This is a genomic window from Streptomyces sp. NPDC050549 (assembly GCF_040655035.1).
Lineage (GTDB): Bacteria > Actinomycetota > Actinomycetes > Streptomycetales > Streptomycetaceae > Streptomyces.
In genome coordinates this window covers 833,241-882,145 of the sequence record NZ_JBFAJD010000001.1, presented here as the reverse complement: position 1 = coordinate 882,145, position 48,905 = coordinate 833,241, and the positions used below count along the sequence as shown (strand labels likewise).

The following is a 48,905-nucleotide window of genomic DNA, read 5'->3' as shown; positions in this document are numbered from 1 at the left end:
CCGTCCGCTGCCTGCCCCTACCCCAGGGCGATCATGCCCCGCACACGAAGAAGCCCCTGCTCATCGAACAGGGACTCCCTTTGCCACAACGCACTCAGAGGAAACCACTCTGATTCGACCCCGATTCGAACCGAGCTGCTCGGAGCCAATCAGAGGCAATCGCCCTCTGTTTTGGTCCGGGTCGGCCCAGGTCAGACGGCGTTGATCAGGCTGTGAACCCGCTGACAGGACTCGGAGTCGACCTCGGTCGAGCCGCGATGGGGACGCCTGCCTTCAGTACCGGGGCCAGGCATACGAATGCCTCCAGGATGGCCATCCTGGAGGCATCGCTGGCACCGATTGGAGGTCGGTACCGGACACCACCCGTGGTTTTAGCGGGCCTGGGTGGTGTCTCTGTCCTTGCGGGACGGCTCCACAGTGCCACACAGCGCCTACCAGACAGGTTCTCTCCGACGGCCATTTCACCCAGGCGAGCGACTGGGTCTTCACCAGCTGCCTACGGCTGCAGCCGATCTCATCCTGCTCGGGGATCTCACCGGCCGCTACGCGGCAGGCAGTTACAGCAAGCTCGCCTCCGACGGCCAGAACGTGGTCCTGCGCGGGAACCGTCAGGGCGCGGCCGAGCACGGGCACCGGATCACGGCGGCCATCGCCTGCCACGTCGCTCGCGCCGGCGGCACCGTCGACCAGCTGACCCAGCTCTTGCTGCACCCCGATCACGAAGGCGGGCGGCACGCCCGAAGCATCGCGCTGCGCTCCGGGCAATCACGTGCCCTGGCGTACATCGGCCGGGTATGGGCCAGCGCCTCGGCCGCGGTCAGCAGCACGACGGTGCTGGATTCGCGGCACCACGCGTACGAGGTGCTTGCCGCGCTGCGCGACCGCATCGAGACGACGCCCTGGCGTGGGGAACGTGGGCGGACCGCGGTGCGGGTCCTGCGGGCGCATCTGAACTTCGCCGAGATCGCGGGCGGTCCCCTGCACCACGCCAGCGAGCGGCAGACCGCTGAGGAAGCGGGGATATCCCGCACGACCCTCCGGGTCGTTTACGAGACCGTCCTCAAACCGCAGGGCTGGCTGCGGCGTCTGCGCGTCGGCCACGGCCGCGAAGGCTCGACCTGGTATCTCGCCGAGGGCAACGCTGGCCGCCACAGCATCCCCGTAGCGCAATCTCGTTTCCGGACCACTCAGTACCCCCCCGACCTGGCACTTGAGGAGTGGCCCACCCCTGAGACGGGCACGAGAGCCGACCTCGACTCCACCGTCATCGGCCGGCTGATGGGCCACGACGCCTTCGCCCACCGTGGTCTCGGCAGCGCCGCACTGGTGATCATCGGTGCACTGCACGCCCGTGCGGCGCAGACGGTCGCCGAGCTTGTCGGCTCGTCCTCCGTCTCCCGCGCCACCCTCTACCGCACCTTGCGGCGCCTGGCCGACCACGGTCTCGTCACCCACAGCGGTGAGACCTGGAGCCTGGCACCTCATGCTCTGGAGGGCTTCGGTGACCACCCTCTTAAGGCTGCGGCCGAAGAGATCGCCGAGCCGGCCCACGGCTGGGACTCAGTCGCGACGCGGCACGGGACCGCGGGCGTCGCGTCCCGGCGCAAGGCGGTGCACGCCGCCGAGCGCGCGGCGTACCAACGGGCGCTGGAGCGGCTATCGGAGCACCGCAGCAAGGCCGTTGTGATCGTCCGCGACAGGCGCCAGGTCGTGGTTCCCGCGCCACGTCCCGACGAGGTTCCCACCACGTGGCACGCCCCGGACGGCTGTGTCCTCGATCCGGTCACCGGCAGTGCCGCTCCCGACTGGCGGATCGCCACCGATGGACGGCTGATCCTCATCACTCCTGCCGACCAGCGCAGTTACGACGAGCTGGCCGCCGCCCATGCCGAAGCCCGCAGTGAATGGGAGTCCGCAGCGTGAAATCACCCCCTCCGCCCACGACCGGTCACAGTGATCAGGTCACCGCGCAAGCCCTGCGTGAACAGTACGAGTCCGGTGCCACGGTCGACGAACTCGTAGCGAACAGTGGCCTGTCGTACGGCACGGTCCTCAACCGTCTGCGCGAGGCCGGGACCGTGATGCGCACCTCGTGGCAGACGCGCAGGATGCGCGACGGACAAGCCCGCCGCAACCTCGCGGCCCGTCTACGCCGCCTCTACGAGCAACAGGGCGCCACGCTCACGGAATTGGCCGTAGCTGGATCCGTGACACGACGTGCCGCTCGGCGGCTGCTGATCGAGGCCGGGGGCACACCCCGCACCACCCAGCAGACACTCCGCATCCGCTCCGCAGCCAATACCGCACGGCGAACGAAGCTCGCGCTGTCGCTACGGGCGCGGTACGAGGCCGGCGCCACCGTGCCGGACCTCGCCGAGGAGTGCAACTACTCCATCGCCACCGTCTACCGGCTCCTGCACCAGGCGGGTACCCACATGCGGCCCAAGCACAACCACGGCCCTGCCCGCACCCCGAGGAAGCGGTCATGAACGCCCCCACAGGTGCCCACCTCCGGGTCCGACAGATCAGCGGACCGAGGGCGAGCCATCCCGGATCCAGCTCCACAGCACGAGCTCCTCCTCCGTCCGCGCGCACCCGCCTCCGGCGTCGGCCTTCTCTCCGATGCACGCAACCCAACGCACCTTTCCCGATTCAGGAGATCAAGCACACGTGAGTGAAAACACCCGTACCAAGACTCTGACCGCGGCCACAGCGAGCGCCTGGAACGCCTTCGTCATCGTCGTCGGCATGCTCAAGGGCGGCACCGGCAAGACCACCTCCGCCTGGTTCATCGCCCTCTACTACGCCGTCGTCCTCGACCTGCCGACGCTGCTGCTGGACGCGGACGCCACCAGCCAGTCCGCCTACGACTGGTTCAAGGTCGCCCAGGCCGCCGGCTTCGAGATCCCCACCAACCTGGTCGTCGAGCGGTACCCGTTCGACGACATCGCCGAGTACATCCGGGCCAAGCGTGCCGAGTTCGGCGCGATCGTGGTCGACGCCGGCGGCGGCAGCGCCCGCATCTTCCACGAGGCTGTCACCGAGGCGAACCTGCTGCTCGTCCCCGTCGCCCCCACCAAGATCGAGCGCCGCAAGCTCGTCGCCACCTTCGACGAGGCCGAGCGCGCCGCCGCCCGCAACACCCACGACGTCACCGCCCATGTGGTCATGGTCAAGGCCGACGACCGCACCAGCCTGCCCATCCGGGCCAAGGAGCAGCTGCTGGAGCCCGCCGAAGGCGAGGGCATCGGCCCGGACCGCGACGAGGCATTCCCGCTCGCCGAGACCACCATCCACTCCTGGGTCCACTACATGGAGGCCTTCGGCGAGATCCCGACCGAACTGAGCGAGTACGCCGACCTGATGAAGGAGCTGACCCAGGCATGAGCGAGAAGAACGACAGGCCGAGGCCCCCGGCCCGCCGCACCGCCGGTCGCGCCCTGGGCGGGGCCAAGAAGACGGCCCCGCCGCCCCCTCCCCCGGCCGCCGAACTCACGCCTGAGCAGTTCGCCGCCGACCAGGCCGCTGCACGGGGCGAAGTGGTTGCCGCTGGCACACCCCGGGTTCAGCACACTCCTGCGGCCGCTGCCTTCGAGGCACCGGCTCAGGATCTGACAGAAACCGTCGAGACTGCCGAGGCGGGTCAGGAGTCAGCCGACGGGCTGGCCGAGCGGCAGCCGCTACCGGTGGCCTCGGCTCCCCAGTCTGGAGCGCTTGGGAGCCAGCCCAATCAGCCAGCCGAACTCGATGGTCAGCACAGCCCGTCCCACGCCACGTCCGCGGTTTCTGGCACGGCACCGACCGCCGAGGTGGCCATCCGTACGGCGGTCACTCCAGCGGCGGCCAGTACGGCGTTCCCGTTCAGGCCCGACGGTCCTACGCCCCACCAGGCACAGGCCGCTCAACCACAGGAGGCGCCCAGTGAGGGGGCACCCTACGCCCCCGGTCCTGGCCGTCCGGAGAACATCCCCGAAGCCGCCGCCGTCCTCAATCAGCGCATCATCACGCGCGAGAGCCTCGACTCGTCGGTTCCCGCTGCGCTGAAGCTGAAGAAGCGGATCAAACGCTTCGCGCTGGACAACGAACTCGACCACCTGCCTATCGGCGACATCGTCTCCGTCGCGCTGGACGAGTGGCTCACCGCACGCGGGTTTTGAGCCCGACTGCAGTACGCGAGGCGGCCGCTCCCATGTCGGGGTGCGGCCGCCCCTGCCGACTATTCCAATAGCCCAGTAGGCGGATAGCTATCCGCCTAGCCAGACCGACCGGAGCAGCTCTCGTGCCTGATCGCTCCCCCTATGCCGCCCGACTACGTGAAATCGCCGACGCCCTCGACGCCGAGTTCCAGCCGCGAGACGACGTCCTCGCGCCGCACGCCGACACCATGGCCGTCATCAGCAACCGTCACACAAAACGCGGACAGCTCAACTACGCCGTCCCCGAGGTCCTCCAGTTCCAGCGCCGCATCCGTCGCTGCAACGCCGACACCGACATCCCTCACGGCGACATCGTCGCGCTCGCCCTCGACGGCTGGCTGCGCGCCAAGGGCTATCCGCCCGATTCGAAGGACGAGAGACGAAAGGGGCTGGACAGCAGTGGACAGTGACGATCAGATCGTTCCAACTGTGTTTCGCAGAGGACTGATGTCACTATGCGCGGTTTCGGCCAGTTAGGGCCGCCGTCTGTGTTCCAGCAAGGAGACCACTCGCCCGCCCACCTGCTGGCGGCTGTCTGGCGACGGCGCCGGGGTAGGCGATTCACTGTCCGGCGTCCGGGCCGTCACCGTGCGGAACAGCTCCGTCGGCATGCGGCACTGGGTCACCAGGTGAGACTCGTCGATGCCTTCTTGCGTCAGCAACTCCACAGCTCTTGGCAAGAGAGACGGCTGCTCGATAGCGCTGATCAAGCCCGGCTCGTTCCGGCGCCAACCACGGGCTGAAATGGTCGTCATGGCGTTGCGGTAGGACGTGTCGCTGAGTCGGCCGAGCCATCGCGCACGGTACAGAAGTGCCTGGATGCTGACGCCCCACTGCTCTTTGAGCCGGGCCAGTGTCTGCCAGGCGGTGCCGCCCATGGCGGCAGGAAGCAGGTCTCGGATCTGGTCGGCCGGCATGAGCAACTCGGCGGCGAAGCGGTGGGCTTGGGCCTCAACGATGCGCCCGCCGGGCTCTGCGTCGCTGTGCATCATCAGGTGTCCCAGCTCATGCGCGACGTCGAAGCGCTGCCGATAGTAGTCCCGCTTGATTGGGTTGAGGACGACCACAGGACGCAGTTTGCTGTCGAACGAGTGGGCGTCGACCGACGCGGTCTGCGAGGGGCTGAAGACCACGAGCACGCCGTGGTTCTCCAGCATCCTGACGATGCGTCCGGCAGGTCCGTCCCCCATCGCCCACTCCTGGCGGAGGAGTTGAGCGGCACGTTCCGGGCCGTCGCCGTCTGGGTCGTCCACTGGCACGGGATAGCTGGGAACGGCAGGATCCGGGAACTCGACGTGTCGTTCAAGGCTGTTCGTGATGTCCACGGCGAGCTGGCCGTAGGCGTAGGCCTGGTCTCGGGCCAGCTGGCTGGTGGAGCGGAGCGAGCGGAAGTGCGGTGCCGTGCAGAGGGCGGCGACGTCCTCTCCCTGTAGCTCTGCTCGATCCACGGCCGCAGGCCGTAGAGGCGCACGATCTCGGCCAGGTCAGCCGGCGGATGCGGGCCGGTGGCGGCGTGGGGTGCGTCGGGGTGGGGCAGGTTGGTGGCCAGGTACCAGGTGGCCTTCTCCGGCAGGGCGGCCGGATCGGTGGTGGCCACGATCAGCCGGCAGGGCGAGTCGGGGCCGTAGCCGGCCAGGCGGGCATCAGCACCACCAGGTCTCTGTGCCGACAACGCGTCGGAGCCGACTCCTGCCGCGAGCGCCGGGTCGGCGATACGTAGCCCCGGCGCGGCGCGTACCGATAGCGGCACCGGTTCGCACGCCGCCGGTTCGACGAGCGATCCGGACTCAACCTCAGCCGCCGCCACCGGCGGTGCCACGTCACTCACCATCAGCAGCAGTTACAGCAGGCGGGCCACCGACTGCACAGGGCACGACGTCGTCATCGAAGGCCAGGCGAACACCATCGGGCTCACCGGAACGTGTGGAACGGTCATCATCGGCGGCCGGTTCAACACCGTCACCGTGGAGGCAGCCGACAACCTCAGGATCACGGGCGACTCCAGCACGGTGATCGCGCAGACCGTGGGCGCCATCCGGTCGGACGGCGCCGTCTTCGACACGGTGCGCTGGGTCAGCGGGACCGACGGCAAGGAGCCCACCGTCTCCGGTAACGGCAGGGCCTGCACCGTGGCCAAGATCAGCGGACAGGAGTACGAGAACCGCATCAGGCCCTGACATGGTCAGGGCACACGGCCGACGGGCCGCGGCGCACACTCGACGAAGTCCGCCGCGGCCACCAGCGCTCTGGCCGAACCGGCTGGCCGAGGCATCGGTTCGGCATCTGAATGTGATCGGGAAGGTTCCGGATGGCTGACAAGGATTAGCCTCCCTTCCATGTCACTGCTCGGTCGTCGCAAAGCGGTTCCCCGTCTCACCCCAGAACTGGACGACAGCGATCTCGGCCAGGTGTGCCGGCGTCTCGCGGAGCGCGGCGTCGGCAACCCCCGTTCACTGGCGGTGGCCGTCATCGAGCAGCTGCTGGACAGCACCGGACAGGACTGGGACCGCCGATGCCACCGGCTCATGGTGCTGGCCGAGGCGTCCCTGCCGGGCGTACATCGCCTGTGGATGGACCGGCGGCCGGACCATCCGGACGCACTGACGCTCTTCGCCTGGGGCGTCATGTCCCGCGGCCGCCTCACCCCTCCGGCACCGGACGAGTCCCGACTGGCCTGGCACGCGTGCCTCGAGGCAGCCCGGCTGCGGCCGACTGACCCCTGTCCGTGGATCGTACGGCTCGGTCTGCTGAGGCAGGCGCGTCGCCCCAACGAAGAGGTGTTCCCGCTCTGGAGAGAGATCACGGCGCGCGATCCGTGGAACCGGGAGGCCCATCTCCAGATGTTCGGCTATCTGTCCCCAGGGGAGTGCGGTTCGCGTGGGCAGGTACTGGACTTCGTCGACAAGGTGCGCGCCACCGCGCCCGGGTCGGCTCCCACAGCGGCACTGCCCCTGTGGTCCCTGGTCGAGCGCTACCACGCCACATTGGAGCAAGGAGCCATCGGGGCACTCAACGCGGTGCGCCTCTGGGAACACAGGGAGGCAACCCAGGTGCTGGACACTGCGACCGCCACCTGGCACCGGCCGGGCCACCTGACGCATGCCGCTCTTCTCACCGACCTCAACCTCCTCGCCTACACCCTGTGTGAGGCCAAGAAGTGGGCGCTGGCAGCGGACGTGTTCGCGGCCGTACGTGGCAGGGTGACGCTCTTTCCCTGGGCCAGAGGAGGCGGGGATCCCGTGTCGGCGTTCACCTCCGCGCAGCAACGGGCAGACGGGGCCGCACGGTGACGGTCATGCGGTCGAGTCGAGTGTGATCTCCGCCCAGATCGTCTTGCCCTCGCGGGTGTAGCGCGTGCCCCACCGGTCAGTGCACTGGGCCACCAGGAACAGTCCGCGGCCGCCCTCGTCGTCGTTGGCCGCGCGCCGAAGGTACGGCGATGTATGGGCTCCGTCGCTGACTTCGCAGATCAGAGTTCTGCTCTGGTCCCGAAGCATCCTGAAAGCGATCGGTTCACTGCCGTAGCGGATGGCGTTCGTCACCAACTCGCTCACCACCAGTTCGGTGACGAAGGCCATCTCGCCCAGTCCCCACTGCTCCAGCTGAACCCGGGCCTGTTCCCGCGCGCCCGCGACAGCTGAGGGATCGCGGGCCACTGACCAACTCGCCGTGTTCTCGGCAGGCAGCGCCTGCACACGGACGAGCAGCAGGGTCACATCGTCGTCGGCCGACCGTGCGGAGCCCGGCGCGGTGATCCCGTCGCACAGGGCGTCGAGATCCTGCCCGGGGTCGGCAAGAGCGCGGCGCAGGCTGGCCGTGCCGCTGTCCATGTCCTCGTCCCGGTACCCGATCAGTCCGTCGGTGTAGAGCGCCAGCACGCTCCCTTCAGGCAGGTGGACCTCGGCACACTCGAAGGGCAGACCGCCGATGCCGAGCGGTGGCCCCGCCGACAGGTCGAGCAGTTCCGGCGGCCGACCGGGCATGGCGACGACGGGGGCCGGGTGGCCCGCACTCGCGACCGTACAGATGCCGGTGACGGGGTCGAAGACGGCGTAGAGACAGGTCGCACCGAGTGCCTGGTCCTCCGGAGTGTCGTTGCTCGCTCGATGAATGCCCACGCGGGTCTGTCCGACCAGGTCATCGACCCTGGCGAGGAGTTCGTCGGGAGCCAGGTCCAATGCGGCGAGGGCGCGGACGGTGGTACGCAGTCGCCCCATGGTGGCCGCCGCGTTGAGGCCGTGGCCCACCACGTCTCCCACGACGAGGCCCACCCTCGCCCCGGAGAGGGGGATGACGTCGTACCAGTCGCCTCCGACCCCGAGCGGCCCGGTGGTGGGCACATACCTGTGAGCGACTTCGACGGCTGTGGGCTGCGACAGGGCTTGGGGCAGGAGGCTGCGTTGCAGGGTCAGAGCCGTGGCGCGCTCGAGCGCGTATCGGTGGGCATTGTCGATGTAGACGGCCGCGCGGGAAAGCACTTCCTCCGCCAGCGTGATGTCCTGAGCGGTGAAGGGGTACCGGGGCATCGCGCGGGTGAAGGTCACCGAGCCGAGGACCGCGTCCCGGGCGACGAGGGGCAGGACGATGCGGCGAAGGCCGTCGGTCTGGGCCGTGAGGAGCCACCCGAGTCTCGGCCTGGAGTCGGGAACCGGCTGTGCGCCGAGATCGACGACCCGCCGCAGGGACGCACCGCCACCCTCAGGTATGGGTGAGGTGCGATCGTCGGCCATCACATGTTCTGCGAGGTCGACTGCCACGGCGTCCGCGAAGTCGGGCACAGCCACCGACGCCAGGTCCTGCGCCGTGCTCACGACGTCGAGATTGGTGCCGATCCGGCTGGCACGGCCGAGCAGCTCGAGGCGCAGATGCGTTTCGTAGCGGTTCGTGATATCGAAGGCGGACTCGCACACTCCCAGAGGACTTCCGTCCGTGTCGGACAGCCGGAAGTACGAGCAGGACCATATCCGTTGGTGGCTCGGGTCGGCCGGTGTGGAGCTGCCGTAGAGCAGGTCGAACACGGGCTCGCCGGTGTGCAGCACCTCGGCGATGACGCTTTCAAGGTCGCCGCTCTGCTCCGGCGAGAGAAATCCGCCCTGCGGGAGGATTTCACGGGTGTAGCGGCCCACGCACTCGCTGCGAGTGAGGCCCAGCTGCTCCTGAAGCACGTCGTTGATCCATCGGACCCGCATGTCGGGCCCGTAGACGGTCAGCGCGATGGGCGACTGGGTGGACAGCCCTTGCAGCATGGACTGGTCGGTCGACCACAGGTGCGCCCGGTCGGCCGCGGCAGCCAGTATGACGCTCGCTGCCCCGGTGGCCTGTTGTTCCAGAGGACAGCCTTGTAGGACAACGCTGACCGAGGTCCCGTCCGCGCGGCGCACCTTGCGGGTCTCGGACCACGGGCGGTTCGGTGGGTGCGTCGTGAGGAACGAGAGCGACGGCCGATTCTCGGCGTCTTGGAGGATCTTGTGCAGCGGCCGTCCGAAGACATCTCCGGCAGAGGAACCGAAGAGGGTCTCGGCCGCACGATTCCATCCGATCACCATCCCCTGTGTGTCGATCACGATGGTGGCTGCTGTCACCGGGTCGAAGGGGGATGCCTGACCGGTCTCCATCGACGGCCGCATCGTAGTCATCAGGGTGTGCAAGGAGGATCCGATACGGAGATCATAGCGCCGGAGCCCTGACGGGGCAGGGCATGGCAGACCTGGGGGCGAGCCCGGCCCTGTCAGTGGGCGGGCCGGACTCGCTGCCGGGAACACCGAGGTGCCCCGGGTGGTAAGTCCGTCACAGGTCCTGCCGCCCGATTCGCGCGTACACCGCCGGCTTGGTCCGCCGGTGCACGAGGGCCGCCACGATACCGAGCGCAGCAAGGCCACAGGCGACGGCGAGCAGAATGTTCGCGCTGGTCTCCGATCCTCCGATCAGCACATCGAGGATGCCGTCCACACTGAGGTCGTACAGGTAGCGCATGGTCACGTTGTGGGTGGACAGATCGGCCGCGAAAATGCTCGTGCAGAGCAGGACGCTCACGATGTCACGGCCGTCTTGCCGCCGAAGATCTCAAGGCTGTGGGTGAAGGAGCCGGTCGGATCCGTGGCAGTCGCCTGCACGACCTGGTCGGGGCCGTATGCCTAGATCTTCACCCAGATGAGGACGAAGTAGCACAGAACAGGGCCAGGAACGACGCACCCAGACCTATCGGCCGGCCGGGCCCGGCGGTGATGTACGCGTAGAAGGCACCGGGATCGGGCAGGCGGCGGCCCATCGCGGGAAAGCCCACTGCGAAGAGACCGAGGATGACGCCAGCGGCCGCCGGTGCTCCCGGCTCGTTGCCGAAGCCGATGACCACCGGAATGAATCCCACCAACGTGGCCAGGGGCGCATCGAAGGCCAGCACGGTGAAGACCAGGTCGCCAAGGACACGGAGGCCCCAACCTCCGGCCTTGTCGACTACGGCGCCATCGGCGACCTGTTCGACGTCGTCCCGCAGCTCACCGAGGAGATCACGGCCCGCGAGGACCGACCCAGCCAGGCCGCTCCGCTGCCAGGTGACATGGCCCCGCTGCCACCTGTCCGAGGAAGCGGGCGGCTTGATACAGATCGTGGATCAAGGCCCCGGGGCCGGTCCAAGGGGGGCCGGATCGTCCTGATGCCGGCGCACCGGGGTGTCCCCACCCCGTCTTGGGGGACGGGGGCTACGCATGCCCATGATGGTGTCCGGGGCCCGCCCGGATCACCGGAGGCGCTGTGCCTCTGCGGTGATGGTCGTCGTTTCGCCGTGGCCGGTTCTGACGACCGTCCGAGGCGGGAGGGTGAAGAGTCGCTCCCGGATGGAGGCGACGAGGGCGGGGCGGTCCGAGAACGACCGGCCAGTCGCGCCCGGGCCGCCGTGGAAGAGCGTGTCTCCGGTGAAAACGGTGGCAAGGGCCGGGGCGTACAGGCAGGTCCCGCCGGGGGTGTGGCCGGGAGTGTGCAGGCTGCGCAGTTCGATGTCGGCGATCGCCAGGAGTCTGCCGTCGGTGAGTTCGGTGTCAGGGACGCGGTCGGGGTGGGTCTGCCTCCACAGGAAAAGGTCGTCCGGGTGGAGCAGGATCGGAGCGCCGGTACGGTCCGCGAGGGCGGGGGCGGCGTCGATGTGGTCGTTGTGGGCGTGGGTGCAGACGATCGCCTTCAGCCGGCGTCCGGCGATGGTCTGCTCGATGGCGTCGGCGTCGTGGGCGGGGTCGATGACGATCACCTCGCGGTCGTCGCCCACGAGCCAGACGTTGTTGTCCACCGCCCAGACACCGCCGTCCAGAGCGAAGACACCGCTGGTGACCAGCAGCTCGATCCGGGCCGCAGCGGACATCAGAAGGTCACCACGGAGCGCAGGACGTCACCCTGGCGCATCCGCTCGAAGGCTGCCTCCACACCGTCGAGGGGGATGGTCTCGGTGACGAAGGCGTCCAGGTCCAGCCGGCCCTGCAGGTAGAGGTCGATCAGCATCGGGAAGTCGCGCGAGGGCAGGCAGTCGCCGTACCAGCTCGACTTCAGCGATCCCCCGCGGCCGAACACGTCCAGCAGCGGCAGTTCCAGCCTCGTGTCCGGGCCGGGGACTCCGACGAGTACGACGGTGCCGGCCAAGTCACGTGCGTAGAAGGCCTGTTCGTAGGTCTCGGGGCGTCCTACGGCGTCGATGACGACGTCCGCGCCGAAGCCTCCCGTCAGCTCTCTGACGGCCGCCACCGGTTCGGTGTCGCGCGAGTTGACGGCGTGGGTGGCGCCGAGGCGGCGGGCGGTGGCGAGCTTGCGGTCGTCGATGTCGACGGCGATGATCCTGGCCGCGCCGGCGAGATGGGCGCCCATGACGGCCGCAGCGCCGACACCTCCGCAGCCGATCACCGCCACGGTGTCCCCGCGGCCCACGTCCCCGGTGTTGATCGCGGCCCCGAGTCCGGCCATCACACCGCATCCCAGCAGTCCGGCGATCGCCGGTGCCGCCTTGGGGTCGACCTTCGTGCACTGGCCCGCGGCGACCAGGGTCTTCTCCGCGAACGCCCCGATACCCAGGGCCGGCGAAAGTACCGTGCCGTCGAGGAGGGTCATCTTCTGCCCGGCGTTGTGCGTGTTGAAGCAGTACCAGGGGCGGCCTCGGGTGCAGGCCCGGCACTGTCCGCACACCGCACGCCAGTTGAGGATCACGAAGTCCCCGGGAGTGACATCGGTGACCCCCTCGCCGACCGCCTCCACGACGCCGGCGGCCTCATGCCCGAGCAGGAACGGGAACTCGTCGGCGATTCCGCCCTCGCGGTAGTGCAGGTCGGTGTGGCACACCCCGCACGCCTGCACCCGGACCACCGCCTCTCCCGGTCCGGGGTCGGGAACCAGCAGCGTTTCCAGCCTCACCGGAGCACCTCTGCCCCCGGCGACCACGCCCTGTACCTTCTGTGCCATCGATCGGCCTTTCCTTGTTCGGTTGAGCAGGTCACAACATTTCAGAAGCACGTCCGAGGGCGAAGTCGTGCCCGCCGGGCGGCAGTTCTACGTCTTCATCAAGACGAGGCCGACGATCACGGAAAGAGAACGTGGCTCTCGACGCGCTCCCTCAGCGCCGGGGCGACGCGATCGATGCAACCGGTCGTCACGTCTGCCTGAGCGCGTCGACGATGATTTCGGTTTCGGTGGTGTTGAGTATGTCGTCGGTGGTGACGTCGGGTGCGAGTTCGCGGAGGGCGACTCCCGCGGGGGTGATGTCGAAGACGCCGAGGTCGGTGACGATGCGGTGGACGCATGCCTTGCCGGTGAGGGGCAGGGTGCACTCGCGCACGATCTTCGGGGTGCCGTCCTTGGCGGTGTGTTCCATGAGGACGATGACCCGGCGGGCGCCGTGGACGAGGTCCATGGCGCCGCCCATGCCCTTGACCATCTTGCCGGGCACGGTCCAGTTGGCCAGATCGCCTGCGGCGGAGACCTGCATGGCGCCGAGGATCGCGGTGTCGATGTGACCGCCGCGGATCATGCCGAAGGAGAGGGCGGAGTCGAAGAGGGATGCGCCGGGCAGGACCGTGACGGTCTCCTTGCCCGCGTTGATGAGGTCGGGGTCGATGTCGTCGTCGGTGGGGTAGGGGCCAGTGCCAAGGATGCCGTTCTCGGAGTGCAGGACGACGTGGATGCCGGGCGGGAGGTGGCCGGGGATGAGGGTGGGCAGGCCGATGCCGAGGTTGACGTAGGAGCCGTCGGTCAGTTCGGCGGCGGCTCGGGCGGCCATCTGGTCTCGGTTCCAGGGCATCAGAAACGTACCGTCCTCTTCTCGATGAGTTTGTCGGCGGCCTGCTCGGGTGTGAGCGGCACGACCTGCTGGACGAACACGCCGGGCAGGTGGATCTCGTCGGGGTCGAGCGTTCCGGGCTCGACGAGTTCCTCGACCTCGGCCACGGTGATGCGGCCGGCCATGGCGGCGAGCGGGTTGAAGTTGCGGGCAGAGCGGTGGAAGACGAGGTTGCCGTGCCGGTCGCCCTTGACCGCCCGCACGAGAGCGAAGTCCGTGGTGATGGCCGTCTCCAGGATGTGCTCGCGGCCCTGGAAGGTGCGCCGTTCCTTGGGCGGAGACGCCACGGCGACCCTCCCGTCGGCGTCGAAGCGCCAGGGCAGACCGCCCTCGGCCACCTGGGTGCCCACACCTGCCGGGGTGTAGAAGGCGGGGATCCCGCAGCCGCCCGCGCGCAGCCGTTCGGCGAGCGTCCCCTGCGGGATGAGCTCCACCTCCAGTTCTCCGGCGAGGTACTGGCGGGCGAACTCCTTGTTCTCCCCGACGTAGCTGCCGATGACCCGGGCGATACGCCGGGCGGTGATCAGGCTGCCGAGCCCGGCACCGTCGACACCGCAGTTGTTCGACACGACATGGAGACCGCAAGCCCCTTGCTCGTAGAGGGCTTCGATGAGGACCGAGGGGATACCGCACAGCCCGAAACCGCCCACCGCGAGCGAGGCCGCGTGCGGTATGTCCGCGACAGCCTCCCGCGCACTCGCACAAACCTTGTCCAAGAGACCCACATTCCTTTCCGACCAAGGTATGAAGTTGACTCTCAGCCGCCCTGGCCTGCCTCGACGTGGCCCGGTGGCACCGCCGTCAAGCACGTAGAGCAGCCCTCGAAGATCCGGTCGGCCATCGGCGTCTCGACGAAGCCCGGGCAGACCGCGGTTGCGCGCACACCCTGCCGACCGTGGTCGAGTGCCGGACAGCGGATCAGCCCCAGGTCGTCGGCATGCCGACTCTCCGGCGAACTCAAGTACGCGATCACGGCCGCCACATCGTCCGGGACGGCGAACCGCCCACGCGGGCTCTTGGCGGCAACGCGCTCCTGGATTTTCTTGCGCATCACCCGGTCGAGCAGTCGAGAGCCATCGGGCGGACCAGCCCCAGCGCGCGGCGTGTTCGGCAGCGGCGTAGGCCGGCCCTGAGCCCCGCAGCGTGCCGCTTCCGAGGCGACGGCCACGAAGGCGCCGCGCGGACTACGCGCCGAGTGCGGCAACGAGCGATCTCAACGCGTCACCGTCGATGTCGAGCAATGCCGACGACGCTCCACGTTGGGCATACCGGTGCGCTGCCGCGCTTCCGATGCCTGACCCGGCCCCGGTGATGAGTGCCACTCGGCTCCCCGAGAGGTGCGTGGCGCTCAGGCCCGGGACGGGAGGAAGCGCTCAGGTGAGAAGTGCTGCAGGTCCGGGCGGTCGACGCTGGTGGTCAGGTCGGCCAGGGCCTCGCCGATGAACGTGGCGAACTTGAACCCGCGCCCCGAGCAGCCGGCGCCCACGACCACCGCCGGAGCATCGGGATGGCGGGTCAGGACGAAGTGCCGGTCCGGTGTGTTGGTGTACTTGCAGGTCGTCACCTGCAGCGGCTCTGCCGGGAAGTGGGGCAGCCGGTCGGCCACGTAGGCCTTGAGGATCGCCTTCTCCTCGTCGGTGACGGTGGTGGGCAGTTCGTCGGTCGGGCCGGTCAGGCCGCCATGGTGGAGGGCGAGTTTGAAGGTGTCGCCCTGCTCGGGCAGGCCGTAGAAGGCTTCGGTGTGCGTCGAGGGCAGGCTGAACATGGCGAGGGGGCCCGGGACGTCCCGCACGTCGTACACCGCGATGACCTGCCGCTCCGCCACGAGGGGGATCTCCAGCTTCAGGTGGTGCGGGGCCCAGGAGCCCAGGGTCAGGACCAGACGGTCGGCGGTGAACGTACCGTCGGTAGTGGTGACGACCACCCCGTCGCCGGTCTGTGACCAGTCCTTCATGGCCTGGCCGAGGACGATGTCCGCACCGTAGCGGCGTGCGAGGTCGGTGTGCGCGATGATGGCCCGTTCGGGGTGGAGCCGTCCGGTGCCCGGCTCGTGGATGACGCTCTCGCCGTCCTTGATCCGCAGCCAGGGAAACCGCTCGCGGGCCTCGTCGACGCCCAGCATCTCGTACGGGATGTCGGTACCCCGGTAGCTTTCGAGGGCGCCCCAGATCATCTCGTCGTCGGACGGCGCGGCGTAGACGCCGCCCACCGTGGTGAGGACGTCGGCTCCCGTCTCGGCTTCCAGCTCGTGCCACAGTTCGTACGCGCGCCGCATCATCGGGGTGTAGAAGGCGCCTTCGGGGCTGGCCATCCGGATGGCCCGGCCGTTGCCGTGGTGGGAACCGTGGACGTGGGGCGGGGTGAACTGGTCGATGCCGAGGACGGACAGGCCCCGGCCGGCCAGGTGACTCAGTGTCGCGCTTCCCCAGGCTCCGAGTCCGACGACGATCGCGTCGTAGTGTCGTTTGTGGGTCATCGTGCCTCCTGCAGTGTGGTGTGTTCGTCGGACTGGGCGATGAGGTCGCGGATGCGGGCCGGTTCTGTCTCGACGCCGTCCAGGGTGCGGGCGACGCTCAGTCCTCCCCCGCCCGCGGAGACGAGCCGCAGAGCGGTGAAGAAATCCTTGGGCGACAGCAGCTCGGGGGCGATGACGCCGGGGCCGGGCAGCTTGCCGTCGAGCGCCACCAGAACACCCGCGGCCGCGGGCACCCCGGTCGCGTCCTCCTGGGTGGTGGTGGCGCCGGAGGAGTACCGGTAGCCCTCGGCACCGACCCGCACGTCGACGACGAGGCCGGAACCCAGCCGGGTGTGGATCGTCTTGCGCGCCGCGAACCCGTCGAACAACTGGGACAGGGCCTTGCCGTCGATCGCGCGGTCCGGGTGCTCCGGGAGCCGGGCCAGCAGCCAGCCGAGCATGGTGTGGTCGACGGGGATGAGGCCTCCGCGGTTGTGCGCGCGGGTGACCCGGGTGAAACGGGGCAGCGTGAAGATCTCGGGGTGGCTGAGTGTCACCACGGTCTGCGGGCCGATGGGCTCGGGGAAGACGACCGTACGGGGCTGGAGCCCGTCCCAGTCCGGCATGGTGCCTGCACCGGGGATCGCCGTGCGGAAGGAGTGGACGAAGTGGGGTACGACGGCCCCGGACATGTCGTGGCAGTCCACCACCCAGTTGATCTCGACGTCGGCGTCGCCGTCCGGGAGGTTGTCGAGCGCCAGGCGGACCAGGATGTTCGTGGTGCCGGGAGCGGAGCCCATGCCGATCAGCGCGGTGATGCCGGCAGCCTTGGCCTCCGCGTCGAGTTCTAGCAGCGCTTCGGTGGCGTCGGCGTCGTCGCAGATGTCGAGGTAGTCGGTGCCGGCGTCGAGGGCGGCGCGCAGGACGGCGTCACCGAGCAGGAAGTACGGGCCGGTGCAGTTGACGACGAGGTCGGCCTCGGTGCACAGCTCGCGCAGGCGGTTGTTCTCGGTGAGGATGTCGACCTGCTCCCATCGCATGGGCGGGAAGCCGTCTGGCTGTTCTTCTTCCGGGATCTGCCGGTCGGCCCCGACGACGGTCATGGGGGTCCGCGATCGGTGCAGGCCGCGCAGGAGACTGGAGGCCTGCATGCCCGCCGCTCCGACGACCAGGACGGTCGGCTGTGCCATCAACGTTCACCTTCGTTCTGTGTAGGGGGTTCGCAGCGGGCGCCCACCATGCGGGTCGCCATGTCGACGTACTGCCGTACGACGTCGTCCACCGAGAGCGGGCCCGCGGGGTTGTACCAGGTGTGCACGTACTCGCAGAGGGTCAGGACCGCGAAGACCGTCGTGCGTACGTCGAGGAAGGAGAAGGTGCCGGCGTCCCGGCCCGCCTGGAGGATGTCCCGGAGTTCGTCCACGTACGACCGCTGCAGGGCGACCAGGGTTTCCCGGTGCCGCTTCGGGAGATCGGCGGTGAGCCGGCGCAGCCCGACGGTGTGGGCGTAGAGGCCCGCCTCGTCCCGTCGTTCCAGCTGGAAGCGGATGTGCGCCGCCACGGTTTCGCGGAACTTTTCCAGTGGCTCGCTGGAGTGAACGGCTTCCCGCACCGCCGTCAGGAAGTCCTCCAGCATCTTCTCGATGGCCGCGAGGTAGATCTCGTCCTTCGACTTGAAGTGCCAGTAGAGAGCGGGCGTGGAGAGACCGACGTGCTGGGCGATGGCCTTCAGGCTCGTGCCGTCGTAGCCGCCCTGCGCGAAGAGGGTCTGTGCCGAGCGCAGGATGCGCTCCTTGCTCTGGTTGACCTCAACGTCGACGTCGTCGGCAGGTAGTCGGATAGTGGTCACGTGGCGGCTCCGGTCGTATCCGGGAGGTCTGGGCCGGGCAGGCGCAGCGCCTTCTTGTCGAGCTTTCCGACACTTGTCTTGGGCACCTCTGGCACCACGGTCAGGGCGACGGGGAGCCACCACTTGGGCACGTGAGGAGCCAGGAAGTCGCACAGGACGTCGAGTGTGAGATGGTGGCCGGGCCACAGCGCGACAACCGCGCCAGGGCGCTCCCCCCACCGCTCGTCGGGAACCGCGATGACAGCGACCTCCCGGACGGCGGGATGTTCCGCGGCAAGGAACTCCAGTCGGGCGGAAGGGATCCACTCCCCACCGGACTTGATCATGTCCTTGATGCGGTCACGGAGAATGACGTAGCCGTCCGCGGTGACGGACGCGGCATCGCCCGTGCGCAGCCACCCGTCGTCGAACTTCTCGTTTGAGAGGCCCTCGTCGCGGTAGTAGCCCGACGCGGCGTGCGGGCTGCGCAGTTCGATCTCGCCGATGGCCTCGCCGTCCCGGGGCAGCGCACTGCCGTCCTCCGCGACCAGGCGTGCCTCCACGAGCGGGTTGAGTCGGCCGGCCGACAGCCGGTACCGGAGTGGATCGTCCGTGTCACGCGGCGGGCGGGACATCGTCACGCATGGGCTGGTCTCCGTCATCCCCCACCCCTGGATCACCTCGACGCCGTGCCGGGCGAAGCCGTCGACCAGTGGGCGTTGGAGGGCGGAGCCGCCGGAGACGACGAGACGCAGACTGTCCAGGACTCCCGGGTGGGCGTCGGCGTACGCGAGCAGGTCGCCGAGCACGGTGGGGACTCCGGCGGTCATCGTGACCGTGTGCCGGCGGATCAGTTCACCGACCGCACAACCGCTCAGGTCGCGGCCCGGCAGGACGAGGTCCGCTCCGACCAGGGCCGCCGCGTGGGGCAGGCCCCAGGCGTTGGCGTGGAACATGGGGACGATCGGCAGGATCGTCTCCCGCACCGACACACCCATGACATCCGTCATGCACGTGCTGAGCGCGTGCAGCATCGTCGATCGGTGCGAGTAGAGGACGCCCTTCGGGTTACCGGTCGTCCCGGACGTGTAGCAGAGTCCTGAGGCCTGCCGTTCGTCGATCACGGGCGGCTCGGTCTCGTCGGCGTCTGCGAGCGCGTCGCCGAGGGTGAGGTGGTCACCGCAGGAGGCCGACGCGTCCAGCACGAAGACGTGCTCCAGGTCCTTCATCTTGTCGAGGACGGGAAGCACCAGGTCGAGCAGCGGCTGCTGCACGAACAGCGCGCGGGGACCGCCGTGGCCGAGGACGTACTCGATCTGCTCCGCGGTGAAACGCGGGTTGACGGTCTGCAGGACCACGCCGTGGGCCGGAACGCCCAGGAACACGGTCATGTGGTCGATGGTGTTGAAGGCGAGGCTGGCCACGCGGTCACCGGGCGCGATGCCGAGCGAGCGGAGCAGTCCGCCGAGGCGGCGGGCGCGGGCGGCCACCTGGGCATAGGAGACGCGCTCGGCGTCCGGGCCGAAGACCTGGGAGGATCCGGTCACGTCGCGCATGCGCCGGACGAGCCGGTCAAGGGTTAGCGGTGCGTCCTGCATGAGGCCGGTGAGCATGCCGTAGGTCACCTCTTTCTGTGGTCGTGAGTGGGCACGGCTCAGCGCGCCAGGTAGCCGCCGTCGATGACGAGGTCGGAGCCGGTGATGAAGCCGGCGTCGTCGGAGAGCAGGAACAGCACGGCCTTGGACACCTCGACGGGCTCGGCCATGCGGCCCAGGGGGGTGTTGGTGACGTAGCCGTCGGCGTCCACTTCGGCGTCGTTCATGGGGGTGCGCACCATGCCGGGGCACACGCTGTTCACCCGGATACGGTCCGGTGCGTACTTGAGAGCGGCGCTGCGGGTCATCAGGCGGAGGGCGCCCTTGGTCGCCGAGTAGGCGAAGTAGTCGCCGTCGCCGATGAAGCCGAGGATGGAGGAGACGTTCACCACCGATCCGCCGCCCACCGCTCTCAGTTGCGGCACGACCGCACGGATGCCCAGGTAGGCGCCCGTCTGGTTGACGGCGACTGTGGCATTCCACGCGTCGAGGTTCTCGGTCTCCGGGCCGCCGGGGGTGCCGGTGATGCCGGCGTTGTTGATCAGCCCGTCGATGCCGCCCAGTCGCCCGAGGGTGGCGTCGATCGCCGATTTCCAGCTCGACTCGTCGGTGACGTCCAGGTGGGTGTAGTGGACGTCCAGCCCGTCGGCCTGCAGTTCGTCGACGAGTTCCGCTCCCTCCGTGTCCAGGACGTCTCCGATGACGACGGTCGCGCCCTCCTCGGCGAGATGGCGGGCATGGCTTGCTCCCATGCCTCGGGCACCGCCGGTCACGATGAAGCGCTTGCCTCGCACACGACCGCTCATGGTGGTCCTTCCGTTGTTGTTGGCCGGTGCCGGCTGCGCCACGTCCACACGCCGCCGGCACCGGGGTGGCTGGGTGAGGTGTTCGGCCGTCAGCCGAGTGCGGTCAGCGCGTCGCCGTCGCCGTTGAACTCGTGGACCGGCGGCAGGCCCATCAGTGCCCGCGCTTCCTCGGGGGTGGCGATGTCACGGCCGGTCACCTCTGCGATCCTCTGAGCCAGTTGCAGCGCCTCGAGGTTGGAGTTGATGCGGTCGGACCGGTGCGGCCACTTGTAGTAGGTGTCCTCCATGCCCACGCGGATGTGCAGACCCATCAGGGCCGCCTGGGTGGCCAGATGGGTGGAGGCACGCCCGGCGGCGCACACCATGATCACGCCGTCGGGGTCGACATCCCGGATGGAGTTCACGATCCGGGTGAGCCCCTCCATCATCTGGCGGGTGTTGTCCATCGGGCTGCCGCCCGGCAGGGCGGGCAGCACCAGCCAGAAGGCGGGGGTCTCGATCAGGCCGCTGGAGATCAGGAAACGCTTGGCGATCGCCACGTCGGCATCGGTGTAGACGGCGATCTCGGGCACGGAACCGTGCTGGTTGATCAGCCGGGTCTTCTCCATGATGACCGGAGCCGGCTTGGCGAACAGCGAGTCACCGATGTAGGTGGCCGTGGCATTGATCGGCGCCGCGTCGAGGAGCTTGGACTCCATGACCGCCGTCATCTTCTCCCACTCCCCCGCGAGGGCCGGAACCAGGCAGCCGTCGATCGGCATGGTCGGGAATTCCTTGTGCAGCGGCGCGATGACGTCGTGGAAACGCTTCGGCGACAGCACGTTGTAGCCGTTGTCGTCACGGACGTGGATGTGCAGCGCGCTGGCTCCGGCGAGGGCGACCTCCCGGGCGGACTCGCGGATCTCGTCGGGGGTGATCGGCTGTGCGGGGTTCTGCTTGTGCTGGAAGAACGCGCCGGTGATCGCGACGGAGACGATCATCTTCTGCGGGATGTCCCAGGGCTGCGAGACCTCCGCGTCGTGGAAGGACGAGGTCTCCAGGTTCATGATCTCCGGCAGGCCGTACGGCTTCCAGATCATCTTGTGCTGCTCACGGTCCAGTCCGGCATGGACGCGGTTCCAGTCGATGTTCACCATCTGAGGTGGTCTCCTCGTGTCGTTCATGGGGGTGTGGGGGGCCTGTGCGCCCCCGCGGTTCAGTGCTGTGGTCAGTGGTGTGGGGGGGGTGAGTCCGGCTAGGCGCCGAGAATCGGGGCCAGGGCGGAGGCGGCGGAACTGCCCGACTCGATCGCGCCCTCGATCCAGCCGGAGAAGCCGACCGCCACATCGGCGTTCGCGAAGACGAGGCGGCCTTCGGGCTTGCGGCTGTCGGCGGCAAGGCGGGTGATCTGGCCGGGGCGGTACGCGGTCCAGGTGCCGAGCGAGTACGGGTCGCCGTTCCAGTCCTCGCTCCACCATGCGATGACCTCGGCCTCAGGGACGAGCGTCTTGACGGCCCGCTCGACCGAGGCCCGGTCGGTCGGGTCGATCTTGTCGCCCTCCTCGTAGCCGAAGCCCACCATGATCGAGCCCTCGTCGCGCTCGAACTCCGTCGACAGCCACTCCAGGGGCGTGCCCCAGGCGAGGCTCGCGAAGTGGCGGGGCACGCCCCGGGCCTGCACCCAGAGCTTGACGTCACGGCCGGCCAGCCGCTCCTGGGCGAACTGCTGCTTGCCCGCGCTGAGGGCGGGCTCGAAGTCGACGCGCCCCCAGGTGTTGAGCGGTACGGCGACCACGGCGGCCCGCGCGGTGAAGGTCTCCCCCGCCACGGTCGTGACCGTGACCGTGTCGCCGTCCTGCTCGATGCGCGCGACGGGCGACGACAGCCGGACGTCGAGCCCCTCGGCCATGGCGCCGTAGAGGCTGGCCGTACCCTTGGCGAGCTTGATCGTGGGGCCGTTGAACAGGTTCCAGGCGCTGTTGCCACACCCAGCCACCCAGGAGATGACGTGCAGTGCGGAGACGTCGTCCGGGCCGATGCCGAAACACAGGCCGGCGCCGTAGGAGTTGAAGAGCTCCTTGGTCGTGCCCTCGATGCCCTTGTCCTTCAGCCACTGTGAGAAGGGGATGTCGAGGTCTTCCAGCCCCTGCTCCTCGAACGGCTTGCCGAACTCGATCCGCCGTGACTCCTCGATGATCAGCGCCACCGCGCCTTCGAGTTCGGGGATCTCGTCGAAGGGCACGGGGAAGCCGCCCTTGGTGAGGTTGCCCTTGAAGTGCCAGGCGAAGTTCTCCGGCTCCGGACTGGTGGTGTACTCCAGCCCGTACCGGGCGACCTCGCGGGCGACATGGGGCTGGTACCCAGGCACCACCCAGGTCCCGCCCAACTCGACCTTCTGGTCGAGCCCTTCGAGGTAGTCGTAGTGGGTGCGACCGCCGATACGGTCCCGCGCCTCGAGAACCAGCACCGAGCGTCCCGCGTCGCGCTGGTCGCGGGCAGCGGTGAGTCCGGCGAAGCCTGCGCCGATGACGATGACGTCGTACATGTTGTTGCGCCCTTCTGGTCTGGAGTGCGGCTCAGTGGCCGACGTCGAAGGTGATCTGCTTCTGGTTGGTGAACGCCGCCGGCGAGGCGACGCCGAGGATGCGGCCGATGCCGGACTTCTTCATTCCGCCGAAGGGAGCGAGCAGCTCCCAGTGGTTGGTGGTGCCGTTGACGTGCACCGTCCCGCATTCGATGGCCTCGGCCAGCTGCCAGGCGGCCGGGATGGAGGCGGTGAACACGGCGCCCTGAAGGCCGTAGTTGGTCTCGTTGGCGATCTCGATCGCCTCCTCGGTCGAGGAGAACCGCATGATCGGCACGACGGGCCCGAACGTCTCGTCCTGGGCGATGAACATGTCCGAGGTGACATCAGTGATCACCGTCGGCTCGTGGTAGAGGTTGTCGAAACCTCCGCCGAACACGACCTTGGCGCCCTTGGCGACGGCGTCGTCGATGTGCTCCCTGGTCTTGTTGAAGCTTCCCGCGAAGCACATCGGGCCCATGGTCGTGCCCTCGTCGAGCGGGTCGCCGGCGGTCACCCTCTTCGACAACTCCACGACGCGCTCGACGAACGCGTCGTACACCGCGTCGTGGACGAGGACGCGCTCCGTGGCTGTGCAGACCTGGCCGCCGGCGTAGTAGGCCGAGTAGACCGTCGCCTCGGCCGCCGCGTCGAGGTCGGCGTCCTTCAGGACGACGACCGGGCCGTTGCCGCCGAGCTCGAGCAGCAGTTTCTTCACACCCGCCGAACGGGCGATCGCCTCGCCGGTGGCCGTGCTGCCCACGAAGCCGAACATGTCGACGTGCGGGTGGGTGACCAGATGCCCGCCGATGTCGCCCCGGCCCTGCAGGACGTTGACGACGCCGGGAGGGAATGCCTCGGCGAGGACCTCGGCCAGCAGGTGACCGCTGCCGGGCGTGATCTCGCTCGGCTTCCACACGACGGTGTTGCCGCAGGCCAGAGCAGGGCCGAGCAGTTCGCAGGGGATGGCTACAGGGAAGTTCCACGGTGTGGCGAGTCCCACCACGCCGACGGGGACGTTCTGCACCAGGACCCGCTTCGGGTCCTGCGAGTCGGATGACGTGCCCTGGACGAACTGCCCGAGCAGGCGAAGCGCGTCCTCGCCGGCCATCTTCAGATCGTCGACGGCGTACTCGACGTCCTCGTAGGACTCGGCCAGCGTCTTGCCCATCTCCCGGGTGATGAGCCGGGCCAGTTCGTCCCGGCGTTCGTGCAGCAGGTCGCCGGCGCGGTGCAAGGCCTTGGTGCGGGCCAGGGCGGGCGTGGCGGACCAGCTCCGGCGGGCGGCGCGGGCCGCCGCGACGGCCTCGTCGGCCTCGCTGAGGCTCGCGGATCGCACGGAGCTCACGAGTTCGTCGTTGTAGGGGTTGCGGCGGGTGATCTCCTCGCCGCTGCCCTCCCGCCAGGTGCCGCCGACCAGACAGCGGGCGAGGATCGGGGTGTTGTTTCCCATGGGTTGTCTGTCTCCTGTGATGGGTCCTGTCCCCCGCCGGCCCACGGGGGCCGGCGGGGACACGTCTTGTCGCCGTGCGGGCTGACGTGCTAGAGGTCCTGGCGTCCGATCCGCCGGTAGATGTCCGGTTTCTTGCTGCGCAGCACAAGGGCCACGACGACGCCCAAGAGCAGCAGTCCGGCGAAGAGGCCGATGAGGAGGTCGGCCAGACCCTGATCGCCGCCGATCAGCAAGGCCACGTTCTGGGTGGCGAGCACGAAGGCCACCAGCAGGCCGACGCAGGCGAGGGCCGGGGCGACCACCGACTTCCAGACATTGACGTCGTGGTCACGGTCCCTGCGGAAGTACGCGACGACGGATGCGCTGGTGAGGAGCAGGAGCAGGATCAGCGAGTAGCCGCCGATGCCGACGAGTACGGCGTACAGCGTGGCGCCGTCACCCTTGAAGACGACGCAGGCCAGCAGCGACGCGAGGCTGATGACAGTCGTGGCCATGGAGGCACGGTGCGGAGACATCTCCGTTCGGTGCACCACGCTGAGGAATTTCGGGAGAATACGGTCGAAACTGAGCGAATACGTGTAGCGGGTGGAGACGTTGTGGGTGGCGAGGTTCGCCGCGAGGATGCTCGTGCACAGCAGGACGGTGATCACGTCCTGGCCGACCTTGCCGAGGTACTCAAGCGCCGTGGCCAGGGCGGTGCCGGTGGGGTCCGCGGCTGACTTCTGGACGACGTCGCCGACCCCGATGCCGATGATCATGGCCCAGCTGGTGACCGCGTACAGGACCGCGAGCAGGGCCACGGCCAGATAGGTCGCCCGTGGGATGGTCCGCTCGGGGTCCCGCGCCTCCTCACGGAAGATCGCTGTCGCCTCGAAGCCGGAGAAGCACACGACACCGAAGAGCACGGCGAGGCCGATGGACCCGGACATGACGCTAGACGGAAGGAACGACTGGACGTTGACGCCGTGGGCGCCGCCGCGGAAGAACACGACGGTGTCATAGGCCACCATGAGGAGAACCTCGCCGCACATACACGTGGTGAGGATGCGCGCCGACAGCTGGATACGGAAGTAGCCGAGCACGGCGACCGCCACCATCGCCACCGCTGTGTAGAGGTACCAGGGCAGGTCTGGCCCGCCGAACACGTTGTGGACGAGCGCCTGCCAGGAGATGCCGCCGAAGGCGTACCCGCCGATCAGGATGAACAGGTACGACACCAGCGCGACGAAGGCCGCGCCGAGTCCGAGCGGACGGCCGAGCCCGGCCGTGATGTAGGCGTAGAAGGCGCCGGGGTTGGGGAGCCGTCGGCTCATCGCTGCGAAGCCGACGGCGAAGAGGGCGATAAGGGCCCCGCAGCCGAGGTAGGTGACCGGCGTTCCCAGTCCGTTGCCGTAGCCGACGATGACAGTGATGAATCCGACGAACACGGACATGGGTGCGTTGAACGCCAGAACGGTGAAGACGATGTCGAAGGTGCCCATGTGACCGGAGAGACGGGTCTCACCGTCGGCGGACGTCCCGCCCGATGCGGCTTCCGACGTCGTCGCCTCCCGGGTAGCGGCGGCTGGTGGCGTGAAGCCGGCGGCGGCTTCGCTGTCTTGTGCCATAGGGAGCTTCCTCCTCGATGCGGAGAGAGAGGGGAGTGGGCCGGACGGGGCGCCGGCCCGGCAATACGTGCCTGAACAGCGGAGCCGCAGGGGTGGCCACGGACGTGACGGGCGAAGAGATTCCCTGTCCGCCGCGAGCTGTCCGACGGATGCGGGGAACGAGGCGGCGGGATCACCGCCCACCCTTTACTTAACGTTCATTAAGGGCGAGTATGAGTCGCCCCCTCGGGCACGTCAACCCCCTCGGGCAGCAGCCCTGAAACGCCTCGGATGTCGGGTGCATCGCCGACTCCCCCTCGTCATCGCAAGGAGAATCCATGTCAAAGATCGTCGTGCTCGGCGGCGCCGGAGAGGTCGGGCAGTGGGTGACCCGGGACCTCGCGAGCCGCCCAGCGATCACCGAAGTGGTGATCGCCGAGGTGTCTCTCGACCGCGCACAGGCTCTCGCCGACGAGCTGAGCCCCAAGGCGCGGGTGATCGCCGTCGACACACGCGACCGGGGCCCCCTCCTGGAGGAGCTGCGTGATGCGGCCCTGCTGATGAACTGCACCAGCCACGTCTTCTTCGACGAGATCTTCCAGCTCGCGCTCGACGCCCGCGTGAACTACGCCGACCTGATCTCCGAACCGTCCCCCCGGCAGCGCGCCGACACGGTCAGGGCAGGCATCACCGCGGTCTCCGGCCTCGGCATCAGCCCCGGCGTCACGCAGGTACTGGCCCGGCACGCCGTGGACGAGTTCGACCAGGTGGACGAGATCCACGTCTCCGGGGTCTCCTGGCGCACCATCGCACCGTCCCGCGGAGGGCTGGAGACAGTGCTGTGGGAGCTGGCGGACCAGACGCCGACCCGTCAGTACTTCCAGAACGGCCGCTTCCGCGGCGCTCCCTACCTGGAGGGCTCCCGCTGGGTGGACTTCCTCGAACCCGTCGGGCGCCACCGCGTCTACTACGTACCGCACCCGGAGACCACGTCATTGGTGCGCAGCTTCCCCCAACTGAAGTTCTGCGCCACACGCGTGAGCTGGCGCGACGAGATCATGGAGGACGTCCGGGTCCTCAACAAGTACGGCCTGCTCGACGACGCCAAGGTCGCGGGTGCGGACGGCCCGACCATCCGCGAGGCCGTCCGAGACCGGATCTGGGACACCATGGGCGGTGAACGCGACGACCGCGGCTGGGCACTCATGTGCACCGTCGAGGTGATCGGCCTGCGAGAAGGCCGATCAGTCGTACGCACCTACCAAACGGGACACCCCGAGTGGGGCCATGACACCACCGGCCGCGTGACCGGCGTGAGCGCCGCCGTCGCAGCCGAACTCCTCGCCGTCCAGCCGCCCGAGCAGACCGGCTGGATCGATCCCGAGCTGGCCTTCGAACCCGCCCCGTTCCTGGCCGCGCTGGCCGAACGCGACTGCATTCCGATCGTGCAGAGCGAGGCGCCCCTGGACGGACAGGCACTGCAACGCCCCACGAGCTGAGCGCAGCCTGTCACGGTGAGCGCCGGTCAGTCACCGGCCGACGTCCGGCGTCCGCCGTCTGCACCGACCATGGCCAGCACCAGCTCCTCATAGTGAGCCGCGACGCCCTCGACGGTCTTCTCCAGCCCCGGGTTGAACCAGGTATGGACGTACTCGCACATCGTGATGATCGCGAAGCCCGTCACTTTGACGTCGTCGAAGACGAACTGGCCGCGACGCCTGCCCTCTTCGAGGATGCCTCGCAGCTCGGTGATGTACTCGCGCTCCATCGCGATGATCGCCTCGGCGCGCTCTTCCGGGAGTTCCCGCAGGAGCTGCCGCATGCCCGCGTTCACGTCGAACGCACGGGCGACGTCGGACTGCTGCAACTGCCACACCACGTGTGCGTGAACCATTTGACGCAGCCGGACAAGGGGGTCGTCCTCCGTGAGAGAGCCCTTGACGGCAGACCAGAAATCCGCCAGCGCCATCTCCAGGACGCTGGCGAAGATCTCCTCCTTGGACGGGAAGTACCAGTAAAGGGCAGGCGCCGATATCCCGAGCTCCGTCGCGATGGCCTTCATGCTCGTGCCGGCGTATCCGTGCTGCAGGAAGAGCTGGAGCGCCGTCCGCAGGACCTTGTCCCGCCCCACCGCCTCATCCGGACGCGACACAGCACGCGCTCCACCGCCCCTGCGTGAACCTCGCGCCACCATGTCCCTGCCCATCCCCACCGGCCATCCCGACGCTCACATAGTGCCAGCCGAGTCCGGCCCCCGACAGCGACACCCTTTTGTCAGCATGAACACTCACAGCCTGTGCGGCAGCCGACACGGTTGCTGGCCGGCTAATGCGACACCGCCGAATGCCGCCCCGGTCTGCACAGTCTCCTCCGGGGTCGGCCGATTGGTTCCAGAACTCGCAGCGGGCGACACTTACGCCCTTCTCCGGATATCGTGCGCCCTCACGGCGGCTGTCCCTTCGGCGGGCGCCTTGGACACACCGTCACCGCGCTGTTCCGAGACACCGAGGCCTTCGCGCTCCTACACCCCTTCAAGCGCCTGGCTGTCCGCCGGGAAAGACGCCTCGACCCGCACCAGCAGCTCGGCACCCCGCTGGTGTGGTGCTGGGACAATCTGAACGTGCGCCTGGACCGGCGGATGGCGTCCTTCGCTGAGGAGCACTCCGCGTGGCTCCGCCTGGTCCAGATGCCCGCGTACGCACCTGAGTCGAACCCGGTGGAAGGCGTGTGGTCGCTGCTGAAGCGCGCCATCGCCACCTTCGTCACCGCCGATCTGCGTTGTCTCGTCCGTATCGTCAAGCGCAAGCTCAAGAAGATCCAGTTCCGGCCCGACCTGCTCGACGGCCGCCTCGCCGAGACCAGCCTGGTGATCGAACCCCCGATCTCTACAAGTTCGACCTGCGTAGTCGTTCGGGGAGGCGGCGGACGAGGGCCGGGGCACGGGAGGGGCGCTGTGCCCCGGCCTTCCGAGTCAGGCGCCCAGAGCAAGACGACCGGAGCGGACGGCCGCGACGACGCCACCGTCCACGAGCAGGTCACTGCCGGTGATGAAGGAGGCCCCGGGCCCCAGCAGGAAGGCTGCGGCCTCGGCGATGTCGTCGGGAGTGCCCAGACGGCCCGTTCCCGACGCGGAGATCATGGCGCGCATCATCCGGCCGCCGTCCCCGTCGAGTTCCTGCTGCCCCATCGGAGTGGCGATCACGCCGGGGCTGATGGAATTGATCCGGGCTCCCCGCACGCCCCAGGAGGCGCTGGCAGCCTGAACACGCAGCCGGTTGCCGTACTTTGCCAGCCCATAGGAGCCTTGTCCCACGACCTCCGGATCGGCGAAGGGCAGGTCCAGCAGGTCGTCGGCGGGCGTGTGGGCGAGGGCCTGTTCCTGCTCTGCACTCAGGGGGGTGAGCAGCATATGACCGGCCATGCTGGAGATCACCAGGCCGGCTCCGCCGGGAGCGATGACCCGCCCGAACTCCTCCAGAACCAACGCCGTGCCGAGCAGGTCCACCTTCAGGACAGCAGCGGCGGGGGCCTGAACAGGAGAGAGGCCCGCGGTGTGCACGATCTGGACGACGGGGCCGAGCTGTGCCGCCGCGTCCGCGAGAGCCGCGACCGACGAGCGTGAGGAGACGTCCACCGCCTGCGTGACGATGTCGTGTCCCTGCCCGCGCAGAAGATCCGCGACGGAAGCGAGACTCTCCTCATTGAAGTCGGCGAGCAGCAGCTTGTTGCCAGCGCCCTGGCGCCGGGCAATGGCCTGCCCCATTCCGCCCACACCGATGACGACGACCAGGTTCGTGCCCACGGACACCTCCACATAACATTACGATACGTTTCGCAATTAGGAAGTGTACCTCTCGTACGATGGGCGGCTATGGATAAGGTGCGGCGGCCTGGGCGGCCTCGGGACGCGGCCAGGGACGAGGCAATCCTCGACGCGGCGCGGGAGGTCCTCCTGCGTGACGGTTATGCCGGTCTGTCGATGGAGAAGATCGCTGCCGCGGCCGGGGTCGGTAAGCCCACGCTCTACCGCCGCTGGTCCTCCAAGGCAGCCCTCGTCGGCGATGCCGTGCTGCACAGCTTTCTCGCTTCCGTGCCCGGCACCCGCCTGCCCGGTCGGCAGACCACGGACGGCGCCGCCCAGCAGCTGACCGCCTGGTTCGGGGCCTACGCCACATCGGTCGGCGACCCGCGGCATGCGGCCATGATCCTGGCTTTGACCGCTGCCGCCGCCGAGAGTCCGCACGACGCCGAAAGCCTGTATCGGCACCACACCCGTGCGCAATACGAGGCCGTCGTGAGCTGTCTGCGCGCGGGAGTGGCGAGCGGCGAATTCCGCGCCGACGCCGATCTCGAAGCGGTCGCTGACGCCCTCATCGGCTCCGTCCTCTACCAGCTCCTCACCCGCACGAGCGACGCCTCACCCCACCGAACCGAGCATCTGCTCGTCATTCTGCTGGCCGGACTGCGCGCCGCTGATCACTGACTGCAGCGTGAACGCCGTCGTGGTGGGGCGGGACGGACCCCGGTCCAGGGTGAGGGAGTCGTGTTCGCATCCTCTTGATGCGCGCCGTACAGGCCCCACTGGCTCCCACCAGGTCCGGAGCGCGAACATCCGCGTCGCCCTCAAGAACGTCACCCCCCGTTATGTTCTTCGCGGTTCCGCAATGGGGCCGCTGGCCTCCGGGCCCGGCATGACTGTTCCCCCCTGTCGAACGGATGACCTGGGGGGTGGTGTCACCGGGCCCGGGAGGTGCCGTCGGAGACGCTGATCAGAGGTCCGGCCACCGCCCGGTCCGGCGCAATGCCGGACAGCTCGCGGGCGGCAGGTCTGCATAACGTGGATGCGCGCGTACGACACCACTACCAAGGCCGGCACGTTCAACACCCTGGGAAGGGCGCGATGTTCGACACCGAAGACGTGGGCGTGTTCCTCGGCCTGGACGTCGGCAAGAGTGCTCACCACGGCCACGGACTCACCCCGGCCGGGAAGAAGGTCCTCGACAAGCCCCTGCCCAACAGCGAGCCGAAACTGCGGGCCGTCTTCGACAAGCTGACCGCGAAGTTCGGCATCGTGCTGGTGATCGTGGACCAGCCCGCCTCCATCGGAGCCCTCCCCCTCACGGTCGCCCGGGACGCGGGCTGCAAGGTCGCCTACCTGCCCGGACTCGCGATGCGGCGGATCGCCGACCTGTATCCGGGCGAGGCGAAGACCGACGCGAAAGACGCCGCGGTGATCGCGGACGCCGCCCGCACCATGCCCCACACCCTGCGCTCGCTGGAACTGACCGACGAGATCACCGCCGAACTGACCGTCCTGACCGGCTTCGACCAGGACCTCGCGGCCGAGGCCACCCGCACCTCCAACCGGATACGCGGCCTGCTCACCCAGTTCCACCCCAGCTTGGAACGCGTTCTCGGCCCCCGTCTGGACCACCCCGCCGTGACCTGGCTGCTGGAACGCCACGGCTCCCCGGCCGCGCTGCGAAAGGCCGGCCGCCGCAGGCTCGTTGAGGTGATACGGCCCAAGGCCCCGCGCATGGCCGCCCGGTTGATCGATGAGGTCTTCGACGCGCTCGACGAGCAGACCGTCGTCGTCCCCGGGACCGGCACCCTCGACGTCGTGATCCCGTCCCTGGCCCGCTCCCTCGCGGCCGTCCATGAACAGCGCCGGGCACTGGAGACCCAGATCAAAGCCCTGCTGGAGGACCACCCTCTTTCCAAGGTCCTGACCTCGATGCCGGGGGTCGCGGTCAGGACCGCCGCAGTACTGCTGGTCACCGTCGGCGACGGCACCAGCTTCCCCACCGCCGCCCACCTCGCCTCCTACGCCGGCCTCGCCCCGACCACGAAGTCCTCGGGAACCTCGATCCACGGCGAACACGCACCCAGAGGCGGCAACCGGCAACTCAAGCGGGCAATGTTCCTGTCCGCGTTCGCCGCCCTGCACGATCCCGCCTCCCGCACCTACTACGACCGCTGCCGGGCCCGCGGGAAGACCCACACCCAGGCTCTCCTCCGCCTTGCCCGACAGCGGATCAGCGTGCTCTTCGCGATGCTTCGCGACGGCACCTTCTACGAACCCCGCCTCCCCGAAGCAGCCGTCGCATGACCAGCTCAGGCTTGACGAAGGACATAGGTGCGCCGTGAAGCGCGAGTTGTTCGAGTGGCGGTGAAAGGACGCCACCGCCGTCCTGTCGCAGCAGGGCGGTTGAAGCTGAGGGCAGCCCGACCCGGGAGGTGCCGGGGAGGGTGGCAAGCGGCCCTGACAAAGCCGGGACGTATCAGCACTGCCAGATGGTGCGGGTCCGGCAAGCGAGACGGAAAGGAGTACGCGAGGAACCGGCGTTGACGCCTCCTTACTCGTCACCAGCTCGAACCTGGCGGATCTGGGCTGGTTGCGGTGCGTCCCTGCCTTGCTATGGGGGTGGGGAACTTCCCGGTCGGTTGCTATGTGTCGGTCGGGGAGGCCACGGCGAAGTGCTGCGGGGTAGTCGTGGCGATGCCGCGGGGGTATAGCCGGGCTCCTCCTCCGTCGATCGAACAGCATGTGAACACGGGAACCGTTCCGGTCCTGACCTGCGGCAACGTCTCCAGCGAGGCCGCAGGCTGGGCCCACCGTCGGCCGACCGGGCCGGGACGGGACGGAGCCGCCGTAGTACTCCGAGCCGGGGAGAGCCCGGCACATGGGGAAGGGCGGCAGCGGAAGCGAGAAGGGAAGGAGACTGTAATGCCGAAAGAAGCACCGCTGAACAGCGGTGCACCAGGGGCTCCTATGGGGCCTCACCAGCGGGTATCGGGGATGCAGGCCAAACTTCACCGTTGGGCGGCGGCCGACGAAGGCCGCAGGTTCGATGATCTGTTCAACCTCGTGTGCGACCCGGCGACGCTCCTGGTGGCGTTCGAACGGGTCGCAGGAAACAAGGGTGCCAAAACGCCCGGAGTGGACGGCCTCACCGCCGTCAACGTCGAGCAAGAGATTGGCTCCTACGGGTTCCTGGAGGATCTTCGGCACGTACTTAAATCGGGTGAGTTCCGCCCGCTGCCGGTGCGTGAACGGAAGATCCCCAAGCCGGGCGGTTCGGGCAAGGTCAGAAGCCTAGGCATTCCGACCATCACCGACCGCGTGGTCCAGGCGGCCCTCAAGCTGGTGCTGGAGCCGATCTTCGAGGCCGAGTTCAAGCCGGTCTCCTACGGCTTCCGGCCCCTGCGGCGGGCACACGACGCGATCGCCGAGATCCACTTCTACGGCACCCACGGCTACCGCTGGGTCCTGGACGCGGACATCGAGGCGTGCTTCGACTCGATCGACCACACGGCCCTGATGGACCGGGTGCGCGAGCGGGTCAAGGACAAGCGCGTGTTGCGGCTGGTCAAGGCGTTCCTCAAGGCCGGCGTCCTCACCGAGGACAACAACCGCGAGGACACCCTCACCGGCACCCCGCAGGGCGGCATCCTCTCCCCACTCCTGGCGAACATCGCCCTGTCGGCGCTCGACGAGCACCTGACCCGGCCCTGGGAACCGGGCGGGGAGATGGCCACCAGCCACCTGCGCAGGCGACGACGCACCGCCGGACGTCCGAACTGGCGAGTCGTCCGCTACGCGGACGATCTCGTGGTTCTGCTCGACGGCACACACGACGACGTCGAAGCGCTGCGCGAGGACATCGCCGACGTGCTGCAACCGCTCGGTCTTCGGCTCTCCGAGGCGAAGACGCAGGTGGTGCACATGTCGGACGGGTTCGACTTCCTGGGGTTCCGCATCCAGTGGCGCCGCAAGCGAGGAACGGACAAGTGGCCCGTCTACACCTTCATCGCTGACCGGCCCATCCGGCAGCTGAAGGACAAGATCCGTGCCCTGACGAACAGAACATCGCAGCAGAACCCCAGGGACGTGCTGATCAGGCTCAACCAGATCATGCGCGGCTGGGCCAACTACTTCAAGCACGCGGTCTGCAAAGCCGCCCTGAGCTCCCTGGCCAGCTTCACGTGGCACCGGGTGATCAGCTGGTGGATGGCGCTGCACCGCTGGAAGTGGAAGGACGTCCGCCGACGCTTCACCGACCACAACGGACGGTGGCACAAGCTCTCGGCAGACGGGATCGAACTGTTCGACCTCCAGGCGGTGACGGTCACCCGCTACCGCTACAGAGGCAACACAATCCCCAACCCCTGGACCCGCCCCAACCACGCCTGAACGGCAGAGTCCGTGGAGAGCCCGGTACTCGGAGACGGGTACGCCGGGTTCGGCGAGCGGCACGGAGAAACGGACCGGTGGCAACACCGGCACCGCGCTCCGTGCCGACTCAACAGGCACCCCCCCGGGCCGACGCCACGGCCGGCCTGCCCCTGAACGACCCCGTCCGCTGACCGACGGATTCACAGGTCCGCCCCGACGCCCCCTGCCCGAACGAGCCGGAGACAGTCCGCCGACGCCCTACGGACGGGCTCGTGGTCCATCGACAGCACCGAACAGGCCGGCACTTCGCACCACACCGGCATCTTCCGTCTCACGGAAGAGGTAGGGGAACGTTGTCAACGGCCAGTTGTTTGCGGCTCTTCGGCACTTTCCGTGAATCACGGAAAGTGCCGAAGAGCCATCCACTCGGCCCACGGCACCGTCGGCCTGTACACCGCCGCGTCGCCCCGGCCCCTGCCCGGCCCCTGGATCTTGGTATCGCGCCCAGGTATCGCGCCTCCGCGACACCCTTCCGGACGATGTCGCCATCACCCAACGACGGGAGCCGCGCCCATGCCGCACATCACCGCTTCTGCCAGGAACCAGTGGTTCTCGGCAGAAGCGGTCAGCGCGACGCTCTCGCCAGTGATCACTTCCAGGGTCTGCTGCAGAGCACACCATCAGTGATCGAGTTCAGCTAGAGCGGGTCGACAAGAAGACACCTCGTACATGTACTTGCGAATTCGTCCGCCGCCTGAATGTCCACTACAGACCGGCGTCGGCCCACCCTTGACGCCCGGAATGCCCGGATCTGCCGCATGGGTGGTGGGAGAGGGACGACAATACGCGGACCCGAATTCGACCCGAATTCGACCCGGACACTTTGTTTAGCGAGAAAACATGGCATCTGACCTGCTGAGATAGAGAGCGGCAGACGAGTCGGGCTGTACGCCGGGTATTCCTGGAGCACCTTTCTGACCTGCGGCTTTATGGGTTCGAACCGGCTGTGACCTGCTAGGACGGGTTGCAGAGGCGATCGGAGGCAGTCAGAGGAAACCGCTCTGATTCGACCCGGGTTCGACCCGAGCTGCTCGGAGCCAGCCAGAGGCAATCACCCTCTGTTTGGCCCCGAATCAGCCAAGGTCAGGACGGTGTCGAACCGGTGAGGACTCCTCTGGCGGCCCTCCGAGTCGTTCTCGGTCGAGCCGCGATGGGGACGCCTGCCTCTGATGCGGGGCCAGGCATACGAAGGCCTCCAGGACGGCAATCCTGGAGGCTTCGCTTGGCACCGATTGGAGGTCGGTTCCGGACCCACCCGTGGTTTTAGCGGGCCTGGGTGGCGTCCACGTCCTTGCGAGACGACCCCACAGTGCCACACCACACCCAGCAGACGGACTCATCCCGACGTCCAATTCACCCGAGCGAGCGACTGGGGCTTCACCGGCTGTCTCCGGCTGCGGCTGACCTGGTTCTGCTCGGAGACCTCACCGGCCGCTACGCGGCGGGAAGCTACAGCAGGCTCGGCTCCGACCGCCGGAGCGTGGTCCTGCGCGCGGACCACCAGGGCGCGGCTGAGCACGGGCACCGGATCACCGCGGCCATCGCCTGCCACGTGGCCCGCGCCGGCGGCACCATCGACCAGCTCACGCAGCTCCTGCTGCACCCCGAGCACGAAGGCGGACGGCACACCCGGCAAATCGCGCTGCGATCCGGGCAGTCGCGCGCCCTGGACTATATCCGTCGGGTGTGGGCCAGCGCCTCGGACACGATCAGCAGCACCACGGCGCTGGGTTCCCGGCACGAGGCGTACGAAGTTCTCGCCGCACTGCGCGACCGGATCGAAACGACGCCGTGGCGCGGGGAGCGTGGACGGACCGCGTTGCGGGTGCTGCGGGCGCACCTGAACTTCGCCGAGATCGCGGGCGGACCCCTGCACCACGCCAGTGAGCGGCAGACCGCGGAGGAAGCCGGGGTCTCCCGCACGACACTGCGGGCCGTCTACGAGACGGTCCTCCGGCCACAGGGCTGGCTGCGGCGTCTCCGTGTGGGCCATGGCCGGGAGGGCTCCACCTGGTACCTGGGCGACGTCAATGTCCCCGGACACGGCGACCACGCTCTGCTGTCTCGTTTCCGGTCCACTCAGTTCCCCCCCGACCCGGCACTTGAGGAGTGGACCACCCCTGAGACGGCCACGACGGCCGACATCGACTCCACCGTCCTCAGCCGTCTCATGGGCCACGACGCCTTCGCCCACCACGCCCTCGGCAGCGCCGCCCTCCTGATCATCAGCGCCCTGCACCAGCACCCCCACCAGACCGTTGCCGAGCTCGTCGGCACCTCCTCGGTCTCCCGCGCCACCACCTACCGGACCCTAAATCTCCTCGCCGACCACGGTCTCGTTCACCACACCGGAGAGACCTGGACCCTTGCACCACGTGCGCTGGAGGGCTTCGGTATCCGCCTCCCGGACGACGACAACGGCCACACGCCGGCACAGGGCTGGGCCAAGGTCGCCGAGCAACACAGCACCTGGGGCATCGCGGCCCGGCGCAAGGCCCTGCACGCGGCGGAACGGGCGGCCTACCAGGAGGCACTGGACCGGTTTGCGGAGCACCGCAGCAGGGCCGTGGTGCTCGTCCGCAACGGCCATCAGGTCCTGGTACCCATGCCGCGCCCCGACGAGATCCCGCCCACGTGGCACGCCCCGGACGAGCGCGTTCTCGACCCGGTCACCGGCCGTCCGGCCGCCGACTGGCGGGTCGCCACCGACGGCCGCCTGATCCTCATCACCCCATCCGACCAGCGCAGTTACGACGAGCTGGCCGCCGCCCATGCCGAAGCCCTCAGCGAATGGGAGTCCGTCGCATGAACCCACACCCCCCGGCCACGCCTGGCGCGAGCGAGGCTGTGACGCCCCAGGCCCTGCGCCAGCGGTACGAGTCCGGTGCCACGGTCGACGAACTCGTCACCGCCAGCGGCCTGTCCTACGGCACCGTCCTCAACCGGCTGCACGACGCCGGGACCGTCATGCGCACCTCCTGGCAGACCCGCCGGATGCGGCAGAACCCACAAGCCCGCAAGCGCCTCGCGGCCCATCTGCGCACCCTGTACGAGCAGCACGGCGCAACCCTCACCGAACTCGCCACAACGGCGGGAGAGACGAGGCGCGGCGCCCGGCGCCTGCTGATCGAGGCCGGCGGCACCGTGCGCACCACCCAGCAGACCCAGCGGATGCGCACGGCAGCGCGGGCCGCCGAACGGTACAAGGTCGCGCTGTCCCTGCGGGCCCGGTACGAGGACGGCGCCACGGTCCCCGACCTCGCCAGGGAACACAGCTACTCCATCGCCACCGTCTACCGGCTCCTGCACCAAGCAGGCACCCGCATGCGGCCCCAGCACCACCACGGACCGGCCCACGACACGAAGGAGCGGCCATGAGCCCCCGCGTTCTCGCAGGTGTCCCCCGCGGCACCTGGCAGATCAAGAAGGCGGTCGTGCGCCATTCCGGCTGCCGCCGGGCAGCACGGGCACCCCCGTCGTCGGCCCGCTCGACAACCCGCGCATCAAACAACACCCCTTCCCTTCAGGAGATCAAGCACACGTGAGTGAGAACACCCGTCACAAGACCCTGGCCGCAGCCACGGAACACGTCTGGGACGCGTTCGTGATCGTCGTTGGCATGCTCAAGGGCGGCACCGGCAAGACCACCTCGGCCTGGTTCATCGCCCTCTACTACGCGGTCGTCCTCGGCCTGCCCACGTTGCTGCTGGACGCCGACGCGACGAGCCAGTCCGCCTACGACTGGTTCAAGGTCGCCCAGGCCGCCGGCTTCGAGATTCCCGAGAACCTGGTTGTCGAGCGGTACCCGTTCGACGACATCGCCGAGTACATCCGGGTCAAGCGCGCCGAGTTCGGCGCGATCGTGGTCGACGCCGGCGGCGGCAGCGCTCGGATCTTCCACGAGGCTGTTACCGAGGCGAACCTGCTGCTCGTGCCGGTCGCCCCCACCAAGATCGAGCGCCGCAAGCTCGTGGCCACCTTCGACGAGGCCGAGCGCGCCGCCGCCCGCAACGAGCACGGCGTCACCGCCCACGTCGTGATGGTCAAGGCCGACGACCGCACCAGCCTTCCGAGCCGGGCGAAGGACCAGCTCCTGGAGCCCGCCGAGGGCGAGGGCATCGGCCCGGATCGCGACGAGCCGTTCCCGCTCGCCGAGACCACCATCCACTCCTGGGTCCACTACATGGAGGCATTCGGCGAGATCCCGACCGAACTGAGCGAGTACGCCAACCTGATGAAGGAGCTGACCGAGGCATGAGCGTGAACAGCGAGCGGCCGAAGCCGCCGGCCCGCCGCACCGGCGGGCGTGCCCTGGGCGGGGCGAAGAAGAGTCCCCCTCCGCCTCCCCCGGCCGCCGAGCTCACGCACGAGCAGTACGCCGCCGAACAGACCGTCACCCGCGACGAAGGCCGTCCCACCACCGAACCGCCGAAAGGTGAGCCCGCTCCTTCCACCGTCCCCGACGATGCCTCGGAGCAGGGCCGGATTGCAGCAGCGCCCGAAGGGACACAGACGTCCACCCAGCCGACCATCGTGCAGCATGAGCCTCCGGCTGCCGCACCTGCAGCTCCAGCGTTGCGGCCCGCGCAGCCGACCGAACCCGCTGCGCGACACGGCCTCTCCCCCGTCCCGTCCGCGGCTCCTGACGGGACCCCGGCCGCCGAGGTGGCGGTCCGTCCGGCAGCTTCTCCGGTCGCCGCCGATACCGCGTTCCCGGTAAGGACCGAGGGGCCGGGGTCTCACCGGGAGCAGTACGTGCGACCGGAGGCAACACCCAGCGAGGGAACACCGTGGGCTCACGGCCCTGGCCGCCCCAAGGACATCCCTGAGACGGCCGTGATCCTCAACCAGCGCATCATCACGCGCGAGAGCCTCGACTCGTCGGTCCCCGCCGCGTTGAAGCTCAAGAAGCGGATCAAGCGCTTCGCGCTGGACAACGAACTCGACCACCTGCCCATCGGCGACATCGTCTCCGTCGCGCTGGACGAGTGGCTCACCGCCCGCGGCTTCTGACGCGGCGTTCATCTCCCAGGGTGTCCGCGAACGCTTCTCGCGTTCGCGGACACCCGTCCCATCGACTATTCCACTAGTCGACTAGGCGGCTAGCTAGTCGACTAGTGGGCCGGACTGGAGCAGCACGTGCCCGATCTCTCGCGCCACGCCCGTCAGCTGCGTGAACTGGCTGACGCTCTCGACGCGCAATCCGACCTGACCGACGACCCGTTGGCGCCTCATCCGGACACATTGGAGGTCATCAGTGGCCGCCATACCAGTCGTGGGCAGATCAACTACGCCGTTCCCGACGCTCTCCAACTGCAGCGGCGCATCCGCCGGTACCACGCGGACCACGGCGTCCAGCACGGTGACATCGTCGCCATAGCGCTCGACGCATTCCTTCGCGCCAAGGGCTACCCTCCCGATCTCACCCCGCCCAAGGCCGAACAACAGTGATCACACCCCCGGGCGAGGTCAGTGAAGTCCTCGAAATGTCCCGGCGCCCGTCCTCCGAGTCTCCTCCCGCATGCGTGCACGGGTCGTTGTCGGTGGTCCCTCCTATCCTGAGTTGACCTGGACCAGGCGTGAAGGACGGAGGATCACTCCATGGGGTGGGACAACAACGCGCGACCTCGGCCTCCCAGATCCGGCCGGGCTGCGGCGGGCACTCCGGTGTCCTTCTCGGAGCACTGATCGGATGCCGCAGCGCAGCGTCCAGCAGCGGGCTGGGTTCCGGGGCGAGGCATTCGTCGACAAGGCCGTCTCCGACGCCGGCCATGTGTGGAACGACACCAAACGTGACTTCGCCATCGACGGTCAGATCGAGTTCGTGGACGCCGATCGGGAAGTCACCGGTGTCGCCGTCCTGGCCCAGGTGAAGGGCACAGAAGTCGGGTTTCGGGGCGCGACCGCGACCGAATTCAAGTTCACGTGCAAGGCCGACCACATCGCCTACTGGCTCCGGCTGGGCCGTCCGGTCGTGCTCATCTGCGTGGACCTGCGTGTCCAGCAGGCGTGGTGGAAACGCGTCGACACCTGGTTCGCCGACCCTGAACGCAAGGCACGTCGCGTCGTCCAGTTCGACACGGCCGCTGACCGCTTCGACCTCGATGCCTTCAGTCAGCTTTCGGCCCTGGGCGTGCCCGCCGGAGAGCCGCTGCCACGCCTTGAAGGAAGCGAACAGCTGGTCTCGAACCTCCTCACGATTGAGGGCTTCGCACCGCTCATCTACGAGGCGTCCACGCCGTGTCGTGACCGCGGCGATGCCTGGGAGCGGATGCGCTCGAACGGCAACCAGTTCGAGAGCGGCTTCGTCCTGGCCGCCGGACGAATCTACTCACTGTGCCGACTGGACGAGGGCCCGCTCGCCGTGCTGTGCGACGGGCCGGTCACCTCCATCCCGACGCAGAACTGGGCGACCGCCGAGGACCCCGACCTGCAGCGGCGCTTCGTTTCCCTGCTGAACTTCACCCTGCGCTCCGCCCACCATTCCGAGCTGGTGTGGCATCCCACGAAGAAGGTCGTCTACGTGCAGGCCCCGCCGGACCGATCCAGCCGGAAGATCAAAGGCCGCTACCGCGGCAGCCGCGGACGCGCCTTCTTCACCCCGTACTTCGGCAAGGACGACACAACCAAGATCACCTTCTGTCGTCACTACGCTGCCGGCCTGTACTTCCGCCGCTGGAGCGAACAGTGGTTCCTGGAGATCAACCCCACCTACCACTTCACCATCGACGGCCGACGCGACTCGCTGTACGACGCCGAGTACGTCCAGAAAATCAAACGGCTGGAACGCAACAACGCCGTCTATCAGCTCGTACGCGCCTGGGCCGACTACCTGCAAGGCGATGACACCCTGTTCAGAAGCCGCGATGAGCGCATCCGATTCGGCCAGCTCCTGCAGCTCGACTGCGATGCCGCCATCGACGAAAGCGTCTGGAGTCCGCAAGAACCAGCGCCGAAACCGAGCGTGAACGGGCTGGCCGAGGGACTGTGGGAGCTGCCGCAATGAAAGCACCAGTGCTGCACGAGCCGGAACTGGAGTTCCGCGCCGGAAACCGCCACATCGATCCCCGCTACGGCATCAGCGTGTTCGGCCCCGCCGACGCCGACTCACCTACCGGACCCCGTCAGATCCCCATCGCCCTGGTCGGCCCCGCCCATGCGGTCGACGGCATCCGAAGCTGGCTCCAGCGCTGCAAGAACCACATCGAGGCCAAGGACACCAAACCCGGCCAGGAGAACCTGCACCAGCCGTTCCCCAGCTTCAGCACCGACTCCCCGTTCGGCGCCGAGCTCGTCTTCGATGACACCCTCGTCCGCGAGATCCCCGAACGCCAACTGCGCCGCCTGGCCCGCGCCGACACAGCCTCCGCCACCGCCGACGCGGTCGAGATGTACGCCGACGCCGCCCGGTCCCTGGCCGACACCGGACGCTGCCGCGTCGTGATCTGCGCCCGCCCGGAAGAACTCCACGACCGCGAAGAACACCCGCCGTCAGAGGAGAACAGGGCCGAACGCGAAGAGGATCAGGACGAGCGAGGAACCGGAGGCGACTTCCACGACCTGCTCAAGGCCACCGCGCTCACGCTGCCCGCTCCCCTGCAGCTGATGCGCAAGGAGACCTGGACCGGGATCCCTGCCAGGACCAACGGGCAAACACTCCGCCCCCTGCAGGACGAGGCCACCAGGGCCTGGAACCTGCACACGGCCCTGTACTACAAGGTCGGCGGAACCCCCTGGCGCATGCAGCGCCACAGCTCCGACCTGGCCACCTGCTACGTCGGGGTCAGCTTCTACCGCAGCGCGAACGGAAACGAGCTGCACACCGCCGTCGCCCAGGTGTTCAACGAACGCGGCGACGGCGTCGTCGTCCGCGGCGGCACCGCGCAGATCTCCAAGACCGATCGCCAGCCCCACCTGACGCTCTCCGACGCCCGGCAACTGCTACTGGACGCGCTGGCCGAGTACCGCACCGCTCACGGCCACCAGCCCGCGCGCATCGTCGTGCACAAGACCTCGAACTTCACCACCGGGGAGATCGACGGCTTCCACGAGGCCGCCGACATACGCGACATCGACCATGTCGACCTTCTGTGGATCCAGCGGCGCGGCGCCCCACACCTGTACCGCACCGGGCAACTCCCGCCGCTGCGCGGCACCAGCGTCCAACTGGACGCCCGATCCCTGCTCCTGTACACCCGCGGCTCCGTGCCGTACTTCCGGACCTACCCCGGCCTGTACGTCCCCCAGCCCCTGCTGATCCGGCCCGCAACGCTCGGCACAGATCTGCTGACCGCCAGCACCGACATCCTCGCTCTGACCAAGATGAACTGGAACAACGCCCAACTCGACGAACGCGACCCGCTCACACTACGCACCGCCTACAGGGTCGGCTCCATCCTCAAGCACGTCCCCGCCGCGGCCCGAATCGCCACCCGCTACGCCTACTACATGTAGCGCTCAGGACAACCTTCGATCGCATCTGCGCCGTCAAAAACGTCTAAGCAGCGCCCCGGGCAAGGGCCGGTCTCGCACTGCTCAGCGGGCCCGACGGCGGTCTCTGACGCCGGGCCGCTCAGCGGTAGTCGCAATTGGGCGACGAGACGCCAGCCCGCCCATGTTGGGTCCCCAAAAGAGGGAACCGGGGCGGGCAGCTTGCCGGTGGACCGGGGCTGTGCTGGATCGAAACACCACCTCGTCGCCGCTCGAAACGCTGGCAAGGGCCCCAGGATGAAGGTGTATGCGGGGGTCTACGTCAGCCACTCCGTCGAGATTTCCCGTTCGAGATACCTCCACGGATCGTTGCGCAGGGCTGCCGGCAATTGCTCCTCGTCGTAGAGGGATCGGGAGACCTCGGTCGTGTCCCTTGTCGTGGTGTAGCCGATCATCCGGCGGTCGTGTTGGTGGTGTTGGGTAGCGCGGGGGCGCTTTCGGGTCGCTCGGCGGGGTAGAGCTGGTCCATGCTTCCCTCGGGCAGGTAGCGCCGGGGGAAGGCGATCCACTCGTCGTGCAGTTCGAAGAGCACGGCGGTGACCAGCCGCAGGAGAGCATCGTCGTTGGGGAAGACCTGGACGACGTCGGTGCGGCGCTTGACCTCGCGGTTGATCCGCTCCAGCGGGTTCGTGGACTGGATCTTCTTCCAATGTCGCTCGGGGAAGGCGGCGAAGGCGGTCAGGTCGTCCTTCGCCTCCAGCAGCATGTCTTTGACCTTGGGGAACTGTTTTCCGAGCATGTCGGCGACAGTGTCGAGCTGGGTGCGGACCGCATCCGCGGTGGGCTGGGCGAAGATCGTGCGGATCGTGGCGGCGGCCATCTCGGCGGCTTCCTTGTTGATCACGCTGAACACGTTGCGCAGGAAGTGAACCCTGCAGCGCTGGTAGGCGGCCCCGAGCATGACCTTGCGGATGGCTTTGACCAGCCCAGGTGGTGGTCGCCGATGACGAGCCGGACCCCGGTCAGACCGCGTTCGCGCAGGTGACGCAGGAACTCGGTCCAGAACACCTCGGTCTCGCTGTCGCCGACCATCACGCCCAGCACCTCCCGGCCGCCGTCCTCGGTGATCCCGGTGGCGATCACCACGGCGCGGGACACGATCTGGTGCTCGACCCGCGCCTTGCAGTAGGTCGCGTCCAGATAGACGTACGGGAAGCGGACATGGTCCAGGGGCCGGGCACGGAACACGGTCAGCTGGCCGTCCAGGTCCTGGCAGATCCGCGAGACCTCGCTCTTGGAGATCCCGGTGTCCGCGCCGAGGGCCTTGACCAGGTCGTCGACCGACCGCGTGGACACGCCGTGGACGTAAGCCTCCATGATGACCGCATACAGGGCCTGGTCGATGCGGCGGCGCCGCTCCAGCAGAGCGGGGAAGAAGCTGCCCGACCGCAGCTTGGGGATCGCGAGGTCCAGGTCGCCGGCCTGGGTGCTGAGCGTCTTGTCGCAGTGGCCGTTACGAAGCGCGGTGCGCATGTCGGTGTGCTCGTTCCACTCCGCGCCGATCCGGACCGTGGCCTCGGCCTCGATCAGCTCCTGGAGCATCCGCTCGGCCACATGGCGGACGAGTTCGAGCCCATCCGCCGAACGTAGTGACTCAAGCAGCCGGAGTAAGTCATGCTGAGACAGGGCCATCCTGCACCTCCCGCGTTGAACTGCCCGTTCACTACGGAGAGTTGCACGATGGCCCGCCTTGCGGGCAGGGAGCGAGAACCCATCGGCATACGCCCCCGGCGCACTCCCTAACCTTGATCGGCTACACCACGTCAAGGGACGCCATCGAGACCTCCTGGCAGACGAACTGGGTTAGCCCCAGGACCGTCAGGCGTAGATGATCCCAGCCGCGGGCGAGGGTCACCACGTCCACGAACCGTTCCCTACTCGGGTCGTCCGTGACGTGCGACAGCGCGTTGCGTCGTGGGCCGAACCGGCTGAAATGGCTGTTGAGTTGGGTGCTGAGGTACTGCGGGAGCAGAGGGCGTGACTCCTTGAGCAGCTCGTTTATGGCCGGGCTGCCTTGCCCCATGGCCGGCTTGAGTGCCTCGGCTATCCCGTAGCCGCGCCAGTATGTGGATGTCTGCATCATCTCGGGCCACGGCTCTGCCATGGCCTCCAGTACGAGGACATGATGCGCAAGCCCGATGAAGGCCGATCTGATGTTCGCGTCGTCCGGTAGCGCTGCCGGAGCGACGGGCCACTCGTAGCCGGGCGAGCCGATGATGCTGGCAAGCGTCCATCCGATGATGACTGGGCTCAGGTCCGGGGGCAGCGGTGTGGTGAGACCGGGCACTTCGGCGAGCGCACGCCGCAGTACGTTCGCTGCCAGCGCGGCGCCCAGTTCTCGGTCTTCTCCTGTGGTGCGCAGTCCGGCCAGGATCCAGGTGGCCAGCTGAGCATGCTCGATCCTGGGCAGCGCGAGGCTGCTGACGTTGTCGGCGTCGGTCGACGGCAGCAATACTTCCCAGTACTCGTTGTACGCGTCAGCCGCAGTGCTGAGCCACGCATGGTCGTAGCCGATCACGGCGAGGCGGTCCTCCAGAACGTCGCGGCGTGCCTCGTCGGCGGCGAGCAGCCGGTACAGCTCGGCGTACACAAGCGGTGAAAGCTCGCACCTCAGCTCGTCCATAGGACCTGTTCCAGCTGTTCGGCCAGCGGTACGTCCGGCTCGGCGTCGCCGTCGTAGTCGAAAGCTTCTCGGGGGATGGGGAAGCTTTCGATGTCCGCGCGCCTCACGGAGGGCACGGTCGACCCGCGCAGGAGGATCCGCCTGGTGGCCTGCCCTTCGCGCCCGTTGAGGTAGTGCGCCAGGGCCGGCCCCTGCGCTTGGTCAAGCAGGCGCAGGACGAAGACATGCGGATCTGCCACGCCCGGGCGCTGGGCAACGGTGGCATAGGAATAGTCGCCCAGGCCCGCGATGAGGAGATCTCCGGGAGCGATGACGGTTGCCCCGGAGGTCTCCGGTTCAACCCATCGGCGGGGTGGCTTTCCGGCGAGGGAACTGACGTCCACCACCGGCAGGGTTCCCGGCACTTCCTCAGGCGCTTCGGCATTCCGGGTCGATCGGGACCGTGCGAGTTCCCGGATGAAGGAGCTGAGAGGCTCGCCGTCGCTCAGGAGGTCAGGGCGGGGCGTCGCAAGCGTGATCGCCCAGTCGTTCCGGACACGAAGATCCGCCGTGGCCCACCAGGTCGACTCCGCGGGCGCCTCCGCCTGATGGGTTCGCTCCTCGATCCGGGCGAGTGCCTGGCGTAGTTGCTGCGTGTGCGCCAGAGGCGGCACCGGCAGCGTCATGTCGAGCAGATCCGTTGTCTTGACAGCTCCCGTGGTCGACCCTGCCGCCAGGAGCGCCCGCCGGGCACACCCGCTCTGGCTGTTGAGTACGGCCCAGATCCACAGGGAGTCGACCGGGGCGAGGGGGCGCAAGGCCGTGAACCGGGAAGAGAACAGTGCCCCGTTCAGCCGGTCGTCGATGAGGAGTGCCGGGCCGGATGCCGACGGGGGCACCAGGACGTCACCTCTTCGCAGCCCGTGCAGGCCGACGGCGAAGACGCTCCCCTGGTACTTGGTGCTGCGCCGACGGATGGCGCCTGTTGACGCCGCCACATTGGCGGGCGTGATGACGGGCGACCCAGCCTTTGTCACCGTGTCCGGCGGCAGACTCGAAGCAAGCTCGCGCAGGGAAGCCAGCGGTGCCTGCGTCGGCCACTGGAATGCGGAAGAAGCCAGCCTGACCGGGTCCCATCCAGGTCCGACCCTGCGCAGGTCAACGACCAGGGACGTACTCATGACTGCCCCAGGCCGCGCGGAGTGGCTGCAGGATTAATGAAGGCGAGTGCTGCGCTCAGAGCCGCGCCCTCCGGCTCCAATTGGTTTTCCCAGTCGTCGCCGAGCTGCGCGACGAATGTCTCCGCCGGCTCCTTCTTGTCAATCGTCATGAGTACGGAAGTGGCTGCCGTGCCGGCCATGGCTCCCCTGGGCAGACCAATCAAGGCCGCCACGTGAAACTCATTGGCCAGAAACGTCCGATACGACGCATAGCGCTCCGACCAGGTGAACCAGCTCGCCACATGGAACACGGCGCGCCCGCCCGCGTTCAGCGCCCGCAGGCTCTTGTCGACTGCTGCGACGTCACCGTCGGTGGTCCTCGATCCGTCCAACAGCGTCTGGTGGTCAGATGAGCGGACACGAAGAGGCGGCGCCGTGACGATAACATCAGCCCCCACGAATTCCGTGCCGAAAGCATCGGCCTCGTCGATTGTCACGGGTAGCGGGGCGCCGTTGCCGATACTGGCGGCTAGGCCGGCGAGTCGTGGATTGATCTCGTAGCCGACGAACCGGGCCGGGACATCCACTCGGGCGGCACGGTCGAGAACGGCCCACAGGAACGAGCCGGTCCCGCAGAACGGGTCCAGGACGGTCCCCGTCACACGCTGTTCGGCCAGCGCGGCAACCGCGGAAGCGATCACGGGGTGGGAACTGGATTCAGAACTGCCGCGGGAGGCAAACTCGATCAGTGCCGAACGTTTGGCACGCCACAGCACATCCGGTCGCACAGGAAGAAGCCCGCCGTCCGGCAACTCGATACCGGACTGCTCCGTCTCTGCCAGGACCGTCCGGGCGGGAAAAGCGTCGCCGGCACGCGCCCCGGAACTGCGAAGACGATCGGCCTCGAACCAAAGGCGCTGCACCAGCAGGGACGTCGCGAGCTCCTCGTCGGTGAGCAGACCCCGCGCACCGTACTCAGGAGGCGTCGGACCATCGACAGGCTCCAGGGACCGGACACCGCGGTCGGCCTTGAACCATTCGCCGTTGACAACTGCGTAATGGTCGACCGTACCCATGACGTCCCGGCTACGGGCAAGGCCGGGCAGAGCCAGCTCGGGCCGCTTCAGCCGTCTGAGGTTCCCCCGTCATGCGGGAGGTGCTGATCAGCTGGTCAGCAGGGGTTGATCGGTGTTCAGATTCGTTGGTTCGGCCGTCGCCTGCTCGGCGTAGTGCTTCTCCTCGAACTCGATCGGGCTGAGCCAGCCGAGCCGTTCCTGGATGCGGCGGGAGTTGTAGAAGCCGTCGATGTATTCGAAGAGCGTGAGGTTGGCCTCGGCCCTCGTGGTGAAGGTGCGGCCGCGGATGCATTCGGTTTTGATGAGCATCCAGAGGTTCTCCGCGAGGGCGTTGTCGTACGAGTCCCCGACGGACCCCATGGATGCTTCAACTCCCGCTCGCAGCAGCCGGGTTGTGAGCTTGATGGATGTGTACTGACAGCCGTGGTCGGCGTGATGGATGAGCTTGCCGGGCTCGACCTCACGGAACGCGAGCGCGTACTCCAGGGTGGTCAGGACCAGGTCGGCGTCCGCGCGGGCAGAGGTCTCCCACGCGACCACCCGGCGGGAGAAGGCGTCCCGGATCGCCGAGAGCCACAACGGCCCCTCGCCGGTGGAGATCATCGTCAGGTCGGTGACCCACAGCCGGTTCGGCGCCGGTGCGGTGAAGTCCCGGCTGACCAGGTCCGGGGCGAGCGTGGCCTTGGGATCGCGGCGCGTGAAGCCCTTCCGCCGCGGGCTGACGCCCGCGATGTCGGCCTCGCGCATCAGCCGCTCGACTCGCTTGCGGCCCACGCGCGTGCCCTCGCGTTTGAGGACGGCGTGCACGCGCGGCGAGCCGTAATTGCCGCCGGACTCGGCGTGGATCTCCTTGATCCGCTCGGTCAGCTCGACGTCGCGGCGCCGCCGTTCGCACGGCTCCTTCTCCGCGCGGCGCCAGCGGTAGTAGGTGGAGGAGGCGATGTGCAGTTCCCGCAAGACGCACTCGACTCCCAGGCGGGGATGCTCGTCGAGGAGCGCCGTCACCTGGGCCGGGTCGGGTCGAGTTGCGCCGCGAAAAACGCAGACGCCGTCCGCAGCACGTCGTTCGCCCGCTTGAGCTGGGCGTTCTCCTTACGCAGCGCCACCAGCTCGGCCCGCTCGTCGGTGGTGAGCCGGTCGTCGCGCTCGCCGGCATCGGCCTCAGCCTGCCGGATCCAGCCGCGCAGGGCCTCGGGATGCACACCGAGGTCGACGGCCAGCTTCTTGATCTGCGGCTTCGGGTCGGAGGTCCGGTACATCCGCACCGCACGCTCACGCAACTCCAGCGAGTACTTTCTGGGAGCAGCCATGGTCGATGTTCCTCTCATGAGAACCATCTGACCCTCTGTCAACACACTCCGCATCTCGGGGGAACCTCAGTCCGCTCTTTACCTCGACAACTGCCCACGGCACCAAGTCCCCATCGGCGTTGGCGGCCCAGGCCAGCACATCAGGCCGCAAGCTCGACAGCTTCTCAAGACGCGGCTGCACCTGCAGAAGCGTGTAGCCCGCAGCTCGAAGCACGGACCGTACGTCAGCCGCCCCCACGTTCCTGTCCGACACCGTCCCC

At 68.3% G+C, this 48,905-nt stretch carries 45 protein-coding genes and 3 pseudogenes; 21 read left to right on the top strand and 27 right to left on the bottom strand.

Going from position 1 to position 48,905, the window contains the following annotated elements; genetic code table 11:
- Window positions 1-384 precede the first annotated feature (384 nt).
- The 5 genes from AB0I51_RS04010 to AB0I51_RS03990 all read left to right on the top strand — a co-directional run bounded on the left by AB0I51_RS04010 (window position 385) and on the right by AB0I51_RS03990 (window position 4,606).
- On the top strand, window positions 385-1,923 hold the full coding sequence (locus tag AB0I51_RS04010) for a transcriptional regulator (RefSeq protein WP_362971087.1): 1,539 nt from the start codon (window positions 385-387) through the stop codon (window positions 1,921-1,923).
- Window positions 1,905-2,489: a helix-turn-helix domain-containing protein gene (locus tag AB0I51_RS04005; RefSeq protein ID WP_362971085.1), complete on the top strand. Its 585-nt coding sequence runs from the start codon at window positions 1,905-1,907 to the stop codon at window positions 2,487-2,489. The genes AB0I51_RS04010 and AB0I51_RS04005 overlap by 19 nt, the downstream gene beginning before the upstream one ends.
- A gap of 181 nt (window positions 2,490-2,670) precedes the next feature.
- Window positions 2,671-3,387, top strand: coding sequence for a ParA family protein (locus AB0I51_RS04000; RefSeq protein WP_362971083.1), 717 nt, complete (start codon window positions 2,671-2,673; stop codon window positions 3,385-3,387).
- Window positions 3,384-4,157 (top strand): hypothetical protein, encoded by a 774-nt coding sequence (locus AB0I51_RS03995; protein ID WP_362971081.1) that lies wholly within the window; start codon window positions 3,384-3,386, stop codon window positions 4,155-4,157. Before AB0I51_RS04000 ends, AB0I51_RS03995 begins: the two co-directional genes overlap by 4 nt.
- Before the next feature lie 122 nt (window positions 4,158-4,279).
- A complete protein-coding gene (locus tag AB0I51_RS03990; protein WP_362971079.1) occupies window positions 4,280-4,606 on the top strand; it encodes a hypothetical protein in 327 nt (108 codons plus the stop codon).
- A gap of 63 nt (window positions 4,607-4,669) precedes the next feature.
- On the opposite strand, the gene AB0I51_RS03985 is transcribed toward AB0I51_RS03990, so the two are convergent.
- Window positions 4,670-5,644 carry an ImmA/IrrE family metallo-endopeptidase gene (locus tag AB0I51_RS03985; RefSeq protein WP_362971077.1) on the bottom strand — a complete coding sequence of 325 codons (975 nt, stop codon included), beginning with the start codon at window positions 5,642-5,644 and terminating at the stop codon, window positions 4,670-4,672.
- A gap of 264 nt (window positions 5,645-5,908) precedes the next feature.
- On the opposite strand from AB0I51_RS03985, the gene AB0I51_RS03980 reads away from it, so the two are divergent.
- Both AB0I51_RS03980 and AB0I51_RS03975 read left to right on the top strand, forming a co-directional pair.
- Window positions 5,909-6,373, top strand: a complete 465-nt coding sequence (locus AB0I51_RS03980) for a DUF3060 domain-containing protein (protein WP_362971150.1) — start codon at window positions 5,909-5,911, stop codon at window positions 6,371-6,373.
- 159 nt (window positions 6,374-6,532) lie between these two features.
- Window positions 6,533-7,486, top strand: coding sequence for a hypothetical protein (locus AB0I51_RS03975; protein WP_362971075.1), 954 nt, complete (start codon window positions 6,533-6,535; stop codon window positions 7,484-7,486).
- 3 nt (window positions 7,487-7,489) lie between these two features.
- Here the strand turns inward: AB0I51_RS03975 and AB0I51_RS03970 are convergent, their stop codons facing one another.
- The 3 genes from AB0I51_RS03970 to AB0I51_RS03960 form a co-directional block, all read right to left on the bottom strand.
- A complete protein-coding gene (locus AB0I51_RS03970) occupies window positions 7,490-9,832 on the bottom strand; it encodes a SpoIIE family protein phosphatase (RefSeq protein ID WP_362971073.1) in 2,343 nt (780 codons plus the stop codon).
- A 151-nt stretch (window positions 9,833-9,983) separates the two neighbouring features.
- Complete coding sequence (locus AB0I51_RS03965; protein ID WP_362971071.1) at window positions 9,984-10,229, bottom strand: hypothetical protein; 246 nt, start codon at window positions 10,227-10,229, stop codon at window positions 9,984-9,986.
- A gap of 109 nt (window positions 10,230-10,338) precedes the next feature.
- Entirely contained in the window at window positions 10,339-10,596 is a 258-nt protein-coding gene (locus AB0I51_RS03960) for a hypothetical protein (protein ID WP_362971069.1), read from the bottom strand.
- Between the two features lie 12 nt (window positions 10,597-10,608).
- On the opposite strand from AB0I51_RS03960, the pseudogene AB0I51_RS03955 reads away from it, so the two are divergent.
- Window positions 10,609-10,716 (top strand): annotated as a pseudogene (locus tag AB0I51_RS03955) (electron transfer flavoprotein subunit alpha/FixB family protein); the annotation flags it as partial.
- Window positions 10,717-10,932: 216 nt separating this feature from the next.
- Here the strand turns inward: AB0I51_RS03955 and AB0I51_RS03950 are convergent.
- The 15 genes from AB0I51_RS03950 to AB0I51_RS03880 form a co-directional block, all read right to left on the bottom strand.
- On the bottom strand, window positions 10,933-11,547 hold the full coding sequence (locus tag AB0I51_RS03950) for an MBL fold metallo-hydrolase (RefSeq protein WP_362971067.1): 615 nt from the start codon (window positions 11,545-11,547) through the stop codon (window positions 10,933-10,935).
- Window positions 11,547-12,632: an S-(hydroxymethyl)mycothiol dehydrogenase gene (locus AB0I51_RS03945; protein ID WP_362971065.1), complete on the bottom strand. Its 1,086-nt coding sequence runs from the start codon at window positions 12,630-12,632 to the stop codon at window positions 11,547-11,549. Before AB0I51_RS03945 ends, AB0I51_RS03950 begins: the two co-directional genes overlap by 1 nt.
- Window positions 12,633-12,819: 187 nt before the next feature.
- Entirely contained in the window at window positions 12,820-13,467 is a 648-nt protein-coding gene (locus AB0I51_RS03940) for a CoA transferase subunit B (RefSeq protein WP_362971063.1), read from the bottom strand.
- The gene (locus AB0I51_RS03935; RefSeq protein ID WP_362971061.1) at window positions 13,467-14,222 is read right to left on the bottom strand and encodes a CoA transferase subunit A; all 756 of its coding nucleotides are present in this window, start codon (window positions 14,220-14,222) and stop codon (window positions 13,467-13,469) included. The genes AB0I51_RS03940 and AB0I51_RS03935 overlap by 1 nt, the downstream gene beginning before the upstream one ends.
- Before the next feature lie 41 nt (window positions 14,223-14,263).
- Window positions 14,264-14,557 (bottom strand): hypothetical protein, encoded by a 294-nt coding sequence (locus AB0I51_RS03930; protein ID WP_362971059.1) that lies wholly within the window; start codon window positions 14,555-14,557, stop codon window positions 14,264-14,266.
- Window positions 14,558-14,690: 133 nt separating this feature from the next.
- A complete protein-coding gene (locus AB0I51_RS03925; RefSeq protein WP_362971057.1) occupies window positions 14,691-14,828 on the bottom strand; it encodes an SDR family NAD(P)-dependent oxidoreductase in 138 nt (45 codons plus the stop codon).
- A 26-nt stretch (window positions 14,829-14,854) separates the two neighbouring features.
- A complete protein-coding gene (gene solA, locus AB0I51_RS03920) occupies window positions 14,855-15,982 on the bottom strand; it encodes an N-methyl-L-tryptophan oxidase (protein ID WP_362971055.1) in 1,128 nt (375 codons plus the stop codon).
- Entirely contained in the window at window positions 15,979-17,151 is a 1,173-nt protein-coding gene (locus AB0I51_RS03915; protein WP_362971053.1) for a saccharopine dehydrogenase NADP-binding domain-containing protein, read from the bottom strand. Before AB0I51_RS03915 ends, solA begins: the two co-directional genes overlap by 4 nt.
- Window positions 17,151-17,810: a TetR/AcrR family transcriptional regulator gene (locus AB0I51_RS03910; RefSeq protein WP_362971051.1), complete on the bottom strand. Its 660-nt coding sequence runs from the start codon at window positions 17,808-17,810 to the stop codon at window positions 17,151-17,153. Before AB0I51_RS03910 ends, AB0I51_RS03915 begins: the two co-directional genes overlap by 1 nt.
- A complete protein-coding gene (locus AB0I51_RS03905; protein ID WP_362971049.1) occupies window positions 17,807-19,402 on the bottom strand; it encodes a long-chain-fatty-acid--CoA ligase in 1,596 nt (531 codons plus the stop codon). Before AB0I51_RS03905 ends, AB0I51_RS03910 begins: the two co-directional genes overlap by 4 nt.
- A gap of 41 nt (window positions 19,403-19,443) precedes the next feature.
- Window positions 19,444-20,190, bottom strand: a complete 747-nt coding sequence (locus AB0I51_RS03900; protein WP_362971047.1) for a glucose 1-dehydrogenase — start codon at window positions 20,188-20,190, stop codon at window positions 19,444-19,446.
- A gap of 89 nt (window positions 20,191-20,279) precedes the next feature.
- Entirely contained in the window at window positions 20,280-21,326 is a 1,047-nt protein-coding gene (locus AB0I51_RS03895; RefSeq protein ID WP_362971045.1) for a 3-keto-5-aminohexanoate cleavage protein, read from the bottom strand.
- A gap of 98 nt (window positions 21,327-21,424) precedes the next feature.
- Entirely contained in the window at window positions 21,425-22,714 is a 1,290-nt protein-coding gene (locus AB0I51_RS03890; protein WP_362971043.1) for an NAD(P)/FAD-dependent oxidoreductase, read from the bottom strand.
- 31 nt (window positions 22,715-22,745) lie between these two features.
- Window positions 22,746-24,185, bottom strand: a complete 1,440-nt coding sequence (locus AB0I51_RS03885; RefSeq protein WP_362971041.1) for an aldehyde dehydrogenase family protein — start codon at window positions 24,183-24,185, stop codon at window positions 22,746-22,748.
- 89 nt (window positions 24,186-24,274) lie between these two features.
- Complete coding sequence (locus AB0I51_RS03880) at window positions 24,275-25,792, bottom strand: APC family permease (protein WP_362971039.1); 1,518 nt, start codon at window positions 25,790-25,792, stop codon at window positions 24,275-24,277.
- 317 nt (window positions 25,793-26,109) lie between these two features.
- Here AB0I51_RS03880 and AB0I51_RS03875 point away from each other — a divergent pair, with 317 nt between their 5' ends.
- Window positions 26,110-27,270, top strand: coding sequence for a saccharopine dehydrogenase NADP-binding domain-containing protein (locus tag AB0I51_RS03875; RefSeq protein WP_362971037.1), 1,161 nt, complete (start codon window positions 26,110-26,112; stop codon window positions 27,268-27,270).
- Between the two features lie 26 nt (window positions 27,271-27,296).
- On the opposite strand, the gene AB0I51_RS03870 is transcribed toward AB0I51_RS03875, so the two are convergent.
- Window positions 27,297-27,923, bottom strand: a complete 627-nt coding sequence (locus AB0I51_RS03870; RefSeq protein WP_362971035.1) for a TetR/AcrR family transcriptional regulator — start codon at window positions 27,921-27,923, stop codon at window positions 27,297-27,299.
- 282 nt (window positions 27,924-28,205) lie between these two features.
- Here AB0I51_RS03870 and AB0I51_RS03865 point away from each other — a divergent pair.
- Window positions 28,206-28,517, top strand: a pseudogene (locus tag AB0I51_RS03865) (transposase); the annotation flags it as partial.
- 225 nt (window positions 28,518-28,742) lie between these two features.
- Here the strand turns inward: AB0I51_RS03865 and AB0I51_RS03860 are convergent.
- Entirely contained in the window at window positions 28,743-29,573 is an 831-nt protein-coding gene (locus AB0I51_RS03860; protein ID WP_362971033.1) for an SDR family oxidoreductase, read from the bottom strand.
- A 69-nt stretch (window positions 29,574-29,642) separates the two neighbouring features.
- On the opposite strand from AB0I51_RS03860, the gene AB0I51_RS03855 reads away from it, so the two are divergent.
- The 11 genes from AB0I51_RS03855 to AB0I51_RS03805 all read left to right on the top strand — a co-directional run bounded on the left by AB0I51_RS03855 (window position 29,643) and on the right by AB0I51_RS03805 (window position 42,461).
- On the top strand, window positions 29,643-30,254 hold the full coding sequence (locus AB0I51_RS03855) for a TetR/AcrR family transcriptional regulator (RefSeq protein ID WP_362971031.1): 612 nt from the start codon (window positions 29,643-29,645) through the stop codon (window positions 30,252-30,254).
- A gap of 417 nt (window positions 30,255-30,671) precedes the next feature.
- Window positions 30,672-31,880 (top strand): IS110 family transposase, encoded by a 1,209-nt coding sequence (locus tag AB0I51_RS03850; protein WP_362971029.1) that lies wholly within the window; start codon window positions 30,672-30,674, stop codon window positions 31,878-31,880.
- A gap of 618 nt (window positions 31,881-32,498) precedes the next feature.
- Window positions 32,499-33,965, top strand: a complete 1,467-nt coding sequence (gene ltrA, locus AB0I51_RS03845; protein ID WP_362971027.1) for a group II intron reverse transcriptase/maturase — start codon at window positions 32,499-32,501, stop codon at window positions 33,963-33,965.
- A gap of 1,522 nt (window positions 33,966-35,487) precedes the next feature.
- Window positions 35,488-36,816, top strand: a complete 1,329-nt coding sequence (locus AB0I51_RS03840) for a transcriptional regulator (RefSeq protein ID WP_362971025.1) — start codon at window positions 35,488-35,490, stop codon at window positions 36,814-36,816.
- A complete protein-coding gene (locus tag AB0I51_RS03835) occupies window positions 36,813-37,385 on the top strand; it encodes a helix-turn-helix domain containing protein (protein WP_362971023.1) in 573 nt (190 codons plus the stop codon). Before AB0I51_RS03840 ends, AB0I51_RS03835 begins: the two co-directional genes overlap by 4 nt.
- The gene (locus tag AB0I51_RS03830) at window positions 37,382-37,552 is read left to right on the top strand and encodes a hypothetical protein (protein WP_362971021.1); all 171 of its coding nucleotides are present in this window, start codon (window positions 37,382-37,384) and stop codon (window positions 37,550-37,552) included. Before AB0I51_RS03835 ends, AB0I51_RS03830 begins: the two co-directional genes overlap by 4 nt.
- Window positions 37,549-38,265 (top strand): ParA family protein, encoded by a 717-nt coding sequence (locus AB0I51_RS03825; RefSeq protein WP_327312442.1) that lies wholly within the window; start codon window positions 37,549-37,551, stop codon window positions 38,263-38,265. Before AB0I51_RS03830 ends, AB0I51_RS03825 begins: the two co-directional genes overlap by 4 nt.
- A complete protein-coding gene (locus tag AB0I51_RS03820) occupies window positions 38,262-39,020 on the top strand; it encodes a hypothetical protein (RefSeq protein WP_327312443.1) in 759 nt (252 codons plus the stop codon). Before AB0I51_RS03825 ends, AB0I51_RS03820 begins: the two co-directional genes overlap by 4 nt.
- Window positions 39,021-39,146: 126 nt before the next feature.
- Window positions 39,147-39,458 carry a hypothetical protein gene (locus tag AB0I51_RS03815; protein ID WP_327312444.1) on the top strand — a complete coding sequence of 104 codons (312 nt, stop codon included), beginning with the start codon at window positions 39,147-39,149 and terminating at the stop codon, window positions 39,456-39,458.
- 241 nt (window positions 39,459-39,699) lie between these two features.
- Window positions 39,700-41,013, top strand: a complete 1,314-nt coding sequence (locus tag AB0I51_RS03810) for a DUF4365 domain-containing protein (RefSeq protein WP_362971018.1) — start codon at window positions 39,700-39,702, stop codon at window positions 41,011-41,013.
- The gene (locus tag AB0I51_RS03805) at window positions 41,010-42,461 is read left to right on the top strand and encodes a hypothetical protein (protein WP_362971016.1); all 1,452 of its coding nucleotides are present in this window, start codon (window positions 41,010-41,012) and stop codon (window positions 42,459-42,461) included. The genes AB0I51_RS03810 and AB0I51_RS03805 overlap by 4 nt, the downstream gene beginning before the upstream one ends.
- Before the next feature lie 427 nt (window positions 42,462-42,888).
- On the opposite strand, the pseudogene AB0I51_RS03800 reads toward AB0I51_RS03805, so the two are convergent.
- From AB0I51_RS03800 to AB0I51_RS03775, 6 genes and pseudogenes are all read right to left on the bottom strand, one after another.
- Window positions 42,889-44,129 (bottom strand): annotated as a pseudogene (locus AB0I51_RS03800) (IS256 family transposase).
- Between the two features lie 121 nt (window positions 44,130-44,250).
- The gene (locus tag AB0I51_RS03795) at window positions 44,251-45,120 is read right to left on the bottom strand and encodes a hypothetical protein (RefSeq protein WP_362971014.1); all 870 of its coding nucleotides are present in this window, start codon (window positions 45,118-45,120) and stop codon (window positions 44,251-44,253) included.
- Window positions 45,108-45,785, bottom strand: coding sequence for a hypothetical protein (locus AB0I51_RS03790; RefSeq protein ID WP_327312447.1), 678 nt, complete (start codon window positions 45,783-45,785; stop codon window positions 45,108-45,110). The genes AB0I51_RS03795 and AB0I51_RS03790 overlap by 13 nt, the downstream gene beginning before the upstream one ends.
- A 491-nt stretch (window positions 45,786-46,276) precedes the next feature.
- Window positions 46,277-47,335, bottom strand: coding sequence for an N-6 DNA methylase (locus AB0I51_RS03785; protein WP_362971012.1), 1,059 nt, complete (start codon window positions 47,333-47,335; stop codon window positions 46,277-46,279).
- Window positions 47,336-47,422: 87 nt separating this feature from the next.
- Complete coding sequence (locus AB0I51_RS03780) at window positions 47,423-48,340, bottom strand: IS3 family transposase (protein ID WP_362971010.1); 918 nt, start codon at window positions 48,338-48,340, stop codon at window positions 47,423-47,425.
- Window positions 48,337-48,645, bottom strand: a complete 309-nt coding sequence (locus AB0I51_RS03775; RefSeq protein WP_033329589.1) for a transposase — start codon at window positions 48,643-48,645, stop codon at window positions 48,337-48,339. Before AB0I51_RS03775 ends, AB0I51_RS03780 begins: the two co-directional genes overlap by 4 nt.
- Window positions 48,646-48,905 lie beyond the last annotated feature (260 nt).

Bases quoted from the DNA above. Each gene is read 5' to 3' on its own strand.
- AB0I51_RS03995 (WP_362971081.1), top strand. From the start codon at position 3,384: ATGAGCGAGAAGAACGACAGGCCGAGGCCCCCGGCCCGCCGCACCGCC.
- AB0I51_RS03950 (WP_362971067.1), bottom strand. From the start codon at position 11,547: ATGTCCGCTGCGGCCCGGATCGAGCTGCTGGTCACCAGCGGTGTCTTC.
- AB0I51_RS03855 (WP_362971031.1), top strand. From the start codon at position 29,643: ATGGATAAGGTGCGGCGGCCTGGGCGGCCTCGGGACGCGGCCAGGGAC.
- AB0I51_RS03915 (WP_362971053.1), bottom strand. From the start codon at position 17,151: ATGGCACAGCCGACCGTCCTGGTCGTCGGAGCGGCGGGCATGCAGGCC.
- AB0I51_RS03805 (WP_362971016.1), top strand. From the start codon at position 41,010: ATGAAAGCACCAGTGCTGCACGAGCCGGAACTGGAGTTCCGCGCCGGA.
- AB0I51_RS03790 (WP_327312447.1), bottom strand. From the start codon at position 45,785: ATGACGCTGCCGGTGCCGCCTCTGGCGCACACGCAGCAACTACGCCAG.
- AB0I51_RS03785 (WP_362971012.1), bottom strand. From the start codon at position 47,335: ATGGGTACGGTCGACCATTACGCAGTTGTCAACGGCGAATGGTTCAAG.
- AB0I51_RS03775 (WP_033329589.1), bottom strand. From the start codon at position 48,645: ATGGCTGCTCCCAGAAAGTACTCGCTGGAGTTGCGTGAGCGTGCGGTG.
- AB0I51_RS03880 (WP_362971039.1), bottom strand. From the start codon at position 25,792: ATGGCACAAGACAGCGAAGCCGCCGCCGGCTTCACGCCACCAGCCGCC.
- AB0I51_RS03835 (WP_362971023.1), top strand. From the start codon at position 36,813: ATGAACCCACACCCCCCGGCCACGCCTGGCGCGAGCGAGGCTGTGACG.
- ltrA (WP_362971027.1), top strand. From the start codon at position 32,499: ATGCCGAAAGAAGCACCGCTGAACAGCGGTGCACCAGGGGCTCCTATG.
- AB0I51_RS04005 (WP_362971085.1), top strand. From the start codon at position 1,905: ATGGGAGTCCGCAGCGTGAAATCACCCCCTCCGCCCACGACCGGTCAC.
- AB0I51_RS03795 (WP_362971014.1), bottom strand. From the start codon at position 45,120: ATGGACGAGCTGAGGTGCGAGCTTTCACCGCTTGTGTACGCCGAGCTG.
- AB0I51_RS03810 (WP_362971018.1), top strand. From the start codon at position 39,700: ATGCCGCAGCGCAGCGTCCAGCAGCGGGCTGGGTTCCGGGGCGAGGCA.
- AB0I51_RS03940 (WP_362971063.1), bottom strand. From the start codon at position 13,467: ATGCCCTGGAACCGAGACCAGATGGCCGCCCGAGCCGCCGCCGAACTG.
- solA (WP_362971055.1), bottom strand. From the start codon at position 15,982: ATGACCCACAAACGACACTACGACGCGATCGTCGTCGGACTCGGAGCC.
- AB0I51_RS03890 (WP_362971043.1), bottom strand. From the start codon at position 22,714: ATGTACGACGTCATCGTCATCGGCGCAGGCTTCGCCGGACTCACCGCT.
- AB0I51_RS03885 (WP_362971041.1), bottom strand. From the start codon at position 24,185: ATGGGAAACAACACCCCGATCCTCGCCCGCTGTCTGGTCGGCGGCACC.
- AB0I51_RS03820 (WP_327312443.1), top strand. From the start codon at position 38,262: ATGAGCGTGAACAGCGAGCGGCCGAAGCCGCCGGCCCGCCGCACCGGC.
- AB0I51_RS03895 (WP_362971045.1), bottom strand. From the start codon at position 21,326: ATGGTGAACATCGACTGGAACCGCGTCCATGCCGGACTGGACCGTGAG.
- AB0I51_RS03830 (WP_362971021.1), top strand. From the start codon at position 37,382: ATGAGCCCCCGCGTTCTCGCAGGTGTCCCCCGCGGCACCTGGCAGATC.
- AB0I51_RS03930 (WP_362971059.1), bottom strand. From the start codon at position 14,557: ATGCGCAAGAAAATCCAGGAGCGCGTTGCCGCCAAGAGCCCGCGTGGG.
- AB0I51_RS03900 (WP_362971047.1), bottom strand. From the start codon at position 20,190: ATGAGCGGTCGTGTGCGAGGCAAGCGCTTCATCGTGACCGGCGGTGCC.
- AB0I51_RS03850 (WP_362971029.1), top strand. From the start codon at position 30,672: ATGTTCGACACCGAAGACGTGGGCGTGTTCCTCGGCCTGGACGTCGGC.
- AB0I51_RS03875 (WP_362971037.1), top strand. From the start codon at position 26,110: ATGTCAAAGATCGTCGTGCTCGGCGGCGCCGGAGAGGTCGGGCAGTGG.
- AB0I51_RS03970 (WP_362971073.1), bottom strand. From the start codon at position 9,832: ATGACTACGATGCGGCCGTCGATGGAGACCGGTCAGGCATCCCCCTTC.
- AB0I51_RS03975 (WP_362971075.1), top strand. From the start codon at position 6,533: ATGTCACTGCTCGGTCGTCGCAAAGCGGTTCCCCGTCTCACCCCAGAA.
- AB0I51_RS03905 (WP_362971049.1), bottom strand. From the start codon at position 19,402: ATGCTCACCGGCCTCATGCAGGACGCACCGCTAACCCTTGACCGGCTC.
- AB0I51_RS03945 (WP_362971065.1), bottom strand. From the start codon at position 12,632: ATGGCACAGAAGGTACAGGGCGTGGTCGCCGGGGGCAGAGGTGCTCCG.